Source organism: Caulobacter vibrioides OR37 (assembly GCF_000372645.1).
Taxonomy (GTDB): domain Bacteria; phylum Pseudomonadota; class Alphaproteobacteria; order Caulobacterales; family Caulobacteraceae; genus Caulobacter; species Caulobacter vibrioides_E.
Map to the genome: position 1 here is coordinate 1 of NZ_APMP01000027.1, position 54,865 is coordinate 54,865.

The 54,865-nt window shown below is 68.7% G+C and carries 55 protein-coding genes; 31 read left to right on the forward strand and 24 right to left on the reverse strand.

Annotated features, from left to right (window positions below; translation table 11 throughout):
- Positions 1-29 precede the first annotated feature (29 nt).
- The 3 genes from OR37_RS16705 to OR37_RS16715 form a co-directional block, all read right to left on the reverse strand.
- Entirely contained in the window at positions 30-434 is a 405-nt protein-coding gene (locus OR37_RS16705) for a c-type cytochrome (RefSeq protein ID WP_004622500.1), read from the reverse strand.
- Between the two features lie 2 nt (positions 435-436).
- Positions 437-2,032, reverse strand: coding sequence for a flavin monoamine oxidase family protein (locus OR37_RS16710; RefSeq protein WP_004622502.1), 1,596 nt, complete (start codon positions 2,030-2,032; stop codon positions 437-439).
- A 276-nt stretch (positions 2,033-2,308) separates the two neighbouring features.
- Complete coding sequence (locus OR37_RS16715) at positions 2,309-2,809, reverse strand: FKBP-type peptidyl-prolyl cis-trans isomerase (RefSeq protein ID WP_004622504.1); 501 nt, start codon at positions 2,807-2,809, stop codon at positions 2,309-2,311.
- A gap of 221 nt (positions 2,810-3,030) precedes the next feature.
- Between OR37_RS16715 and OR37_RS16720 the strand changes: the two genes are divergently transcribed.
- Both OR37_RS16720 and OR37_RS16725 read left to right on the forward strand, forming a co-directional pair.
- Positions 3,031-4,080 carry an AraC family transcriptional regulator gene (locus OR37_RS16720; protein WP_004622506.1) on the forward strand — a complete coding sequence of 350 codons (1,050 nt, stop codon included), beginning with the start codon at positions 3,031-3,033 and terminating at the stop codon, positions 4,078-4,080.
- Between the two features lie 61 nt (positions 4,081-4,141).
- Positions 4,142-4,852, forward strand: coding sequence for a CPBP family intramembrane glutamic endopeptidase, BDIM_20840 family (locus tag OR37_RS16725; protein WP_004622508.1), 711 nt, complete (start codon positions 4,142-4,144; stop codon positions 4,850-4,852).
- Positions 4,853-4,922: 70 nt separating this feature from the next.
- Here the strand turns inward: OR37_RS16725 and OR37_RS16730 are convergent, their stop codons facing one another.
- Entirely contained in the window at positions 4,923-6,575 is a 1,653-nt protein-coding gene (locus OR37_RS16730; RefSeq protein WP_004622509.1) for a glycoside hydrolase family 43 protein, read from the reverse strand.
- A 92-nt stretch (positions 6,576-6,667) separates the two neighbouring features.
- On the opposite strand from OR37_RS16730, the gene OR37_RS16735 reads away from it, so the two are divergent.
- The gene (locus tag OR37_RS16735) at positions 6,668-7,258 is read left to right on the forward strand and encodes a TetR/AcrR family transcriptional regulator (RefSeq protein ID WP_004622511.1); all 591 of its coding nucleotides are present in this window, start codon (positions 6,668-6,670) and stop codon (positions 7,256-7,258) included.
- 141 nt (positions 7,259-7,399) lie between these two features.
- Positions 7,400-8,713 carry an amidohydrolase gene (locus OR37_RS16740; RefSeq protein ID WP_004622514.1) on the forward strand — a complete coding sequence of 438 codons (1,314 nt, stop codon included), beginning with the start codon at positions 7,400-7,402 and terminating at the stop codon, positions 8,711-8,713.
- Between the two features lie 66 nt (positions 8,714-8,779).
- Here OR37_RS16740 and OR37_RS16745 read toward each other — a convergent pair whose 3' ends face one another.
- Positions 8,780-10,897, reverse strand: a complete 2,118-nt coding sequence (locus OR37_RS16745; RefSeq protein ID WP_004622515.1) for an alpha-glucuronidase family glycosyl hydrolase — start codon at positions 10,895-10,897, stop codon at positions 8,780-8,782.
- A 371-nt stretch (positions 10,898-11,268) separates the two neighbouring features.
- On the opposite strand from OR37_RS16745, the gene OR37_RS16750 reads away from it, so the two are divergent.
- Positions 11,269-12,018, forward strand: a complete 750-nt coding sequence (locus tag OR37_RS16750; RefSeq protein WP_004622516.1) for a FadR/GntR family transcriptional regulator — start codon at positions 11,269-11,271, stop codon at positions 12,016-12,018.
- Positions 12,019-12,215: 197 nt separating this feature from the next.
- On the forward strand, positions 12,216-13,292 hold the full coding sequence (locus tag OR37_RS16755) for an acyltransferase family protein (RefSeq protein WP_035017618.1): 1,077 nt from the start codon (positions 12,216-12,218) through the stop codon (positions 13,290-13,292).
- A gap of 127 nt (positions 13,293-13,419) precedes the next feature.
- Here OR37_RS16755 and OR37_RS16760 read toward each other — a convergent pair whose 3' ends face one another.
- Positions 13,420-14,127 (reverse strand): HAD family hydrolase, encoded by a 708-nt coding sequence (locus OR37_RS16760; protein WP_004622518.1) that lies wholly within the window; start codon positions 14,125-14,127, stop codon positions 13,420-13,422.
- A gap of 151 nt (positions 14,128-14,278) precedes the next feature.
- Between OR37_RS16760 and OR37_RS16765 the strand changes: the two genes are divergently transcribed.
- Positions 14,279-14,527, forward strand: a complete 249-nt coding sequence (locus OR37_RS16765) for a hypothetical protein (protein ID WP_004622519.1) — start codon at positions 14,279-14,281, stop codon at positions 14,525-14,527.
- Positions 14,528-14,550: 23 nt separating this feature from the next.
- On the opposite strand, the gene OR37_RS21880 is transcribed toward OR37_RS16765, so the two are convergent.
- The 3 genes from OR37_RS21880 to OR37_RS16780 all read right to left on the reverse strand — a co-directional run bounded on the left by OR37_RS21880 (position 14,551) and on the right by OR37_RS16780 (position 18,765).
- Positions 14,551-14,691, reverse strand: coding sequence for a hypothetical protein (locus OR37_RS21880; RefSeq protein WP_004622520.1), 141 nt, complete (start codon positions 14,689-14,691; stop codon positions 14,551-14,553).
- A 245-nt stretch (positions 14,692-14,936) separates the two neighbouring features.
- Positions 14,937-18,008 (reverse strand): TonB-dependent receptor, encoded by a 3,072-nt coding sequence (locus OR37_RS16775; protein WP_004622521.1) that lies wholly within the window; start codon positions 18,006-18,008, stop codon positions 14,937-14,939.
- Positions 18,009-18,486: 478 nt separating this feature from the next.
- The gene (locus tag OR37_RS16780; protein WP_004622522.1) at positions 18,487-18,765 is read right to left on the reverse strand and encodes a DUF1272 domain-containing protein; all 279 of its coding nucleotides are present in this window, start codon (positions 18,763-18,765) and stop codon (positions 18,487-18,489) included.
- A 329-nt stretch (positions 18,766-19,094) separates the two neighbouring features.
- Here OR37_RS16780 and carA point away from each other — a divergent pair, with 329 nt between their 5' ends.
- The 3 genes from carA (at position 19,095) to OR37_RS16795 (ending at position 22,147) form a co-directional block, all read left to right on the forward strand.
- Entirely contained in the window at positions 19,095-20,261 is a 1,167-nt protein-coding gene (gene carA / locus OR37_RS16785) for a glutamine-hydrolyzing carbamoyl-phosphate synthase small subunit (protein WP_004622523.1), read from the forward strand.
- 94 nt (positions 20,262-20,355) lie between these two features.
- Positions 20,356-21,093: an SDR family NAD(P)-dependent oxidoreductase gene (locus tag OR37_RS16790; RefSeq protein WP_004622524.1), complete on the forward strand. Its 738-nt coding sequence runs from the start codon at positions 20,356-20,358 to the stop codon at positions 21,091-21,093.
- A gap of 13 nt (positions 21,094-21,106) precedes the next feature.
- Positions 21,107-22,147 (forward strand): alcohol dehydrogenase family protein, encoded by a 1,041-nt coding sequence (locus OR37_RS16795; protein WP_004622525.1) that lies wholly within the window; start codon positions 21,107-21,109, stop codon positions 22,145-22,147.
- 279 nt (positions 22,148-22,426) lie between these two features.
- On the opposite strand, the gene OR37_RS16800 is transcribed toward OR37_RS16795, so the two are convergent.
- On the reverse strand, positions 22,427-22,657 hold the full coding sequence (locus OR37_RS16800) for a hypothetical protein (protein WP_004622527.1): 231 nt from the start codon (positions 22,655-22,657) through the stop codon (positions 22,427-22,429).
- 146 nt (positions 22,658-22,803) lie between these two features.
- On the opposite strand from OR37_RS16800, the gene OR37_RS16805 reads away from it, so the two are divergent.
- Together OR37_RS16805 and OR37_RS16810 are read left to right on the forward strand one after the other, a co-directional pair.
- A complete protein-coding gene (locus OR37_RS16805) occupies positions 22,804-23,472 on the forward strand; it encodes a DUF998 domain-containing protein (RefSeq protein WP_054508578.1) in 669 nt (222 codons plus the stop codon).
- A gap of 67 nt (positions 23,473-23,539) precedes the next feature.
- Positions 23,540-24,247 (forward strand): FABP family protein, encoded by a 708-nt coding sequence (locus OR37_RS16810; protein WP_235046593.1) that lies wholly within the window; start codon positions 23,540-23,542, stop codon positions 24,245-24,247.
- A 13-nt stretch (positions 24,248-24,260) separates the two neighbouring features.
- On the opposite strand, the gene OR37_RS16815 is transcribed toward OR37_RS16810, so the two are convergent.
- Together OR37_RS16815 and OR37_RS16820 are read right to left on the reverse strand one after the other, a co-directional pair.
- Entirely contained in the window at positions 24,261-25,823 is a 1,563-nt protein-coding gene (locus tag OR37_RS16815; protein WP_004622533.1) for an oleate hydratase, read from the reverse strand.
- 117 nt (positions 25,824-25,940) lie between these two features.
- Positions 25,941-26,969: an AI-2E family transporter gene (locus OR37_RS16820; protein WP_004622534.1), complete on the reverse strand. Its 1,029-nt coding sequence runs from the start codon at positions 26,967-26,969 to the stop codon at positions 25,941-25,943.
- 88 nt (positions 26,970-27,057) lie between these two features.
- On the opposite strand from OR37_RS16820, the gene OR37_RS21885 reads away from it, so the two are divergent.
- Positions 27,058-27,435 (forward strand): hypothetical protein, encoded by a 378-nt coding sequence (locus OR37_RS21885; RefSeq protein WP_165570624.1) that lies wholly within the window; start codon positions 27,058-27,060, stop codon positions 27,433-27,435.
- Here the strand turns inward: OR37_RS21885 and OR37_RS16825 are convergent.
- Positions 27,420-28,040 carry a TIGR02466 family protein gene (locus OR37_RS16825; protein WP_004622536.1) on the reverse strand — a complete coding sequence of 207 codons (621 nt, stop codon included), beginning with the start codon at positions 28,038-28,040 and terminating at the stop codon, positions 27,420-27,422. The genes OR37_RS21885 and OR37_RS16825 overlap by 16 nt on opposite strands.
- Positions 28,041-28,148: 108 nt before the next feature.
- On the opposite strand from OR37_RS16825, the gene OR37_RS16830 reads away from it, so the two are divergent.
- Genes OR37_RS16830 through uvrC form a run of 5 tightly spaced genes read left to right on the forward strand, consistent with a single transcriptional unit; the run spans position 28,149 to position 31,825 of the window.
- Positions 28,149-29,015 (forward strand): hypothetical protein, encoded by an 867-nt coding sequence (locus OR37_RS16830; RefSeq protein ID WP_004622539.1) that lies wholly within the window; start codon positions 28,149-28,151, stop codon positions 29,013-29,015.
- 13 nt (positions 29,016-29,028) lie between these two features.
- Complete coding sequence (locus tag OR37_RS16835) at positions 29,029-29,253, forward strand: hypothetical protein (RefSeq protein WP_004622540.1); 225 nt, start codon at positions 29,029-29,031, stop codon at positions 29,251-29,253.
- Positions 29,254-29,288: 35 nt separating this feature from the next.
- Positions 29,289-29,609, forward strand: a complete 321-nt coding sequence (locus OR37_RS16840) for a hypothetical protein (RefSeq protein ID WP_004622542.1) — start codon at positions 29,289-29,291, stop codon at positions 29,607-29,609.
- 3 nt (positions 29,610-29,612) lie between these two features.
- Positions 29,613-29,894, forward strand: coding sequence for a type II toxin-antitoxin system RelE/ParE family toxin (locus tag OR37_RS16845; protein WP_004622544.1), 282 nt, complete (start codon positions 29,613-29,615; stop codon positions 29,892-29,894).
- 17 nt (positions 29,895-29,911) lie between these two features.
- Positions 29,912-31,825: an excinuclease ABC subunit UvrC gene (gene uvrC / locus OR37_RS16850; protein ID WP_085953279.1), complete on the forward strand. Its 1,914-nt coding sequence runs from the start codon at positions 29,912-29,914 to the stop codon at positions 31,823-31,825.
- A 40-nt stretch (positions 31,826-31,865) separates the two neighbouring features.
- On the opposite strand, the gene poxB is transcribed toward uvrC, so the two are convergent.
- Positions 31,866-33,608 carry a ubiquinone-dependent pyruvate dehydrogenase gene (poxB, locus tag OR37_RS16855; RefSeq protein WP_004622548.1) on the reverse strand — a complete coding sequence of 581 codons (1,743 nt, stop codon included), beginning with the start codon at positions 33,606-33,608 and terminating at the stop codon, positions 31,866-31,868.
- A 227-nt stretch (positions 33,609-33,835) separates the two neighbouring features.
- Here poxB and OR37_RS16860 point away from each other — a divergent pair, with 227 nt between their 5' ends.
- Complete coding sequence (locus tag OR37_RS16860; RefSeq protein WP_004622550.1) at positions 33,836-34,405, forward strand: sigma-70 family RNA polymerase sigma factor; 570 nt, start codon at positions 33,836-33,838, stop codon at positions 34,403-34,405.
- On the opposite strand, the gene OR37_RS16865 is transcribed toward OR37_RS16860, so the two are convergent.
- Positions 34,402-35,589, reverse strand: coding sequence for a kynureninase/PvdN C-terminal domain-containing protein (locus OR37_RS16865; RefSeq protein ID WP_035017621.1), 1,188 nt, complete (start codon positions 35,587-35,589; stop codon positions 34,402-34,404). The two genes, OR37_RS16860 and OR37_RS16865, sit on opposite strands and share 4 nt — an antisense overlap.
- Complete coding sequence (locus OR37_RS16870; RefSeq protein ID WP_004622554.1) at positions 35,565-36,356, reverse strand: tryptophan 2,3-dioxygenase; 792 nt, start codon at positions 36,354-36,356, stop codon at positions 35,565-35,567. The genes OR37_RS16865 and OR37_RS16870 overlap by 25 nt, the downstream gene beginning before the upstream one ends.
- Positions 36,357-36,459: 103 nt before the next feature.
- Here OR37_RS16870 and OR37_RS16875 point away from each other — a divergent pair, with 103 nt between their 5' ends.
- Positions 36,460-36,918 (forward strand): Lrp/AsnC family transcriptional regulator, encoded by a 459-nt coding sequence (locus OR37_RS16875; RefSeq protein WP_004622556.1) that lies wholly within the window; start codon positions 36,460-36,462, stop codon positions 36,916-36,918.
- Between the two features lie 156 nt (positions 36,919-37,074).
- Here OR37_RS16875 and OR37_RS16880 read toward each other — a convergent pair whose 3' ends face one another.
- Positions 37,075-37,596: a glycine cleavage system protein R gene (locus OR37_RS16880; RefSeq protein ID WP_004622559.1), complete on the reverse strand. Its 522-nt coding sequence runs from the start codon at positions 37,594-37,596 to the stop codon at positions 37,075-37,077.
- A 123-nt stretch (positions 37,597-37,719) separates the two neighbouring features.
- Here OR37_RS16880 and OR37_RS16885 point away from each other — a divergent pair, with 123 nt between their 5' ends.
- Together OR37_RS16885 and OR37_RS16890 are read left to right on the forward strand one after the other, a co-directional pair.
- The gene (locus tag OR37_RS16885) at positions 37,720-38,718 is read left to right on the forward strand and encodes a glycosyltransferase family 2 protein (protein WP_004622561.1); all 999 of its coding nucleotides are present in this window, start codon (positions 37,720-37,722) and stop codon (positions 38,716-38,718) included.
- Positions 38,715-39,152 (forward strand): GtrA family protein, encoded by a 438-nt coding sequence (locus tag OR37_RS16890; protein WP_004622564.1) that lies wholly within the window; start codon positions 38,715-38,717, stop codon positions 39,150-39,152. The genes OR37_RS16885 and OR37_RS16890 overlap by 4 nt, the downstream gene beginning before the upstream one ends.
- 29 nt (positions 39,153-39,181) lie before the next feature.
- Here the strand turns inward: OR37_RS16890 and OR37_RS16895 are convergent, their stop codons facing one another.
- A complete protein-coding gene (locus tag OR37_RS16895) occupies positions 39,182-41,107 on the reverse strand; it encodes a hypothetical protein (protein ID WP_004622566.1) in 1,926 nt (641 codons plus the stop codon).
- 109 nt (positions 41,108-41,216) lie between these two features.
- Here OR37_RS16895 and OR37_RS16900 point away from each other — a divergent pair, with 109 nt between their 5' ends.
- Positions 41,217-41,453 carry a hypothetical protein gene (locus OR37_RS16900; RefSeq protein WP_004622568.1) on the forward strand — a complete coding sequence of 79 codons (237 nt, stop codon included), beginning with the start codon at positions 41,217-41,219 and terminating at the stop codon, positions 41,451-41,453.
- A gap of 216 nt (positions 41,454-41,669) precedes the next feature.
- On the forward strand, positions 41,670-41,759 hold the full coding sequence (locus tag OR37_RS22440) for an SEC-C metal-binding domain-containing protein (protein WP_419144125.1): 90 nt from the start codon (positions 41,670-41,672) through the stop codon (positions 41,757-41,759).
- Positions 41,760-41,848: 89 nt separating this feature from the next.
- On the opposite strand, the gene carB is transcribed toward OR37_RS22440, so the two are convergent.
- From carB to OR37_RS16915, 3 genes are all read right to left on the reverse strand, one after another.
- Positions 41,849-45,148 (reverse strand): carbamoyl-phosphate synthase large subunit, encoded by a 3,300-nt coding sequence (gene carB, locus OR37_RS16905; RefSeq protein ID WP_004622569.1) that lies wholly within the window; start codon positions 45,146-45,148, stop codon positions 41,849-41,851.
- Between the two features lie 149 nt (positions 45,149-45,297).
- Positions 45,298-45,774, reverse strand: a complete 477-nt coding sequence (locus tag OR37_RS16910) for a hypothetical protein (RefSeq protein WP_004622572.1) — start codon at positions 45,772-45,774, stop codon at positions 45,298-45,300.
- Between the two features lie 156 nt (positions 45,775-45,930).
- Entirely contained in the window at positions 45,931-46,542 is a 612-nt protein-coding gene (locus tag OR37_RS16915; protein WP_004622573.1) for a DUF2306 domain-containing protein, read from the reverse strand.
- 106 nt (positions 46,543-46,648) lie between these two features.
- On the opposite strand from OR37_RS16915, the gene OR37_RS16920 reads away from it, so the two are divergent.
- Positions 46,649-47,410, forward strand: coding sequence for a LytTR family DNA-binding domain-containing protein (locus tag OR37_RS16920; RefSeq protein ID WP_004622576.1), 762 nt, complete (start codon positions 46,649-46,651; stop codon positions 47,408-47,410).
- Here the strand turns inward: OR37_RS16920 and OR37_RS16925 are convergent.
- Positions 47,364-48,578 (reverse strand): patatin-like phospholipase family protein, encoded by a 1,215-nt coding sequence (locus OR37_RS16925; RefSeq protein ID WP_004622577.1) that lies wholly within the window; start codon positions 48,576-48,578, stop codon positions 47,364-47,366. The genes OR37_RS16920 and OR37_RS16925 overlap by 47 nt on opposite strands.
- A gap of 115 nt (positions 48,579-48,693) precedes the next feature.
- On the opposite strand from OR37_RS16925, the gene OR37_RS21170 reads away from it, so the two are divergent.
- Entirely contained in the window at positions 48,694-48,861 is a 168-nt protein-coding gene (locus OR37_RS21170; protein ID WP_004622580.1) for a hypothetical protein, read from the forward strand.
- A 336-nt stretch (positions 48,862-49,197) separates the two neighbouring features.
- Here OR37_RS21170 and OR37_RS16935 read toward each other — a convergent pair whose 3' ends face one another.
- Both OR37_RS16935 and pgsA read right to left on the reverse strand, forming a co-directional pair.
- Positions 49,198-49,407, reverse strand: a complete 210-nt coding sequence (locus OR37_RS16935; protein WP_004622582.1) for a cold-shock protein — start codon at positions 49,405-49,407, stop codon at positions 49,198-49,200.
- A 300-nt stretch (positions 49,408-49,707) separates the two neighbouring features.
- A complete protein-coding gene (pgsA, locus tag OR37_RS16940) occupies positions 49,708-50,319 on the reverse strand; it encodes a CDP-diacylglycerol--glycerol-3-phosphate 3-phosphatidyltransferase (protein ID WP_004622584.1) in 612 nt (203 codons plus the stop codon).
- Between the two features lie 177 nt (positions 50,320-50,496).
- Between pgsA and OR37_RS16945 the strand changes: the two genes are divergently transcribed.
- The 5 genes from OR37_RS16945 (at position 50,497) to OR37_RS16965 (ending at position 54,828) form a co-directional block, all read left to right on the forward strand.
- Positions 50,497-52,167 carry a sensor histidine kinase gene (locus OR37_RS16945; RefSeq protein WP_004622585.1) on the forward strand — a complete coding sequence of 557 codons (1,671 nt, stop codon included), beginning with the start codon at positions 50,497-50,499 and terminating at the stop codon, positions 52,165-52,167.
- Positions 52,167-53,054 carry a hypothetical protein gene (locus OR37_RS16950; protein WP_004622586.1) on the forward strand — a complete coding sequence of 296 codons (888 nt, stop codon included), beginning with the start codon at positions 52,167-52,169 and terminating at the stop codon, positions 53,052-53,054. Before OR37_RS16945 ends, OR37_RS16950 begins: the two co-directional genes overlap by 1 nt.
- Before the next feature lie 70 nt (positions 53,055-53,124).
- Positions 53,125-53,568, forward strand: coding sequence for a hypothetical protein (locus OR37_RS16955; protein ID WP_004622587.1), 444 nt, complete (start codon positions 53,125-53,127; stop codon positions 53,566-53,568).
- Positions 53,569-53,643: 75 nt separating this feature from the next.
- Positions 53,644-54,306, forward strand: coding sequence for a glutathione S-transferase family protein (locus OR37_RS16960; RefSeq protein WP_004622588.1), 663 nt, complete (start codon positions 53,644-53,646; stop codon positions 54,304-54,306).
- Positions 54,307-54,402: 96 nt separating this feature from the next.
- Complete coding sequence (locus tag OR37_RS16965) at positions 54,403-54,828, forward strand: VOC family protein (RefSeq protein WP_004622589.1); 426 nt, start codon at positions 54,403-54,405, stop codon at positions 54,826-54,828.
- Positions 54,829-54,865: the final 37 nt, after the last annotated feature.

Genomic DNA, 54,865 nt, shown 5'->3' on the forward strand with positions numbered 1-54,865 from the left:
AAGAGGGGAGGAGAAAATAGTCGCCTCTCTCAATGCCCCCCGGCGCTCGGCGCCTTGCCGAACTTGGCCACGTCCGCCTCGGTCACCGGCTTGGCGTAGCTGTTGCCGAAGTGGGTCCGCACATAGGTGATCGCCTCGGCGATCTGGGCGTTGCTGAGCATCCCGGCGAAGCCCGGCATCGCCCCCTTGCCGCCCGTGACGATGGTGATCGGATAGGCCGCGCCGGCCAGCCGGGGATTACTGGCCAGGGCGGGGATCGTCCCCGCGCCCGTCGCCCCCTTGGCGTCGGCCATGTGGCACGCCTGGCAGACCTGGGCGTAGACCTGCTCGCCGGTGACCGGCTTTGGCGCGCGCACCACGCCGCCGGCCGAGTCCTGAGCCGCCGCCGGAAAGGCCGCCAGCGCCAGCACGGCGACAAGAACCCTCTTCCTCATGCTCAGGCCTCCAGCGCGCGCTTGTGCAGACGGGTGATCGCGTCGATGGACGACAGCAGCGCGCCCTCCATCCAGCAGCCGACATAGGAGGCGTGCTCGCCCGCCAGGACGATGCGGCGGTCCATGCCGACCAGGGTCTGGTAGTGCTGGGCGCGGACCTCGTCGCTCCAGCGGGCGCAGCAGCCCAGCGTCCAGGGCACCCGGCTCCAGGCCACCGAGGCGCCGGTGACGAATTCCTTGCGGTAGCTGCCCGGGTGGATCACCGAGCCCTGCGCCAAGGCCGCCTCGATCCGTTGTTCGGGCGTCAGGCCGCTCAGGCGATAGGCCCCCAGGTCGCGGGCGAAGGCGCCCAGCAGCACCGCCGGACCGTCCTTGAAGAAGTTATTGTTCGGATAGGAGATCAGGCCGATCTCCTGGTCGGTGAAACTGTGGCCGCCATAGATGAAGTCGTCCTCCTCCCAGAAGCGGCGCTTCATCTCCAGGCCGATCTTGACCTGGCCCGAATAGGGCACGGCCTTGATGGCGGCCATCATCTCGTCGCTCACTTGCACATCGAGCTGCCCCAGGATGCCCAGCGGGATCGTGCAGACGCACCAGTCGGCCTTGGCGTCGGCGACCTTGCCCGTGGCGACATCGGCGTAGGTCACGGTGACGCCCTTGTCGTCCTGGGCGATCTTGCTGACCTTGGCGCCGTAAGTGATCAGGTCCGCGACCTGGCGGGCGAAGGCCTTGCCGATCATGTCCATGCCGCCCACCGGCTGGAACATGGTCGTCTGCATCTCGTGGCCCATGAAGAAGGCCATCGAGGTCCAGACCTGCGGGTCCAGAACGTCGTGCAGGGCGTAGAGGTCCTTGGACGGGATCGGCGCGCCGTTGACGCCGCCGCCCGGCGGCCGCTCGTAGCCCCGGTGCGACGAGGCCTTCAGGCCGGCCGCGTACTTGTAGTCCTTGTCCAACATGCCCCAGCCCTTCAGGGCCTCCAGCAGCTTGTCGCGGTCCTCCTGGGTGACCGCCTCGTCCAGGGCCTTGGCGTTGATCGACTTGGCCAGCAGCTCGGCGATATTGCCCTCGAAGTCGGCGGCGGCGGCGTTGAAGCGCACCGGCTTGCCGCCGAAGGCCTCGGACGAGTGGACCCAGCCGGAGTGGTTGAACTGGATGAACGGCTCCAGCGCCACGCCGAAGGCCTTGCAGTAGTGCAGCAGGGTCCGGTGGTGATGCGGGATCCGCCACGGGCCGGGATTGAGATAGTTGCCGGCCGCGAAGCCGACCTTCTGCGTCGCCCCGCCCAGCTCCGTATAGGTGTCGCCGCCGCGCAGCGACCAGTTGCGGCCGCCGGCCCGATTCTGGAACTCCAGGATCCGCACCTTGTAGCCGGCCTTGGTCAGCTCATAGGCCGCCAGCATCCCGGCCAGACCGGCGCCCAGCACGATCACCGAGGCCCCCGGCCGCGCGCCTTGCAGGTTCGGCGGGCCGTGGAACTGGGTCTCGGCCGCGTGGCCCAGGCTGGTCATGGCGCCATACAGCGCCGCCGTGCCCCCGACCCTGGCGATGGCCGACAGCAGCTGACGCCGCGTCGGCGCGGCGATGCCCGACTCCATGGAATGCCCTTCCCCGCTGATCTCCCCGAAAGGGCTAGCAGGGCGGGCGGCGACAGCGAGAGGGCGAGGCGGAGCCGGCGGCGAACACGGCGGCAAAGCTCCGATTTATCGGCGCCGGGATCGTCCGGATGCGCGCGAACTGGGCAGGACCCGAAATGAGCCCTCCCCCTCGATGGGGGAGGGTTGGGTGGGGGTGACCAGGGCCGCGGCGGCAGAACCGCCGTGTCACCCCCATCCACACCTTTTCCCCCATTTGAGGGCGAAGGGGGCGAGCGTCTAGTCGACCGGCAGCACGCCCAGCAGCTTCAGCCGGAAGACCATCACGCTGCCGCCGGGAATCGGGCCGTTGTCCTGGTCGCCATAGCCCAGCTCCGGCGGGACATAGAGCACCCACTCGTCGCCGACCTTCATCTTGGGCAGGGCCTCCATCCAGGCCTGCACCAGGCCGTCCAGCGGCATGATCGCCGCCTTGCCCCGCTCGAAGCTGCTGTCGAACACCTTGCCGTCCAGCAGCTTGCCCTCGTAGTGCACCTTGATGATGTCGCCGACCTTGGGCGAGACGCCGTCCTTAGGACCGCTGGCCACGACCTTGTACTGCAGGCCCGACGGCAGGCGCACGACGCCCGGGGCCGTCGCGTTCTTCTCCATGAACGCCTTGCCGGCCACGGCGGCGGGCGACGGCGCGGCGTTCAGCTGCGGCGGCGGCGAGGCCTGCTGGGCGTGAGCCGCGCCGGCGGCGGCGAGAACGGCGGCGAAGGCCAGGGAAGCAAAGCGCATGTAGAGGTTCCAGAGCTCGAAGCGGCGTCAGTGAGCGACACCGTAGCGATCCTTGAGCGGAACTTCGCGGCGAAATTTGGGGAGGTGGAAGGGAACCGACCTGGACGAACCCACGGAGAGCTCCTCCCTCGCGACGCGGGAGCATCTCTTCTCCCCCCTAACGCTCCGACCCGCGCGCGATTCATGCTAGGCACAGCGCCCAGGCCGCCCACCGGAGCTCCATGGACCTCAGCCAGCTAGACGTGATCACGCGAGTCGCGGGGGCCACGCTTCTGTTGTCTCTGGCGGCGTTGCTGGCGCGGGATCCGCGCACGCGGCGGCTGGCGGCCTATTTCGCGCCCATGGCCCTGTGTCTGGCCGGGTTCCTGGCGGGCAACACGCCCGACGCCGCGCTGCGACTGGGCGGAGTGCTGGGCCACGCCAGCGCGCTGATCGCCGGCTACGCCGCCGTCTTTCTGTGGTGGTTCTGCCTGGCGAGCTTCGATCCGACATTCCGACCGCGCGGCGCCGTGTTGGCGGCGGGCTTGCTGTGGCTGGCGGTCGCCAGCGCCGATCGCGGCCTGCTGGGCCCCGCCCTAGAGAGCCGGGGTCTGTCCTGGATCCTGATCGCGCTTGGTCTGGCCATGATCGGCTATCTGTTCTGGCTCTTGGTTCGCGACCACTCGGGCGACCTGGTCGACGAGCGTCGGCGGGCGCGGGTGCTGGTGGTGGTGCTGCTGGCCGGCCAGCTCGGCGCCGACTTCCTGGTCGATCTGGTGATGGGGATGGACTGGAACCCGCGCGGCTTCACCATCCTCCAGAACACCGTCTTGCTGGCGTTCTCCGCCTGGCTGGCCCTGCGCCTGCTGCCCGTTCCCGTCCCGGCGTCCGCCGCCGCGCCCGCCATCCCGCCGGCGCAAGGCGGTGAGGCCCGCCTGACCGAACGCCTGCGGACGCTGGTCGAGATCGAGAAGGTCCACCTCGAGCCCGACCTGACCTTCGCCGACTTCGCCCGCCGGATGGGCGCCCCCGAGCGAACCGTGCGCCAGCTGATCAACCACCGCCTGGGCCACGATCATTTCCGCGCCTTCCTCAACGCCCGCCGGGTAGCTGAAGCCAAGCGCCTGCTGGCCGATCCGGCGCGGGCCGGCGACAAGCTGATCGCCATCGCCCTGGACAGCGGCTTTTCCTCGCTGGCCTCGTTCAACCGCGCGTTCCAGGCCGTGGAAGGCCAGCCGCCCAGCGCCTTCCGCGCCGCGCCGAGTCCTGAGGAACGCTCCGTCGTCTTCTGAGAAGCGGGCCATGGCGGCGCGGCCTATGGCCAAGCCTCCATCCCAGCTTCGAGGCGACTTCATGGACGGCATTTTCACCATTGGCGCGATCATCGCGCTCCTTCTGGCGGCGGGCGGGGCGATCGCCGCTTTGACGGGACGGGGCGGCGTCTCGTTCCGCTGGCTCTTCGTGGCGGCGGGCCTCGTGCTGCTGAACGACGCCCTACTGACCCGCTTTTATCGCCTGGTTCCCGACCTGATCCACGGCCATTGGAACTGGCAAGGCAAGCTGACCGCCTTGCTCGTCACCCTGGCGGTCGCCGCCCTGCCCGCCTTCGGCTGGCGCGCCAGCGGCCTGACCTTGCGCCAGGCCGATCTGAAGGCGCCGCTGATCGTCGCCGGGCTCTACGGCCTGCTGTTCGTCGGCTTGGCTTTGGCGCTCCCCAACGCGCCGGTGACCGCCGAGACCCTGGCCTTTCAACTGACCATGCCGGGCCTTGAAGAAGAGGCCTTCTACCGCGGGATCCTGCTGCTGGCCCTGGACCGCGCCTTCATCGGCCGCGCGCGTTTCCTGGGCGTCGACTGGAGCTGGGGCGCGGCCCTGTCGTGCGCCCTGTTCGGCCTGGCCCACGCCTTCGGGATCTCGCGCGGCGAGGTTTCCTTCGAGCCGCTCGCCTTCGCCCTGACCGCCGGCCCGTCCCTGATCGCCGTCTGGCTGCGCCTGCGCACCGGCAGCATCCTATTGCCCGTGCTGATGCACAACCTGGGCAACGCGGCGTCGTTGCTGGTCTAAAGGGGCTCTGAACCTTTGAAGATAGAGCCTGTCTAGGGGTTTGGATGGCGCCACCCAAACGAGACAGGCTCTACCGCTCCGCCCCGTGGGCGTAGACGCCCAGCATGGTCCCGACGAAGCCGCCGGCGACCTTGGTCGACAGGGTCGTGGCGTCGGCGTCGGCCGCCAGGGTTTCCCAGCGGCCGGGCGCGGCGGCGTAGGCGAAGTCGGCCTTGCCGCCCCGGATGCGGATGCGCAGGTCCAGAGACTGGCCGGATTTGAGGGAAACCGGCTTTTGAGCCACCACGACGCCATCGACAGGATCGCCCTTGCCGGCCCGCTTCTCGACCCGCGCCCAGGTCTTGCCGCCGTCGCGGACCAGACCGACGAACCAGTAGAAGTCGTCGTTCTGCACGGCCACCAGCCCCGCCTTGTCGCCGTCGGCGCGGGGCGTGAAGCGCACGGTGGTCGAGACGCTGGCGTTCATGTGCTGCTGGCGGCGCGCCCAGACCGACGGCTGGTCGTGGTCGCCGATCCTGGCCGCCCGCGCCCGCACGGTCAGCGCCCCGCCCTTCACCGACCACCAGCGTTCGGTCGGGATGCGCATGGTCATCCAGCCCTTCGGCAGCTCGGGCCCGGCGAAGGTCTCTGCCGCCGTGAACGGGCCCGCGTTCGGCGCCGCCTTCATCGCCGGCGGCTTCGGCGCGGCGTGGACGTAGGGGATGGCCTGGCCCCTCGGCAGGATCACCGGCCAGCCGTCCTTCCAGTCGACCGGCAGCAGGAACGTCTCGCGGCCGGTGTTGTAGAGGTCGTCGCCATACGGCCGCACGGCCAGGAAGGTCGCCCACCACTGGCCGTCGGGCGTGTCGACCAGGTCGGCGTGACCGGCCGAGGTGATCGGCAGGGGGCGGTCCCTGGGCAGGTCGCGCTGGGTCAGGATCGGATTATCAGCATACGGAACGTATGGCCCGGTCACCGCCTTGGCGCGCAGCACGACCTGGCTGTGGCCCTCGGCCGTGCCGCCCTCGGCGGCGATCAGATAGTACCAGCCGTCCTTCTTGAGGATGTGCGGCCCCTCGGGCCAGATCGGCTTGGCGGCCGGATTGACGCCCTTGTCCAGCAGCACCGAACGCGGGCCGACCGTCTTCCTGGCCTGGAGGTCGTACTCCTGGATCCAGATGGCGCGGTGGCCGGGATACTCGGCCTTTTCCGGCGGCTCGTCGTTGTTGACGATCCAGGCCTTGCCGTCGTCGTCGAAGAAGATCGAGCTGTCGATGCCGCCCACCTCGGGCAGCCATACCGGGTCCGACCATGGCCCCTTGGGGTCCTTGGCGGTGATCAGGAAGTTGCCGCCGCAGTCGACGCAGGTGTTGAGGATGTAGAACAGCCCGTCGTGATAGGTGATCGCCGGGGCGAACACGGCGCGCGACAGGCCCAGGCGCTTGAAGTCCAGCATCCCCGGCCGGTCCAGCGCGTTGCCGATCTGCGTCCAGTGGACGAGGTCGGTCGAGTGATAGATCGGCAGGCCGGGGAACCAGGCGAAGGTCGAGTTGACCAGATAGTAGTCCTTGCCCGCCCGGGTGATCGACGGATCGGGGTGGAAGCCCTGCAGGATCGGATTGCGGTACTGCCCCGGCGCGGCCTTGACGACGTCCGAGGGGTCCGAGCCGCTGTAGACGAAGTGGCTGAAGCGGGCGGTGTTGGGCGCGGCGGCGAGGGCCGCGGCCAGGATGACGCCGATCATGTCGAACTCCTGTGAACGCTGGTCGAGACGCGAGGTGACGGCGGGGGCGCGATCCGACTATGGTTCCGGCCCGAGGAACGCCAGGAGGACCCTTGACCACCGAAGCCCAAGCGCCCGTCAAACGCGGCCCCGGCCGCCCCCGCGATCCCGAGGTCGAGCGGCGGATGAAGCGCGCGGCGCTGGAGACCCTGGCCGAGCACGGCTTTTCCGGCCTGACCCTGGAGCGGATCTGCGAACGGGCCGGCGCCCCGCGCGCCACCTTCTACCGCCGCTGGGCGACGCCGATCGAGGCGGTCGCCGAGGCCTTCGACGACGCGTTCCACTTTCCCGAGCTGCCCGACACTGGCGACGTGGTGAAGGACCTGGTGATCCTGGGCCAGGCCATCCTGTCGCTCTATGGCGACCCGGTCATGGGGCCGTGCATGAGCTTTCTGATGGCCGAGAGCCGGGTGCGGCCCGAACTGGTGGACCGCCACCGCCACGACTTCCCGCGCCGGCGGGCCTATAACCGCTCGGTCGTCGAGCGAGCCATGGCGCGCGGCGAGATCGCCGCCGACATCGACCCCGACCTGATCATCGACGTAATCAGCGGCCTGGCCCTGAACAACCAGGCCACCGGCCGTCCGGTGACCGTCGAGATGCTGGAGTTCGTGGTGCGACGGCTGCTGAACAAGCCGGCCTGACCGCCGCGCGCGACGCGCGAAAAGGCGCGCCCGGGGGTGCGCCAGGGGGTGCGGAAGTCCGCCGCTGGCGCGTCGTAGAGAAGAGACGCTGTTCCCGTCCGGGAACGAGCCTTGCAAGACAGCGCAATTCGGGGAAGGCCCATGAAGAAGACCCTCATCGTCACCGCGGCCCTGGCGGCCCTGGCCACCTCGGCCCTCGGCGCGCCGCTGAACGTCCTGGCGACCAAGACGGCGATCGACGCCCAGCTGGACCACGACTATCCGGCGCTCGACGCGCTGTACAAGGACATCCACAGCCATCCGGAGCTGGGCTTCCAGGAGGTGGAGACGGCCAAGAAGCTGGCCGCCCAGATGCGGGCCCTGGGCTTCACCGTCACCGAGGGCGTCGGCAAGACCGGCGTCGTGGCCGTGCTGAAGAACGGCGACGGCCCCAAGGTGCTGATCCGCACCGAGCTGGACGCCCTGCCGATGCAGGAAAAGACCGGCTTGCCCTATGCCAGCACGGCGACGGCGATGTGGAACGGCGAGAAGGTCTTCGTCGACCATTCGTGCGGCCACGACATCCACATGGCCGCCTGGATCGGGACGGCCCGCCAGATGGTCGCCCGCAAGGCCCAGTGGAAGGGCACGCTGGTCTTCGTGGCCCAGCCCTCGGAAGAGACGGTCAGCGGCGCCAAGGCCATGCTGGCGGACGGCTTCATCGACCGGTTCGGCAAGCCCGACTACGGCTTCGCCCTGCACGTCGGCCCGGGCGCGGCCGGCGAGGTCTATTACAAGCCTGGCGTCCTGACCTCGACCTCGGACGCCCTGGACGTGACCTTCAACGGACGCGGCGCGCACGGCTCGATGCCGGCCGCCTCGATCGACCCGGTGATGATGGCGGCCCGCTTCACCGTGGACGTCCAGAGCGTGATCAGCCGCGAGAAGGACCCGGCCGCGTTCGGCGTCGTCACCGTCGGCTCGATCCAGGCCGGCAGCGCGGGCAACATCATTCCGGACAAGGCCAAGGTGCGCGGCACGATCCGCACCCAGGACGCCGCCGTCCGCGACAAGATCCTGGCCGGGGTCGAGCGCACCGTCAAAGGCGTCACCGAGATGGCCGGCGCCCCGCCGGCGGACCTGACCATCACCCCCGGGGGCAAGGCGGTGATCAACGACCAGGCCCTGACCGACCGCACGGCGGCGGTGTTCAAGACCGCCTTCGGGGCGCGCGCCGTCCTGACGCCCCAGCCCGGCTCGGCCTCGGAGGACTATTCGGAATTCATCATCGCCGGCGTGCCGTCCGTCTATTTCAGCATCGGCGGCTACGATCCGGCGGTGATCGCCAAGGCCAAGGCCGAGGGCAAGGTCCTGCCGGTCAACCACTCGCCCTATTTCGCGCCGGTCCCCGAGCCCAGCATCCGCACCGGCGTCGAGGCCATGACCCTGGCGGTCATGAACGTGATGGCCAAATAGGCCCCGGCGCCGGGGAGGCCTCCGCCCTCCCCGGTCGCCCGGCCGCGAGCGGCGTGCTGGCATCGCCTAGCCGCCCTGGCCCGGCGCGAACGGGAACACGAGACTCTCGTAGTATTCCAGCGACTTGGCCGGCGGCTTTTCGCCGGGCGGCAGCGGACGCTTGGAGAAGGTCTGGAACCAGGCGATCGAGGCGTCGCGCCACCACTGGGCTTCGTCGCGCTGGATCTTCAGATAGTCGGCGACCTCGGCGTGGCGGCGAGCGTCGACATAGGGCGCCAGCGTCGCCCAGGTCCGGTTCATACCGTCCACATAGGCCACGCCGGCCGAGTAGCGCCTGACCATCCCGTCCCACAGGGTGTCGCCCGACTTCAGCCGGTAGTCCCAGGGCAGGTGGTGGAACCACAGCAGGTTCTTCTCGTCGACACACTTGAGGTCGGCGAAGCAGGCGCCGACGGCCGGGGCGTACTGGGCGGTGGCGTTGCTGCCGGTCGGGGTGCGGTCGAAGCCGACGCCGTCCGGCCCGGCCTTGGCGTAGTAGACGCTGGTCCAGTCCGCGCGCGGGCCGCCGCTGACCCAGGGGCCGGGGCCGTAGTGGCCGTCGCGGCCCATCTGGTGGTGCAGGCCCAACGGGGTCATGTAGTCGACCGCCGCCTCGCGCGAGCCCATCATCATCGCGACCACCGGCTTCACCAGGCGCGGGTCGTTGCCGAAGGTCATCCGCGTCCAGTCCTCGGCGATTGCTCGCGACGAGGCCTCCGGATCCCAGGCCAGCCGGCCGAAGACGTACCAGTTGGCCTGGTCGAACTGCGAGCCCGACCAGTTGCGGTCGCTGCCGATATTGGCCACGCCCGCCATCACCGTCAGCTTGCGCCCGTCCAGCTGTCCGTCGACCACCTTGGCCACGGTCGAGCCCTTGCCTTCGGCCATGGTGTCCGACTTCAGGGTCTCCTCGTAGAGCGGCCCCAGATAGACGAGGTGGGTCGAGAACCCGAGGTATTCCTTGGTGATCTGGAACTCCATGCCGAGGTTCGACTTGGGCATGGCGCCGAACAGCGGGTGGAACGGCTCGCGCGGCTGGAAGTCGATGGCGCCGTTCTTGACCTGGATGACCACGTTGTCGCGGAACTGGCCGTCGAACGGCTTGAACTCCGAATAGCCCTGCTTGGCGCGGTCGTCGGGCTGCTGGTGCGAATAGACGAAGGCCCGCCAGATCACGACGCCGCCGTGCGGTCCGACCGCGTCGGCCAGCATGTTGGCCCCGTCGACATGGGTGCGGCCGTAGTCCTGCGGTCCCGGTTGGCCCTCGGAATTGGCCTTCACCAGGAAGCCGCCGAAGTCGGGAATGGCCTTGTAGAGCTCGTCGGCCTTGGCCTTCCAGAACGCCGCCACGGCGGGGTCCAGCGGGTCGGCGGACTTCAGCCCGCCGATCTCGATCGGCGCCGACCATCGGGCCGACAGATAGACCTTGATCCCGTAGGGCCGCAGCGTGTCGGCCACGGCGGCGGCCTTGGCGATATAGGGCGCGGTCAGGCTGTCGGCCTTGGCGTTGACGTTGTTCAGCACCGCGCCGTTGATCCCGATCGAGGCGTTGGCGCGGGCGTAGTCGACGAGCCGGGGATCGACGTGGCCGGGCAGCCGCCACCAGTCGAAGATCGACTGGCCGGCATAGCCGCGCTCGACCGTGCGGTTCAGATTGTCCCAGTGGTTCAGCATCCGCAGCTTCACCTTGGGCGCGGACGCGATGTCCAGCTTGTCCACGCTCTGGCGGGTCTGGATCAGGGAGAGATAGCGGAACACGCCGTAGAGCACGCCGACGTCGCGGTTGGCGGCGATCACCGTGGTCGTCCTGCCGTTCACGGTCAGGGTGCGGATCCGGTAGCCTTCGTCGCCCAGGGCCGTGTCGGCGCTATCGGCCTTCAGCAGGATCACCCCGTCGCGCGAGCCGGCGGCGGCGCTGGCGGGCTTGCCGACCAGGCCGGTGAGACCGCGCTCCAGCTCGGCCCGGGCGACCTTCATCGTCGGGGTGTCGCGGGTGGGCGCGATGGCGGCGGCGCGGGCGGCGTAGGCCGCGCGGACCGAGGCCTCGACCGGCTTGTAGCGCAGCCACAGGTCATAGCCGTCCTCGGCCCGGGCGGCCGGGGCGACGACGAGCGCTAAGCCGAGGATCAGGGCCAGCAGACGCATCCGTTTCACTCCCGCTTCATGTCCGATCGTCCGGGGCGAAGACGGGATCCAGCGCGCTGTACCACCGCCCTCGATCCGGGTCCCGGCCTTGGTCGGGAGGATCGGCTTCTTGACTTGCGGACCCTCGGCGGCGCCGGCTTCGCGGTCGCCCCGAAGGTCGTCACGGCTAGTCTTAGAGGTCTGACCACGTCGTTGACAACCTTTATGGTACCGGTACATCGACGTTGCCGGGCTCGAAATTCAGGGGATCCAGCGGCGACGCGGTCTGACCTCTTGGCCAAGACCCGCGAGAAAACAGACCGGCCGGCGCGGGGCTCGTGGTAAAGGTCGCCAACCGCCACCCAAGCCAGCGTCTCAGTTCTCCGCCGACCATGTCAGACACCGTCAAGCTCTACCGCAAGATCGCCGACGCCGTGGCCGGGTCCATCGAGTCCGGACAGTACGCGATCGGCGACCGCCTGCCGACCGAGCGGGAACTGGCCGAGCACTTCGGCGTCTCCCGCCCCACCCTGCGCGAGGCGATGATCGCGCTGGAGATGCTGGGCATGATCGAGGCGCGCCACGGCCTGGGCATCTATGTCACCGCCACCGCTCGCCCCGTCGTCCCCAGCGCCGAGATCGACTTCGAGATAGGGGCCTTCGAGCTGATCGAGGCCCGCCGCCTGTTCGAGGGCGAGGCCGCCGCCCTGGCCGCCACCTCGATCGGCGACGAACAGATCGCCGCGCTGGAGGACCTGCTCCGCAAGATGCACGACGAGGAGGAGATCCGGGGCGAGGACGCCGACCGCGAGTTCCACCTGACCATCGCCCGCGCCACCGGCAACGGCGCGATCATCGCCACGATCGAGAACCTGTGGGACTGGCGCAACCGCTCGCCGCTGGCGCGGAACATCCTGGCCCGCGCGCGGGGCCTGGGCCTTGAGCCCCGCATCGCCGAGCACCGCCGCGTGGTCGAGGCGCTGAAGGCCCGCGATCCCGCCGCCGCCCGCCTGGCCATGCGCGACCACCTCGAACGGGTCATCGACCACCTTCTGCACGCGACCGAGACCGAGGCCGTGCAACGGGCGAAACAGGAAACCAAGGCGCGGCGCGACACGATCGCCAAGCGGGTGGCGATTTAGGTAGCCCCGACGCCGCGCGGGCTCCCCTTCTCCCTGCTAGGGGAGGTGGCTCGATGCGAATACGCAGCGAGACGGAGGGGTCCAGCGCCACGTCGCGTGGCGCCTGCGCAGGCCCCCTCCACCGCCTTCGGCGGTCCCCCTCCCCCAAGAGGGGGAGGAGAGGTGACGCCCGCGCCGTCCCATGCCACCACTCCGCCATGCCGAAGTTCCCGCCGCTCAAGCCCGACTCCGACCAGATGCTGCATCTCGACGCCCTGCGCATCGTCGGGGCGGTGATGATCGTGGTGTTTCACTTCAACCGCTTCATCGACCTGGACGGGCGCTGGCGGGTCGCCGACGACGCGATCAAGGCCTACTCGCTGATCGTCGACCTGTTCTTCCTGATCTCGGGCTACGTGATGGCCGCGATCTATGCCGGGCGGCTGACCAGTTGGAGCCGGTATCGCGACTTTCTCCAGAAGCGGATCGCGCGGCTGGGGCCGCTGCACTGGGCGACCCTGCTGGCGTTCGTGGTCATCGCGGCGCTGGGCTGGACGGGCGTGATCAACGAGCGCGACCCGTCGCGCTATGACGTGACCTGCATCCCCCAGAACATCCTGTTCATCCACGCCTGGGGGACCTGCAAGGCCCAGACCTGGAACTTCGTCAGCTGGGCGATCAGCGCCGAAATGGGCCTGTACGTCGCCCTGCCCCCGCTGTTCGTGATCACCGCCAGAGGCCCCTGGATCACCGCCGCCGCGGCGTTTGGAAGCCTCGTCCTGCTGCTGTGGATCTCGCGGACCGGCGAGACCTTCTCGCAGTGGACCTACGACTTCGGCGTCGCCCGCGCGGTTCCGGGCTTCCTGTTGGGCATGTGGGCGTTCCAGGTCAGGGGCGCGCTGGCGCGACTGCCGCTGGCCCGCGTCGCGATGTGGGGGCTGCTGGCGGCCTTCGCGGTCGCCGGCGCGTTCCACGTCCCGCGCACGGCCCTGCTGTTTCTCGTCTACGCCGTGGGCCTGGCCGGGGTCGCGGCCGACGCGCGCGGCGTTCAGGGAGGGGTCAGCCAGGCCCTGGCGCCCTGGGCGCAGCTGTCCTTCAGCCTCTATCTGCTGCACCCGCTGGCGCTGAAGATCGCGCTGAACTGGGTGGGCCTCGGCGCCTGGGGCCTGACCGGCGACGCCATGCGGCTGTGGTGCCTGCTGTGGGTGATCCTGCTGTTCCCGATCGCCTATGCGTCGCTGGTGCTGTTCGAGCGCCCGGCGCGGGATCGGCTGGCGACGTGGGGGAAGCACTGAGCGAGCTCCCTCTCTCTTGGAGAGAGGGTTGGGGTGAGAAATTACGGCGTTCGATGGAGCGCCGGCACGCCGTCAACCGGCGTAACCTCTCACCCTCCCACCGCTGCGCGGCGGGTCCCTCCCTCTCTCAAAGAGAGAGGGATACTTGATCCACCCAAGCCGGCAGCTCGCCGATATTCGCCAGCTCGGCATAGCGCGCGTGGCCGACCGGGGCCTCGGCCGCTTCGTGGGCCCAGACCAGCGGGTATGGGATCAGGGCGCCCCAGCAGCCGGCTTCGAGGGCTGGCAGGATGTCGGACCTCATCGAGTTGCCGGCCATCACCGCCTGGCCCGCCCCCGTGCCGTGGCGATCGAAGACCCGGCGATAGGTGTCGGCGTCCTTCTCGGACACGATCTCGACGGCCACGAAATAGTCGCCCAGGCCCGACGAGGCCAGTTTCTGCTCCTGGTGCAGCAGGTCGCCCTTGGTGACGAGGACCAGGCGATAGCGCTCCGACAGCGCGGCCAGGGCCGTCTCGACGCCCGGCAGCGGCTCGATCGGTTCGGTCAGCATCTCGCGGCCGACGGCCAGGATCTCGCGGATCACGCGGGTGTCGACGGCCCCGTCGGTGACCTCCAGCGCCGTCTCGATCATCGACAGGGTGAAGCCCTTGGCCCCGTAGCCATAGACCCGCAGGTTGCGCTTCTCGACGGCGACCAGCTGGGCCTCGATCTTCTCGGCCTCGCCGTGGTCGGACAGCAGGTCCACGAAGCGGGCGTGGGAGAGGCGGAACTTGCTCTCGCAGTGCCAGAGCGTGTCGTCGGCGTCGACGCCGACGGTGGTGATCGTGGTCATGGGCGCGAGCCTATCACCGGATGGGACATAAGGACATCCTTATGCCTCGCGCCCCTTACGCCGTCTTTATACGGAACGACCGCTTCCACACGGCGCGCTTACGGGCGGAAGGGATATGGGGGGCCGTCTCGTCAAAGCCGGAGCCGCCGCCATGCGCCCACCTCGCCGCCATAGCCGTTTGCTGGTCGCGCTGATGGTTCTAGGCCTCGGCGGTTTCGTCGCGCTGCTGGGCCTGGGCTCGCGGTTTCCGGCCCACGGCGACGTGCTGCGGCTTCTGGCCGTGGCGTGGTTCGTCGTGTTCGGCGCGGCGCGGCTTCTGGTCCATCTGGATCAGGCGGTCGGCGAGGCCGACGACGCCCTGCCCAGGATCGCCCGCCTGCGCGGTCGCGGCGAGATCTAGACCGGTGGAGGGCCTGTTCGCCTTCAGAGCGTCAGGACCACGAACAGGATCGCGCTCACGGGAATAGCGGCCGACAGCGCCATGTGCAGCAGGGTCTCGCCCAGACGGAACGCGTCGCGGGTCGGGAGGGAAAGGGCGATCTTCGGGTCGGCGGCTGAGGTCATGGGGAGTGCTCCTTGCACGCCTGGGAGCTTAAGCGTGAAATCCTTAACGCCCCGCCAGCCCTGGACGCCGAAGCCGCCGCGAACGGTTGCGACAGATTGTCCACGCTCCCTCCCGAAACGAAAAAACGGCGCGCTCCGAGAAGGAGCGCGCCGAGACATTCGCGCGGCTGGGAGGAGAACCGTCCGCGCGCAAAAACCGGGAGGCTCGCCCGCCGGTCCAGGCGCGCGGACCGGCGGGCGAGGGTTTAGAACGTCGCCCGCACGCCCAGCAGGAACTCGCGGCCGGGCTTGTAGTAGGTGAACGTGGCGTTGCTGTACTGGAAGTACGAGCGCTGCGCCGCGTTGGTCAGGTTGATGGCGTTGAACGTCACCTGCGGCAGGTTCCTCAGGCCGAACAGCTTCTCCAGGTCGAAGCTGGAGGAGAAGTCGACCTGCTTGTAGTCGTCGGTGAACAGCGCCGCCGAGCCGATGCCGTTCTGGTTGGCGCCGCTGGACTGCGAGCCCTGACGGAAGGTCTGGGTCAGGCGCAGGCTGACGCCGTGGTGCTCGTAGTAGCCGGTCAGGTTGTAGGTGTACTTGGCCACGCCATAGGCGATGGCCGGACCATCGCTGGTCTGGTCGACGATCGTGGCGTTGGCGTTGACGCCCAGGCCCTCGACGCCGAAGCGGCGGGTCAGGAAGTCCAGCGGCTGCACCCACTGGAATTCCAGGCCGTTGATCGTCAGCTTGTTGGGCACGTTGATCTGCGACTGGATCTGCACCTGAGCGCTGTTCGGACCGCCGCGCGAATTGATCGCCGTCTTCTGGGTGTCGTTCAGGGTGTCGTAGGTGATGCCGTACTGGGCCAGATACGAGAACGGCTGGGTCACGACGTTGTTGGTCGTGAAGCCGGTGATCGACTTGCGGAACGCGTTGACCGCGATCACGCCTTCCTGGCCGGTATAGAACTCGAAGCCCAGGTCGATGTTCTTCGAGAAATACGGCTTCAGGGCCGAGTTGCCGATCGTGGCCTGGTCGGCCGACGGGGCGCTGAAGCTGACGCCCGGCAGCTGGGCGGCCGGGTCGGGACGGGTCATGGTCTCCGACACCGCCGCGCGGGCCACGGCGTGCTCGCTGACGTCATAGGCGATGTTCGCGGCCGGCAGCCACTTCGAATAGGTGTTCTCGACATAGACGAAGTTGACGAGGTTCGGATAGCGGGCGCCGTCCGGCAGCTGACCGCTGGCCGGCGTGTTGCGCGGGTCGGCCACCGAGACCCGGCCGCCGATCGTCTGCTTGGTGTGGACATAGCGGACGCCGACATTGAAGCGCAGGTCGTTGTCCAGCACCTGGGTGACGCCGTTCACCTCGGTATAGGCCGCGGCGTTCTTCTCGTTGATATAGCCGCCGCTGGCGCCGGTGTTGGAACCGCCGGTTTCGGGCGTGTTGTCGTGGAACTTGTCGTAATTGGTGGCCTTCTTGACCGCGTCCCAGTCGACCGTGACGAAGCCGGCCGGGCCGGGCTTCAGGAAGCTGGCCAGGTTGGCGGTCGGGATCAGCGAGCCGCCATAGGTCAGCGGCGTGGTCTGGCCGGCCGTGTAGCCCGTGCCATAGCCCGGATAGGTCGGGTAACCGGCCGGCGCGGCGCCCGGCTGGTTCAGGCCCTGGCAGGGCGGCTGGCCGTTGGGGGCCGGCAGGTAGATGTTCGGATTGTCGCCGCAGGTCGCGTTCTGCCAAGCCTGGCTGTTGTCATAGCCGCGGATGGTGCGCGAGACGTCGTCATAGTTGCCGCCGAACTTCAGGTTCAGCTTCTCGTCGCCCCAGGTGACCGAACCGCGCGCGCCCTTGGTCTCGTACCAGCGCTTCTCGTCCTGCATGTTCAACCGGCCGCCGGTCCACACGAAGTTGGCGGGGTTGTTCAGGTCGACGCTGCTCTTGATCGTCGGGATGCCGGTCGGATTGTAGGTGTAGTCGACCGTCGTCCCCTGCCCCAGCGCGGTGACCGGACCGAACGTCGGGCTTTCGCGGTGGAAGGTGCTCTTGGCGTAGTTGACCTGGCCCTCGACCTTCAGCTTGTCATTGATGCGCCATTCGCCGCCCGGATTGACGCCCCACAGCTCGGTCTTTTCGAGATAGGGACGGTATTCCAGGAAGAACTGCGAGTTGGCGTAGGTACCTTGGGTGACCGTGCAGCCGGCCGAGCAGTCGGTCTTGTCGTACTTGGTGTTCAGCGGGATCGCCGCGCCGTTGCGGACGATCCAGGCCATGTCCTCGCGCTGAAGATCGTTGTTCTTGTAGCCGTACATCCCGTCGAGATAGAAGCTCAGGTTCTCGGTCGGACGCCATTCGACGCTGCCGACCAGATTGATCCGATCGCGCGTGCCGAACTCGGCCGAGGGACGGCCCAGGCGCGGCAGCAGGCCGTTGTCGATCTGCTGGATCGTCGCGCCGGGGTTCTTGGACAGCAGGAAGGCCTGGTCGATCGTCGTGCCAGCCACCAGGCCGGCGCCCGCGCCGACCGGCACGGTCGACGGGATCGTCCAGTTGCCGCCGCCCGTGGGATTGCAGCCGCTGGTCGCCCCGCACTGGGCGGCCGACAGGTTCGGGTTGGTGAAGCCGATCGTCTCATAGCCGCGCGTGTCGGTGTGCAGGCGCTGGCCCGAAACCCCGAACAGCACGCCGAAGGTGTCCCAGGTCTTGCTGAGGATCAGCGAACCCTTGCCGCCCAGGTCGGCGCCGCTGGGCTTCACCCCTTGCAGGCTGTAGGTGATGTGCTGGCCGGGGCGGTCGAACGGACGCGCCGAGCGCATGTCGATATTGCCCGCCGCGCCGCCTTCCAGCAGGTCGGCCGAGTAGCTCTTGTTGACCGTCAGCTTGGTGAAGAGATCGGTCGGGAAGAACGACAGATCGACCGAGCGGTCGGTGCCCTGCGCGTCGGTCGCGCCCGACGAGGCCACGGCGATCGAGGCGCCGTTCAGCGTCACGTTGGTGAAGTTGCTGCCCAGGCCGCGGATGGCGACGTTCGTGCCCTCGCCCGTGATGTCGCGGGTGATGGTGATGCCGGGGATGCGGTTGAAGGACTCGGCGATGTTGGAGTCGGGGAACTTGCCGATGTCCTCGGCGAAGATCGAGTCGGCGAAGCTGGTGGCCTCGCGCTTGGCGACCGTCGATTGCGCCAGGCTCTTGCGGTAGCCGGTGACGATGACTTCCTCGACGGCGTCGCCGTTGGAGGCGGCGGGCGCGGTTTGGGCGTGAGCCTCGGCGGCGACCAGCCCCGACAGCATCGTGGCGCCCAGCAACGCGGCGCGCAGACGCAAGACCAAAGCCTGCTTTTGCATTGTGATCCCCTAATGGAGGTCCGCCTGGCGACGAACCGTTTTGCTTCTTGGCGCCGATCGATTTGGTAGCGCTACCAAATACCCTTTTCTCAAAACGGCCCGCGCGTCAACAGGCCTGACATATTGGTCTGACCTTATCTTTCAGGCGTGACACATCCGCCCGATGGCCAATAAGGCGTTGTTTTCACGAATGATTATCGCGCGAACAGCGCCGCTTGCCCGTTGAGGCGCGAGAATCGCGGCGCGGCGTTCCCGTTTGATTTTCCCAGGTGTTGCGGATCGACATCAGCGGAATCGTCAGGCCACATGGCGGGGCTCGGACGCGCGCGGGATCGACTGTCCTGGCCATTTTCCGGGCCGAGAGCGCGTTAGGTTTAGGTGTGAGCGGCCAAGCCGCCAGAACGCGCTCTAGATATTTGAATCCATAAACTTTTTATCCACTTCAAATAAAGTCCATTTGAAGCGGATAGGCTCGGATCTAGGCCCAGCGGGCCGGCTCCGGCGCGGGCTTCGGCGGCGGGGCGTACCGGTGGCCCCTATGCACCCGCCGCAGCGAGGCCGGATAGCGGTGCAGCTGCGCGTCCGGGCGGATCGGCCGCGCCACCAGCCCGCCGCCGCAGTCCGGACAGGTCTCGCCAAAGCGCAGGTCGGCGCAATCGGCGCAGAAGGTGTGTTCGAAGGTGCAGATTCGGGCCGCGGGACTGGCCGGCGGCAGGTCCGCGTCGCAGCATTCGCAGTTGGGACGCAATTCGAGCATGGGCCGTCCTCCCGTGATCGTCGCGCTTCGATGCCTCGAAAGCCTTACATCATAAGGGCTTTTGGGGCCTTGGCGCGAGGGCGGACGTTCGTCGATCACGGGAATGTGGAGCCAAGCGAAAATCGCGTGATCAGGCGGGGTTGACCCCCTCCCCCATACCCCCTACACACCGCGCCGTTTGCGCGGCGGACGGGCCAAAAACCCGTCCGCTTTCTTGCAAGGAAGACGCCCCGGCGCGCCGGGGCTGGGCGGGGTTACACCCGACCCGCCTTTTTGCGAAAATGACCCCGCCCAATTCCGGGCCACCGCGTTCAGGAGCGCTCAACAGAATGTCCCAAGACCTTCTCCCCGGCGTTACCGGCGTCCTGGCCCTGGCGGACGGAACGATCCTGCAAGGCGTCGGCTGCGGCGCGGTCGGCGACGCGGTCGGCGAGGTGTGCTTCAACACCGCCATGACCGGCTATCAGGAGATCCTGACCGACCCGTCCTACATGGCCCAGATCGTGGCCTTCACCTTCCCGCACATCGGCAATGTCGGCACGAACGCCGAAGACCTGGAACAGATCACGGGCGTGGCCGAGACCGCCGCCCGCGGCGCCCTGTTCCGCGACGTCCCGACCCAGCAGGCCAACTGGCGCGCCAATGGCGACTTCGACGCCTGGATGAAGACGCGCGGCGTCATCGGCCTGGCCGGCGTCGACACCCGCGCCCTGACCCGCAAGATCCGCGAGACGGGGATGCCGCACGGCGTCATCGCCCACGCGCCCGACGGAAAGTTCGACCTCGAGGCGCTGGTCGCCAAGGCCAAGGCCTGGGCCGGCCTGGAAGGCCTGGACCTGGCCAAGGACGCCTCGACCACCCAGACCTTCACCTGGGACGAGGGCCTGTGGTCGTGGCCGGAAGGCTACGCCAAGCTGGACAAGCCCAAGTACGAGGTCGTGGTCGTCGACTACGGCGTCAAGCGCAACATCCTGCGCGCCCTGGCCCATGTCGGCGCCCGCGCCACGGTGGTGCCGGCCTCGACCTCGGCCGAGGAGATCCTGGCGCGCGATCCCGACGGCGTGATGCTGTCAAACGGCCCCGGCGACCCCGCCGCGACGGGCCAGTACGCCGTGCCGGAAATCCAGAAGCTGGTCGCCAGCGGCAAGCCGCTGTTCGGCATCTGCCTGGGCCACCAGATGCTGGCCCTGGCCCTGGGCGCCAAGACCGTGAAGATGGAACAGGGCCACCACGGCGCCAACCACCCGGTCAAGGACCTGACCACCGGCAAGGTCGAGATCGTCTCGATGAACCACGGCTTCACCGTGGACTCCGCGTCCCTGCCCGCCCCGGTGCGGGAGACCCACGTCTCGCTGTTCGACGGCACCAACGCCGGCATCGCCCTGGCCGACAAGCCGGTGTTCAGCGTCCAGCACCACCCCGAAGCCTCGCCCGGCCCGACGGACAGCCTGTACCTGTTCGAGCGCTTCGCCGGGCTGATGGATCAAGCGAAGTAGGCCTTTGAAATCCCTCTCTCTTGAGAGAGGGATTTGATGTTTTGACCGCCCCTACGTCACCCGGCGCTATCCTTCGAAAACGGAGGACGCCAGGATGATCGACGATACCGACTTCACCGGCAGGCGTGTGCTGGTCGTGGGCGGGTCCAGCGGGATCGGCAACGGGATCGCGCACGCCTTCAAGGCGCGGGGCGCCGAGGTCGCCGTCTGGGGCACGCGGGCCAGCGCGGCCGACTATGACCCGGCCGAGGGCTCCGACCTCTCGGGCCTTTCCTACGCCCGCGTCGACGTCGGCGATCCGGACGCCGTCGAGGCCGCGACCGCGCCGTTCGAAACCCTGGACGTCCTGGTCCTCTGCCAGGGGACGGTCGTCTACAAGCGCGGCGAGTTCGAGCGGGCCGGCTGGGACCGGGTCATGGCCGTCAACCTCGACAGCCTGATGTCCTGCGCCCGCCGCTTCAAGCCGGCCCTGACGGCGAGCCAGGGCAGCGTGATCATCGTCAGCTCGATCTCTGGCCTGAAGGCCAATATCGGCAATCCGGCCTACGCCGCCTCCAAGGCCGGGGCGATCAGCCTGACCAAGACCCTGGGCCAGGCCTGGGCGCCCGAGGGGGTGCGGGTCAACGGCCTGGCGCCGGGCCTGGCCGAGACCAAGCTGACCAAGGTCACCACCCAGAGCCCCGAGCGCCTGGCCGGAGCGCTGGCCGCCATCCCCCAGCGCCGGATGGGAACGCCCGCCGACATGGCGGGGGCGGCGCTGTTCCTGGCCTCGCCCCTGGCGTCCTACGTCACCGGCCACACCCTGGTCGTCGACGGCGGCCTGTCCCTGTGATCGGAGAAGAGCCATGAAAGCCCTGCGCTACCACGGCGCCCGCGACGTCCGGTACGAGAGCATGGACGACCCGACGCCCCAGTCGGATCGCGACGCGATCGTCAAGGTCACCACCTGCTCGATCTGCGGCTCGGACCTCCACATCTATCACGGCCACGGCTTCTCCGAGGACTTAGGGTTCTGCGTCGGCCACGAGGCGGTGGGCGAGGTGGTCGAGGTCGGGCGCGGCATCCAGCGGCTGAAGGTCGGCGACAAGGTGATGCTGCCGGCGGCGGTGGGGTGCGGGCGCTGCCGCTCGTGCCTCTCGGGCGTGGTCAATACGTGCGAGTACGGCCAGGCCGGCTGCTATGGCCTGTCGGCGCGGCTGCAGGGCTCGCAGGCCGAGGCCGTGCGCGTGCCAGCCGCCGACATGAACGCCGTGCCGGTGCCGGAAGGCGTCTCGATGGAGCAGGCGCTGATGATGACCGACGCCCTGGCCACCGCCTGGTTCGGGGCGCGCAACGCCGAGGTGCGGCCCGGCGCCAGCGTGGCGGTGATCGGCCTTGGCCCCATCGGCCTGATGGCGGTCGAGAGCGCCTATGTGATGGGCGCGCACGTGGTCTACGCCATAGACCCCCTGCCCGCCCGCCGGGCCCTGGCGCGAGAGGCCGGCGCCATAGCCCTGTCGCCCGACGAGGCCAAGGACCGGATCCGCGAGGACACCAAGGGCCGGGGCCTGGACTGCGTGATCGAGGCGGTGGGCGGCGAGGCCACGGTCGACGCGGCCCTGCGCCTCGCGCGGCCGCGCGGCGTGGTGTCGGTGATCGGGGTGCAGCAGGCCCGGCGCTTTCCCTTCCCGCTGGAGCGCGCCTTTGCCGCGGGCCTGACCTTCCGGGTCGGGACCTGCTCGGTGCCCGAGGAGCTGCCGGCCCTGTTCCCGCTGGTCCGCTCGGGGCGGCTGAAGCCCGAGAAATATGTCAGCCACCGCCTGCCGCTCAGCCAGGGCGCGGAGGCCTATCGCCTGTTCGAATCCCGCGAGGCGGGCGCGCTGAAGATGGTGCTGACGCCGGACTGAGCGGCGCGAAAGGGGGGCCGCCTCCCGCGACACGGGGGGCGCGGCGGGAGGCGGCGGCCAGACGCCGACAACTCGGGGGCGTCTTCGGCGTCTGGCGTGGGCTCGCGCGCGCTTCGGGTGACGCACCGAAGCGTTGGGCAGGCCCAAGAGGGGGGAGGAAGGCCAAGAGCGTGACGCCGAAAGTGGGAACCGGTTTCGGCGCGTGTCACGCTCTAAGTATTTGATTTAGAGCCTCGTTATCGCGTCAAAACGATTCCGTTTTGACGCGATAACGAGGCTCTACGCCTTGATGTCCAGCAGGGCGCCGGCCATCTGGTCGGCGGTCTTGGCGACCACCGCGTTGGCCTTGAAGTCCTGGACCGCGCCGATCTGCTCGGTCCGCTCCTTCACGTAGTCGTCGTCCTTCTGCTTCTCGGTCGCCGCGTCCGTGGCGGCGACGCGCTGGGCGCTGGCGTAGAGACGACTGGCGGCGGCCGACATTCCGGCGGCGGCGATGCTAAGGGCCTGCATGGGGGCCTCCTTGCGGCTTCCACGCGGTTATCGTCGATGTTGGGTTAAGCCCTGGCGTGCGAAGATGGTGAAATTGCCCCGGAGCCCTAAATTTTTCGGCGCGGAAATCGGGCGCGGGAACATTGACCGCTTCCCCGCGAGGAGCGATTTTCGGGCTCTCGTTCCAACCAGGGTCTCACGCTGTGCGCGGCACCGGCGCTTTCCTGAAGATCGGCGTGATCGCGCCGGCCATCATGGTGGCCGACGTGGTGGTGGCCCAGCGGCTGTTCCCCGGCTTCGACGCCGGCGCGCAGTTCATCAGCGAGCTGGGCGGCCCCAAGGCGCCCCTGCCCGAGGTCTTCAACTACGGCATGATGCTGGCGGGCCTCGCCGGACTGCTGGCCGGCGCCGGCTTCGCCCACGCGCTGGAAGAGGCCGGCGGGCGGCGGGTGGTGTCTGCCTTCGCGGGCCTGTTCGTAGCCCTGACGGGCCTGGGCGCCTTCTTCGCCGGGGTGTTCCACTGGCCCGACCCGATGCATCGCGCCTGCGGCGTGGGCCTGGGCATCCAGTTCGCGCCGCTATTCGCCGCCTGGGCCCTGTGGGGCAAGCCGGGCTATCGGCGGCTGGCCAACTTCTCGCTGGGTTGGTTCTTCGGCCTGCTGCTGGTCTTCGCCCTGCTGACCGGGGTGTGGAACGTCCGCACCGGCCACGATGTCGGCTACTGGCAGCGCGGGCACGCCTTCCTGGGCCTGCTGTGGCTGGCCATCGCCGCCTGGACGCTGGAGAAGGGCTGGCGGGCCTCGCTGGCTCCCGACCCCGCCCCGGCGACGGCCTGACAAGGCCCGCTTGACGGCGCCGCTTGACGCGGCCCGGCGTCTCGTAGAGGCAAGGCCGAGCTTGACCTTGGCGGACCGTCCGATGATCACCTTCGACTACGACGACATCTTCACCGAGCCGGAAGACGTCGATCCCAACACCCTGGACAATCTGGGGCCGCTGCGCCGCCTGGCCGGCGTCTGGGAAGGCAAGAAGGGCGTCGACCTCAATCCCAAGGCCGAGGGGCCCGAGCGCCGCGAGTTCCTGGAGCGCATCGAACTCCAGCCGATCGACCCCCAGGCCAACGGCCCGCAGCTGCTGTACGGCCTGCGCTATCACATCCACATCGTCGCCTCGGACGAGGATGTCACCTTCCACGACCAGGTCGGCTATTGGCTGTACGAGCCGGCGACCGGGATGATCCTGCAGACCCTGGCCATCCCGCGCGGCCAGACGGCCCTGGCCAAGGGCGAGGCGCTGGCCGACGGCTCGGGCCTTTCCGTTCGCGCGGACCGGGGCGGACCGGGCTATGGCCTCTGCTCCAGCGACTTCCTGGAATGGGCGTTCCGCACCGACTCCTACCAGCTGGACGTCACCTTCGAAGCCGACGGCGGCTGGTCCTATGTCTCGACCACGATGCTGCAGGTGCGCGGCCGCGCGGCGCCGTTCCGCCACGTCGACCGCAACACCCTGCACAAGGTGGCCGAGCCCCGGCCCAACCCGTCGGCCCGGATCGCGGCCGGCGAGGCGAGCCTGGCGCGGGCGCACGGCTTCGTCTCGATCGACCACGACTGACGGGACAGGCCGGTCAGGCGATCGCCTTGCCGATCGTGTGCAGCAGCACCGACGGCGCGTGATCGTGGCGGGTCACCGCCGGAATGGGCCGATCGACGCCCATCAGTTGGTAGACCGCCGTCTGGGCGGCGCGCACCGAATATTCGACGGTGAACACCACGTCGTCGGCGACCTCGACGAACTGACTGATGAAGGCCAGGTTCTTGGAATTGACCGGCACGGGAACCGGCCGATCGGCCTTCTTGCGCGGCATGAACATCGAGGTGATATAGGGCAGCCGGCACGGCACGCAGGTGGCGTCCTCGAACACCTCCGCGCCCAGGCCCAGATGACCGCACAGCTCCTCCAGGATCTCGCGCCCGCCGCACTCGCTCATCGGCTTGGCCACGAAGTCGCCGACGCGGTCGGGATGCAGGGCGTAGCCCCAGAACACCGACCAGCCTTCCGGCTGATCCACGAAGTGGGGCTGGTGGTACAGGACCACCGACATCAGCCAGCGCGAGTCCTTGAACGTCACCAGCCCGCCCGTCCCGGCCCGGTTGCCGGTGAAGGCCTGCATGGCGTCGAAGAAGCGCGGGTTGCGGCAGGTGACGGTGAACGACTCCCACAGGCTGCGCTGGATCGCCGTGTTGAAGGCCGCGGGATTGCCGAACTCGGGGCGGCCCTCGGCGATCTTTTCCCACAGGGCCCAGCCCTGGCTGTCGGCCTTGGTCAGGCGCGGCGGCGGGGCGTCCATGGTCCCGAGGCTCGTGGCGTCGGTCATCGAGCCGTTCTGGAAGAAGACCTGGTCGCGCTCGCCCAGCGACAGGACCTCGCGGCGGCCGTCCTGAAGCAGGGTCAGGCCGGTGACGCGGTGCTCGCCATGCTCGGTGACGATGTCCATGTCGGTCACGACCGTGTCGCCGACGAACCGGACGCCCCGTTCGCGCAGCCAGCGCTCCAGCGGCGCGACGATGGCGTCATACTGGTTGTAGACGGTGCGCTTGACCCCGCCCAGGGTGTCGATGCGCGGGAACTCGTTGAGGAACCGGTGCAGATACCGCTTCAGCTCGACGGCGCTGTGCCAGGGCTGGAAGGCGAAGGTCGTCTGCCACATCAGCCAGAAATTGGTCTCGAAGAACGGCGGCGACAGCCAGTCGGTGATCGGGCTGTCGCCCAGGCTCTCCTCGGACGCGCCCATCAGCTGGACCAGCTCCAGCCGGTCATGGGCCGAAAAGCCCATGTGGCTGACATCGACCTTGTGCAGGTTGCGGTCGACCAGCCGCGCTTGCGAGTGGGAGACGTTGCGCTTGTTGAACGCCACCGTCTGCTCCAGCACCGTCTTGTCGGGATCGTCGTTGCTGGGAATGGTCGACAGCAGGTCCCAGGTGCATTCGTAGTGGTCGGTGGTCAGCATCCGCCCGCCGCGCAGCGAGTATGACCCGTCGGGCAGCCGCGATCCGTCCAGCGCGCCGCCGAACACGGTCGGATGCTTCTCGAAGAGGGTGATGTCGGCGCCGTCGACGTTCGCGTCGCGGATCAGGAACGCCGCGCCGGCCAAGGCGCCGATCCCGCCGCCGATGAAATAATGCTTCATGGCCTACTCTCCTTACCACGGATGACCGAGGCCCCGACCTTGGCCCAAGCGCGCGGACGCGCCTTGACCCGCGTCAAGGAGAGGCAAGAGCTTTGGGATCGAGAAGACGGGCGAGGCCTACTCGGCCGCCTCCATCGGCGTCGGGTCGCCATCGTGCGAGATCAGCACCGCCACCCAGCGCAGGTCGTCGTACTGGGCCAGGCCGTACATCAGGGCCAGGGTCAGCGGGATGGCCAGGAACGCGCCGGGCACGCCCCACAGCACCGTCCACATGCCCACCGCGATCAGGCTGGCGGCTGGATCGATGTTCTGGCTGTCGGCCTGCATCTTGGGCAGCACCAGGTTGCCGACGATCGACGAGACGATGTGGATGCCGACGAAGACCATGATGGCCGGCGTCAGGCTGGGGAACTGCAGCAGCGCGAACAGGGTCGGCCCCAGGCTGCCGACCATCACCCCCAGCACCGGGAAGTAGGAGAACAGGAAGATCACCAGGCTCCAGAACAGCGCGTTGTCCAGGCCGACGGCGAACATCGCCACGGCCGAGCCCACGGCGATCATCAGCCCGGTCATCGTCTGGACGTACATGTAGCTCTCGACGCCGGCGAAGCTGCGCTCCAGCACGGTGGCCAGGCCCCGCCCGCCGCGCGCGGCGACGATCCGCTCGACGCGCTTTTCGATCATCGGCCGCGAGATCAGCAGGAAGAACAGGAAGATCAGGGTCAGGCCGAAACCCGCCGACGCGTCCTGGACGCTGGTCAGGAGTTGGTCGGCCAGCGGTCCCAGCTCGACCTTCTGAGACAGGGCCTCGAGGCTCAGGGTCCCGCCGCCGGGCGGATGGATCAGGGCCAGCAGCTGATTGATGCGCGCCAGCATGGCCGGCATCTCGTCGACGATGCGCGAGGCGCCCTCGATCATCAGGGCGATGCTGGCGACGATGATGCCGCCGACGATCACGGCGGTGATGACGAACACCATCCAGCGTCGGGCGTTGGGCAGCACCCGCACCACCCGGTCGCTCAGCGACGTGATCAGGATGGCCAGGACCAGCGCCAGGGCGAACGGCCACAGCACGGCGCGGAACACATACAGCAGCCCCGCCGCCACGGCGAAGTTCACCAGAAACGATGTGCCCGTCTTGCTCACTTGGCCTCCGCGGATCGACCGATGGGCGATGATCCCTCGGCGGTCGATAACACTCCCCTAGCGTAAAGCGCTACCGGAGAGGCGAGGCTTGAGCTTTTTCCGAGAAGCGCCCCGCGAGACATCACGCGGCGGACGCGAAACGGAGATCAGGGCGGGGATCGCGCGAAACGCGCCGCGATCAGCTCGACTGGTCCTTGTCCTGCTTCTCTTTCTTCGCCTGGTCATGATGCCATTTGATGGAGAAGAACATCCCGACTCCCAGAACCAGAATCTTGAGCGGGAAGAAAACGAGCGGAAACCAGTCTACCGAATTCAAAGCGCTGCTCCAGGAAATCGCCAGAAAACGATGATCTTTGTTTTCCGTCTCGCCAGGAGTTCTAGCAAATTCATCCGCGCGGGCGTCCTGGACAAAGTGTCCAAGCGCGATATCCTGCGCGAAGCCGCTCCGCTCTACCGCCAGGCGTAGTTGAAGCTGACGCTGATCCGCTGTTCGTCGGCCTGGTTGGGCGTCACCTCGTGGCGTAGCCAGCTCTCCCACATCAGGATCGCGCCGGGCGTGGGTCGGACATAGACGAACGGTTGCAAGGTCTCGGGCGCGTCGGTCTTTCGCGTCGGCGCGGCCATCATCATCGGCAGGCGCGGATCCTCGAACTTGATGGCCGAGGCGCCCGGCGGGATGGTCACATAGACCGTGCCGGAAATGACGCTGTGCGGGTGGATGTGGCCGGTGTGCTGGCCGCCCGGCTCCAGGATGTTGATCCAGAAGCTGTCCATGACCAGCTTGCCGCCCGCCAGGTCGAAACACAGGTCGCGCGCGAAGGCGGCGGCGTGGCGGTCGAGCTTCTTCTTCAGGTCGGCGAACAGGCTGTCGCGCTGGGGCAGGTCGTTCAGCGAGGCGTAGGAGGTATAGCCCAGATAGCCCTTGTTATAGCCCCAGGCCTGACCGGCCTCGTCCTCCTCGGCGATGGCGACGCAGGCGTCGTGCAGCGCGTCGATGAAATCCTCGAAGCCCTTCTCGCCGGCCAGGCTGGCTTCATAGAGCGGGGTGACGAAGAGGCTGCGCGGGGTCATGAGGCGCGGCGTAGTCCAGGCGCGGCGAACATGTCAAAGACACTTTCTAGTTGTTTATTGTCAATATAAACGCCAATGTGGCGCTGGGGCGGCTTTCGAGGGGGAGACATGCGCCAGGTCATCTTCGCCATGCTGGGCGTCGCGGCGATCGGGCTGGGCGGCTGTCAGTCGCTGCAGGGCTATCCCGCGCCGCTCGAGACCCCGAAACAGGCGCTGGCCCTGGTTCAGGCCGACACCCGGCCGGCCGCTGTCACCGCCTATGACGGGATCACCGACCCCGCCCTGCGCCGGACCAAGCGCGACCAGATCGTCCGCGCCCGCCTCTATGCGATCGACGTCAATTACGACGACTTCGTGCGAACCGTCAGCGGGCAACAGAAGACCTTCGCCATCGGCGCGGACCTGGTGTCGGCCGGCCTGACCGGCGCGGCCACCCTGGCCAAGAGCGCCACGACCAAGACCCACCTGACCACCTATGCCAGCGCCGCCCTGGGCGTGCGCTCGACGGTCGACAAGGAGCTGTTCTACAGCAAGACCCTGCCGGCCGTGGTCTCCCAGATGGACGCCTCGCGCAAGGCGGTGCTGGCCAAGATCGCCGAGGGCCTGGCCAAGCCGGACGGCGACTATCCGCTGGTCGCCGCCCTGGCCGACCTGCAGGACTATTACACCGCCGGGACGCTGAACGGCGCGCTGAACCAGATCGCCAAGGACGCCGGGGTCAAGGCCCAGGCCGCCGAGGACCGCATCGCCAAGGTCACCACCATCGCGACCGCCTATGACGACCCCAGCCGCAAGCTCTCGGCCTACTGGCGCAAGGCGGACGGGAGTTACGACTCCGCCCACGAGGCCAAGATGCTGGCCTGCCTGGGCCCCGGCGCGACGACGCTGCAACTGACCAACCTGATCCACGGCGACAGCGCCACGCAGAAGAACGCCCTGATCGCCTGCCTGACCGCCGCCGGCGAAAAACTCTGAGAGGATCGAGCCCATGACCGACACCTCCGGCGCCGCTTCGGCTCCGACCACCCGCCATCCCGAGGCTCCGACGACCAGCCAGGCGCTGCGGCAGTACGTCTATACCGGCGTCTCCGAAGAGCAGCGGCCGATCCTGGTCGCGGACCTCTGGCACGCCGGCGCCCTGCGGGTCGACGTGGTTCGCGACCCGGGATCGAACCCGGCGACCTACACCGTCACCGCCACCTTCCCCGCGTGATTGACGCCCTCCGCGCTCGGGCGGATCATGACCGCATGGCCGACGGCGAACTGATCCTGACCCTCGACGCGGCGCTCGCCGAGCGCCTGCGGCTTCGCGCCGAGGCGGCGGGGCTGAGCGTGGAGGCTTACGCGCACGATATCCTGCGGCGCGACGTCGACCCGCCAGGCCTCGCGGAGAGGGAAACCCGATGGGACGGCCGTTTGCGGCCCCGCTCGCCCGAAGACGACCTCGACCAGAATTCCAAAGCCTATTCCGACTATATCGAGCGGATCTGCGACGAGGCCGAGCGCTCGGGCGGCGTTCCCTGGGAACAGGTGCGAGCGCGCCTGCGAAACTTCGGCCAACCTCGCTGACGCGTGCGCCGGATCGTTTTCACCGAACTGGCGAATAACGATATCAACAGGCTTGAAGCTTGGCTTATCGAGCGGGGCGCGCCCTATGCGCGCGGCCTCGGCCTGGAGCTTGTCGACGCCATCGAAGGGCTGATGGATTTTCCAGAACGCGCGACCGTCAGCCGCGACGGCCGCTATCGCGAGCTCTACATCTCGTTCCATTCGAACCAGTACGTGATCCAGTATCAGGTGCGCGGCGACCTCGTCGTCATAGCGCGCATCAGACACAGCCTCGAACGTCGCTGAACCCGCCGGACTCGCCTATATCTCCGGCCGTGACCGACGCAACGACCGACACCCCCACCCCTCGCCTGACCGGCGCCGCCCTGATCAAGGACGAGGTCACACGCCTGCCCGACGCGCCCGGCGTCTACCGCATGATCGGCGAGGCCGACGAGGTGCTGTACGTCGGCAAGGCCAAGAGCCTGAAGAAGCGCGTCGTCCAGTACGCCCAGGGCCGCTTCCACACCAACCGCATCGCCCACATGGTCGACGCGACGCGGGCCATGGAGTTCGTCACCACCCGCACCGAAGCCGACGCCCTGCTGCTCGAGATCAATCTGATCAAGTCGCTGAAGCCGCGCTTCAACGTGCTGCTGCGCGACGACAAGAGCTTCCCCGAAATCGTCATCCGCCGCGACCACGACGCGCCGCAGTTGCGGAAACATCGCGGCGCCCACACGATCAAGGGCGACTATTTCGGACCGTTCGCCAGCGCCTGGGCGGTGAACCGCACGCTGAACACCCTGCAGAAGGCCTTCCTGCTGCGCTCGTGCAGCGACAGCGTCTACGAGACGCGCGACCGGCCCTGCATGTTGCACCAGATCAAGCGCTGCGCCGCCCCCTGCACCGGCCTGATCGGCAAGGACGACTACCAGGCCCTGGTCGACCAGGCCGAGGCCTTCCTGCGCGGCAAGTCCCGCGCGGTGATGGCGCAGATGGCCAAGGCGATGGAGGACGCGGCCGAGGACCTGGAGTTCGAGCGCGCCGCCCGCCTGCGCGACCGCATCCGCGCCCTCTCGGCCGTCGCCCAGGAGACCCAGATCAATCCCGAGACGGTCGAGGAGGCCGACGTCGTGGCCCTGCACGTCGAGGGCGGCCAGGCCTGCGTGCAGGTGTTCTTCTTCCGCGCCGGCCAGAACTGGGGCAACCGCGCCTACTTCCCGCGCGTGACCGGCAACGCCGATGAGAGCGAGGACGAGACCACCACCGAGGAGCAGCGGATCCTCACCGCGTTCCTGGGCCAGTTCTACGACGACAAGCCGATCCCCCGCCTGATCCTGACCAATGTCCAGCCGGCCGAGGCCGCCCTGCTGGCCGAGGCCTTCTGCGTCAAGAGCGGCCGCAAGGTCGAGATCAGCGTGCCCAAGCGCGGCGAGAAGGCCGACCTCGTCGCCCACGCCCTGACCAACGCGCGCGAAGCGCTGGGCCGCAAGATGGCCGAGGGCTCGGCCCAGACCAAACTCCTCGCCGGCGTGGCCGAGGCCTTCAAGCTGGACGCCCCGCCCGAGCGGATCGAGGTCTACGACAACAGCCACATCCAGGGCACGAACGCCGTGGGCGGCATGATCGTGGCCGGCCCGGAAGGCTTCATGAAGGGCCAGTACCGCAAGTTCAACATCCGCGGCGCCGACCTGACGCCCGGCGACGACTACGGCATGATGAAGGAGGTGCTGAAGCGCCGCTTCGCCCGCCTGGTCAAGGAAGAGGAGGAAGGCGACGACGCCAATCGCCCCGACCTCGTGCTGGTCGACGGCGGCCAGGGCCAGCTGGACGCGGCCCTGGAGATTATGGCCGACCTGGGCGTCGACGACATCGCCGTGGTCGGCGTCGCCAAGGGCCCCGACCGCGACGCGGGCCTGGAGCGCTTCTTCCTGCCCGGCCAGCCGCCCTTCATGCTCGAACCCAAGTCGCCGGTGCTCTACTACCTGCAGCGCCTGCGCGACGAAGCCCACCGCTTCGCCATCGGCGCCCATAGCACGCGGCGGTCCATGGACCTGAAGAAGAACCCGCTGGACGAGATCGAAGGCGTCGGCCCCGGCCGCAAGAAGGCCCTGCTCCACGCCTTCGGCTCGGCCAAGGGCGTCAGCCGCGCCAGCGTCGAGGACCTGGTCAAGGTCGAGGGCCTCAGCCAGGCGCTGGCCGAGCGGATTTTCGGGTTTTTCCGGAAGGGTTGAGGGGGGCGGCCCGAACAGACACCATCGTCGCCGCCGCCCCTCAGCGGAAGATCGACTTCAGCAGGTTGCCGTGGGCCACGAGGTCGATCAGCGTGTCGCCCTGGCCGTTCAGCACCGCCTTCAAGCCCCAGAGGCCGAAGCCCTTGACCTGGTCCAGCTGGATGTGCGGCGGCATCGACAGTTCCTGCTGGTAGGTGACGACGTCCAGCAGGGCCGGACCCGGGTGGGCCAGCACCTCGCGCACGGCGGCCGGCAAGGCGCTGGGCTTGTCGACCCGCACCGCGTGGAGCCCGGCCGCGCGGGCCACGGCGGCGAAGTCGGGGTTCTTGAGGTCGGTGCCGAACTCCAGGAAGCCGCCGCCCTTCATCTCCAGCGCGACGAAGCCCAGCGAGCCGTTGTTGTAGACCACGATCTTCACCGGCAGGTTCTGCTGGCGCAGGGTCAGGAGGTCGCCCATCAGCATGGCGAAGCCGCCGTCGCCCGACAGGCTGATGACCTGCCGGTCGGGGAAGGCCGCCTGGGCGCCGATCGCCTGGGGCATGGCGTTGGCCATCGAGCCGTGCACCAGCGAGCCCAGCAGGCGGCGACGGCCGTTCATCTTCAGATAGCGCGCGGCCCAGACCGTGACCGTGCCGACGTCGAAGGTGAACACCGCGTCGTCGGCCGCCGCCTCGCTGATCAGGCGGGTCAGGTACTGGGGATGGATCGGCTGGTCGTCGGACGTCTGGGCCGCCAGAGCGTCCAGGCCGGACCGGGCCTTCGCGTATTCGCTCAGCGCCTCGTCCAGGTGCTGGCGGTCGGTCTTTTCCGTAAGCTTGGGCGTCACCGCCTCGATCGTGGCCTTGACGTCGCCGACCATCGCCAGGTCCAGCCGCGTCCGTCGGCCCAGGGACTCGGGGTTCAGGTCGACCTGCGCCACCCGGGCGTCCGTCGGATAGAACTGGCGATAGGGGAAGTCCGTGCCCAGCATCAGCAGCGTGTCGCAGGCCTTCATCGCGTGATAGCCCGATGCGAAGCCGATCAGGCCGGTCATGCCGACGTCATAGGGGTTGTCGCCCTCGACATGCTCCTTGCCGCCCAGGGCGTGGACGATCGGCGCCTTCAGGCGCTCGGCCAGGGCCATGACCTCGGCGTGGGCGCCGGCGCATCCGCGCCCGCACAGCAGGGTAATCCGCTCGCCGGCGTTCAGGAACTGGGCCAGGGCGTCGATGTCGCGCGGCGCCGGCGTCACCACCGGCGGGGTCAGGCGCAGGCTGGCGGCGGCGGCGATACCCGCCTCCACCGTCTCCAGGGCGATGTCGCCAGGAATGATCACCACCGCCACGCCGCGCCGGCCCACGGCCACGCGGATCGCCGTCTCCAGCACGGCCGGCAGTTGCGAGGGATGCGAGACGAGCTCGCAATAGTGGCTGCACGTCTCGAACAGCGCCTCGGGCTTGGTCTCCTGGAAATAGCCGCGTCCGATCTCGGCGGACGGAATGTGGGCGGCGATGGCCAGGACCGGCACGCGCGAGCGATGGCAGTCGAACAGGCCGTTGATCAGGTGCAGGTTGCCCGGCCCGCACGACCCGGCGCAGACCGCCAACTCGCCGGTCAGCGCGGCCTCGGCCCCGGCCGCGAACGCCGCCACCTCCTCGTGGCGGGTGTGGATCCAGTCGATGTCGCCGCGGCGGCGCAGCGAGTCGGTGATCCCGTTCAGGCTGTCGCCGACCACGCCATAGATGCGGCGCACGCCGGCCTGGGCCAAAACGTCCGTGACCAGATCCGCGACCTTCTGGGCCATGTCGAAACCTTTCCTGTACGCGGCGTACTGACGCCCATCCTAGGGGCCGACAAAGACTAAAAGATATCCAGCCTCGCCTCGCGCCCGACGAATACGGGCGAGCGCCGCTTAAAGTTGCAATGAGCGCCTCGCGGCGATCTCGGCCGCCGCCCATCGCCCTTAACCGTTGGAACCTCCCCCGTTCCGGCTCGTTGTAGAGCTCGAGAGATTGTCGTGGGAGGCCCATCATGGACCAGCAACAGACCAAGACCTTCGAGCGCGAGCTGATCGCCCTGATCCCGCATCTGCGGGCCTTCGCGCGGTCGCTGTGCGGCGACGCCACCAGCGCCGACGACCTGGCGCAGGAGGCCGTGGCCAAGGCCTGGGCCAGCCGGGCCAGCTATCAGATGGGCACCAACATGAAGGCCTGGACCTTCATGATCCTGCGCAACCAGTTCTATTCGGAAAAGCGCCGCAGCTGGCGCTCGGTGGGGCTGGACCAGGAGACCGCCGAGCGGACCCTGGTGGCCAACACCAATTTCGACGGCGCCATCGCGCTGGACGACTTGCGCCAGGCGATGCAGATGCTGCCCGAGAGCCAGCGCGAGGCGCTGATCCTGGTCGGCGCGGGCGGCTTCTCCTACGAGGAGGCGGCCGAGGTGATCGGCGTGGCCGTCGGCACGGTCAAGAGCCGCGTCAGCCGGGCCCGCAACGACCTGGTCCGCATCTTCGAGACCGGCGACTATGTCCGCGACGGCCAGCCGGTCGGCGAGGCCATGGCCTCGATGCTGAAGACGTTGGAGCGCCTGGCGGCTTAGTCGGATATTCCCGCGCACGCCGCGCGAAACGCCGCGATGTCCGCCTCGTCGTGATAGATCGACAGGCCCACGCGCAGCACGTCGTCGCGGACGTCGACCACCACGCCCTTTTCGGCCAGCGCCTGTTTCCAGGCGCTGGCCTTTTGGTGTCGCAGGGCCAGGAAGCGCGCCTGGGGTCCCTCGCCGGGCGGATTGAGGACGATCGCCTCGCTCAACGGCCCGGCCTCTCCGGCCGCAATCGCCGCCAGCAGCCGCGCCTGCAGCCGCGTCGCGTGGGCCGCCATCGCCGCCGTGCTCAGCCCCTCGGCCTCCAGCATCCGCCCCGCCGCCACGAAGCGGTAGAGGCCCGACGGGTCGAAGGTCGCGCCCAGAAAGCGGCTGGCGTCGCGGGCGTAGCCGACCCCGCCGGGCGGCCCTTCCAGGTCGCCGAACTCGGCGTACCAGCCGGTCTGGACCGGGCGCGGGCCAAAGCCCGGCGGGGCGTGCAGGAACGCCGCCCCCTCCCCGGCCATGGCGTACTTGTAGCCGCCGGCGACATAGAAGATCCGGTCGGCGACCGCCGACAGGTCGGTCGGAACAGCCCGGAAGCCGTGATAGCCGTCGACCACGACCCACGACCCCTCGGGTCGGGCCAGGTCCGCCAGGTCCCAGACGCGCGCGAACACCCGGCCGGTCTTGAAGAAGACGTGGCTGGCGAAGATCAGGTCGAACCCGCCGTCCCGCGCCGTCGCCAGGAATCGCTCGGCGAAGTCGGGCGCGGCGCTGTCGATCAGGGTCGGCGCGATCAGCCCGGCCTCGGTCCAGCGGGCGGCCTGGCGGCGGAACGAATGGAACTCGCCGTCGGTGGCCAGCACCCGGATCGGACGCGGCCGCTCCAGCGCCGACAGCAGCCCGGTCAGCAGGACGTGGGTGTTGGGCGCGAACACCACCGTGTCCGGAGACGGCAGGGAAAGCTCGCGGGCGACCAGGGCTTGGGCGGCCGGATAGACCTGGCCCAGGGCCTTGTCCCACTTGTGGTCGGCCAGGACGGCGGCGTCCTCCCAGGCTTCGATCTGGGCCGCCAGGGTGACGTCGGGCCACAGGTGGTGGCTGTGGGCGGCCATGTGCAGCCGACCCGGCGCGGACAGGGCGCGCGAGAAAAGGTCCTTGCGCGCGCCGCTCACAGCTTGGTCCTCAGCGACCACAGCTCGGGGAAGGCCCGGCGGCGCAGGGTGGCGGCCAGATAGCCGACGCCGTCGGTGCCGCCGGTGCCCGGCCGCCCGCCGATGATCCGCTCGACGGTCAGCACGTGCTTGTGGCGCCAGGTGACCAGGGCGTCGTCCAGGTCGACCAGCTTCTCGGCCAGCTGGTACAGCTCCCAATAGCGCGGCGGGTCGCGATAGACCGCCAGCCAGGCGGCCTCCACCGCCTCGGACGCGACATAGGCCTGGGTGAAGTCGCGATGCAGGGCCGCGTCGGGCACGCTCAGGCCGTGCCGGGGCAGCTGGGCGATGGCCACGTCATAGAGGCTGGGCGCGGCCAGGGCCGCCTTCAGCATCGCCAGCCCCTCGGAGCCCTCCGCCTGGAACTTCAGGAAGCTCTGGTCCTTCAGGCCCAGCAGGTATTCCAGCGTGCGGAACTGGTGCGACTGGAAGCCCGAGCTCGACCCCAGCTCGCCCCGGAAGCTCAGATAGTCGGCGGGAGTCATGGTGGCCAGGATGTCCCACGACAGGGTCATCACCGTCTGGATCCGCGAGACCCGCGCCAGGGCCTTGTAGGCCGGCTCGACGTCGCCCGACGCGATCAGCCGCTTGGCCAGGCCGATCTCGTGGATGATCTCCTTGAGCCACAGCTCCTTGGTCTGGTGGATGACGATGAACAGCAGTTCGTCGTGCCGGTCGCTGAGCGGCTTCTGGGCGGCCAGCAGCTGGTCCAGGTCCAGGTAGCGGCCGTAGGTCATGGCTTGGGTCATGGCGGAACGTTAGCGGGCCTTCGGCGGAACATTGTTTCGCTTTGCGCGGCGACGGCCGGGCGCGTTAGAACGATGTTCTGGATTTCTGAAATCGAAAAGAACGATGACCTCGCTGACCCGCTCGGACCTGGCCATCCTCCGGATCCTGGAGGACGACGCCCGCATCTCGTTCGCGGCCCTGGCCGAGCGGGTGGGCCTGTCGAAGTCGCCCTGCTGGTCGCGGGTGCAGGCGCTGGAGAAACAGGGGGTGATCACCGGCTACCACGCCCGCATCGACCCCGGCGCGGTGGGCAAGGGCCTGACGGTGTTCGCCCAGGTGACCATCGACTTCACCCGCCACGAGGCCTTCGAGGCCGCCGTCCTGCGCCACCCGGCCATCACCGACTGCCACTCGACCGCCGGGGCCGGCGACTACCTGCTGCGCGTCGTGGCGGCGGACGTGGCCGACCTCGACCGCCTGCTGCGCAAGGACCTGAGCCAGCTGCCCGGGGTCCAGCGGTTCACGACGACGGTGTGCATGAAGGCGATCAAGGCCGGCGGCGGGGTGATGGCGGGGGCGTGAGGGCAAGGGTTGAGCGCCCCCTCCGTCTCGATGCGTATTCGCATCGATCCACCTCCCCCGCGCGCGGGGGAGGAGAACGCGAATTCCTCCTCCCTCGCGAAGCGGGGGAGGTGTCGCGCCGCGGATACGCGGCGAGACGGAGGGGGCGCTGAGCCCTCACCCCGCCGTCAGCGCGACATCGACCATGATCTCGCCCGAGATCGCCTCCAGCGCCGCCTGGACGGCCTCGGCCTTCAGGGTCGGGGGCAGGCGCAGGCGGGCTTCCAGGTGGAACAGCGGCGCGCCCGAGTGGGGCTCGACGCTGAGGCGGGTCTCGAAGGTCTCGATATTGGCGCCCAGGCCGCTGACCACGCCGGTGACCTGGCGGACGATGCCGGGGCGGTCCTGGCCGACCACCGAGAAGCCGACCACCTCGCCGGTCGCCTCGGCGGCCGAGGGCGCGGCGGCGGCGGCGATGCGGACCTCCAGGCCCTGGGCGTCCACCGCGCCGACGGCCGCGCGCAGGGCCTCGACCCGGGCCTCGTCCAGGTCCACCAGCACCGAGCCGACATAGAGCCCGCCCAGACGCGACAGATGGCTCTCCAGCCAGTTGCCGCCGGCCGAGAACACCGCTTCGGCCAGGGCCTCGGTCAGGCCGGGACGGTCGCTGCCGACGACGCTGAGGATCAGGGTGGCCATGTCGTGTCTCGCTGAAAGAACCCGGGCGCGGGCCGGGCGAGCCAGCCACGCGCGCCGTTCCGCGTCAATGCTCGGCGAAGTCGAGGCTTCCCCGGCCACGCCGAACACGGTTAAACCGGGGCCATGACCTCGTCGTCCGCGCCCCTCGCCGCCTCGCTCGTGACGCGCTCTCGCGTCGGCAAGCGGCTGTCGCTCATCGCCCCCTGCTACAACGAGCAGGAGGTCCTTGACCTGTTCTTCGCGCGGATCGACGCGGAGATGGCCAAGCTGGCCGTCGACTACGAGATCGTCTGCGTCAACGACGGCAGCCGCGACCACACCCTGGCGGTGCTTCTGAAGCACCATCAGCGCGACCCGCGCGTCAAGGTGATCAACCTAGCGCGCAACTTCGGCAAGGAGGTCGCCCTGTCGGCCGGGCTGGACGCCGCGGTCGGCGACATGGTGGTGCCCATCGACGTCGACCTGCAGGACCCGCCCGAGCTGATCGGCCAGTTCATCGCGGCCTGGGAGGCCGGCGCCGACGTGGCCTATGGCGTGCGCGTGGACCGCAGCGCCGACTCGCCGCTGAAGCGCTTCACGGCCCAGGGCTTCTATCGCGCCTTCAACCGCCTGTCGGACGTCGACCTGCCCTACAACGCCGGCGACTACCGGCTGATGGACCGCCGCGTGGTCGAGGTGCTGCGCCAGCTGCCCGAGCGCAACCGGTTCATGAAGGGCCTGTTCGCCTGGGTCGGCTTCCGGCAGACGCCGGTCCCCTACGCCCGACCCGAGCGCGCGGCCGGAACCAGTTCCTGGCGCTACTGGAAGCTCTGGAACTTCGCCCTGGACGGCATCACCTCGTTCAGCACCGCGCCGATCCGGATCTGGAGCTATGTCGGGGCGGTCGCCGGCGTGCTGGCCGTGGCCATGGCCGTCTTCATCGTGGCGCGCACCCTGCTGTTCGGCCGCGACGTGCCCGGCTATCCGTCGCTGATGGTGGTGATCCTGATGAGTTTCGGCCTGCAGATGCTGGCCATCGGCGCGCTGGGCGAATACGTGGCCCGCATCTATCAGGAGGTGAAGGGCCGGCCGCTGTACGTGGTCATGGACCGTTACGGGTTCGAGGCCCAGGAGCCGGCGTGACCCTGGCGAGCCTGCTCACGCCCCCGCGCCGGGCGTTCCTGATCTCGGCCCTGCGCTATGGCGTGGCGGGGATCTTCAACACCCTGGTCGGCTTCTCGATCATCCTGGCCCTGGACCTGGGTCTGCATCTGGACCCGCACCTGGCCAACGCCATCGGCTACGCCGTCGGGATCTGTGTCAGCTTCGTGCTCAGCAAGGTCTTCGTGTTCAAGGCCCGGCGGACGACCCGCTCGGCCCCGCTGCGCTACATCGTGGCCGTGGCCATCGCCTTCGCCCTGAACCAGGGCGTGCTGACCCTGGCCAAGCTGGTCCTGCCGACCGGCAAGCTGTGGAGCGTGGCCGCCCAGGGCTCGGCGGCGGTCAGCTACACCGCCGCCCTGTTCCTGCTCAGCCACTTCTGGGTGTTCGCGCACCGCGAGACGGCCGAGGGCTGAGCGGCCCCGCGACCGCCCGCGAGGGCGATCTACTTGGCTCCCGCGTCGACGATCCGCATCGCCTCGAGACCCGCGCCCAGCATACGGGTGTCCGCGCCAAGCCCCAGCGACTTGGGGGTCGCCGCGTCGGGAGTCTCGATCGTCACCAACAGGGTCGAGCCCTTCAACGCCTCGGCCGGCAGCGGCAAGGCATAGCTGTGGTTGATGGCGTTCTGGCGGTCGAACTGGAAGCGCTCCGGCGTGCCGCCGGGGACCGAGACGATGACCGTGCGCTTGGAGTCCGGCGTGGGCAGGAAGGCGAACATGGCCACTTCCAGCGTCGGCGACTTCAGCTTCCGCTGCCAGTCGGCGAGCGGGATCTCGACCGTCGAACGCTTGCCGTCGGCCCAGACGCCGCCCACCTCGGGGACGGACCAGCCCTCGCGCAGGAAGCCGACGCCCGAGCCGCCGTGCTTGAAAATCAGGGCCGGCGGCTCGATACACGGTCCCGACAGGACGACGACCAGACCGACGGGCTTGCCCAGTCGGCAGCCCGGCTTGTCGTAGGCGTCGCCGGCCAGGGTGACGATATAGGGCACGTCGCCTGCCCGCTCCGGACGGCCGTCGTCCATCAGGCTCAGCACATTGGCGCCGTGCGGCGACTGCAGCATGGCGATCGTGCCCATGTAGGTGGTGATCGGCGTCGGCGTATCGGCGGTGTACATCACCTGATCGCCGCGCAGGCCGCGGGTGACGCGGATCTGGCGGATGTCCTCCATGATCTCGTTGATCTTGGCCACGTCCATGACGCTGGGACGCAGGAACAGCGCCAGCATCACCGCCGCCTGAGCCGCGACGACCAGTCCGACGCCGACCGGCCCGCGCGCCTTGCCCAGCCTCTCCTCGACCGCCGAGCCGCGCACGCCCAGCACCGTCAGCCCCCACAGCGGGACGACAAAGGCCAGCAGCGTGAAGACGCCGAAGCTGTGCTTGAGGACCGCGTAGGGCGAACCGTCGTGCAGGATCTTGAACACCGCGTACTGGGCCAGCATGGCCGCGCCGCAGGCCGCGCCCAAGGCGGCGAACATCAAAGCCGACGCGTCGCTTTCCCGGCTGTCCTCGTCGTCGACGGGCCGAAGCAGATGGGTCAGCAACACCCAGGCCGACAGGACCACGAGCAGGGCCGAGAAGCCGGCCAGGGCTTCCAGCGACAGCGGCATCTTGAGATTCAGGCTGCCGTTGTTGCCGGCGATGAAGCGCATCTTCGAAAAGAACGGGTTCAGCACGACGGCGGCCGGGATGGCGATCAGGCCCGCCAGACCCACCGGCTCGAAGGTCCGATTACGGATCATGTCGCGCAGCCAGGTCACGCCCAGCATGGCCATCAGGGCGCCGGCCAGCTGCAAGGTCGGCACCAGGTGGAAGCAGCCGCAGAAGGCGACCGCCGCGACCGCGAACAGCGCATAGGCTTGGCGCGACCGGCCCAGCAGGGCCACGGCGATGGACAGGGCGATCAGGTTGACGCCTTCGCCGACGATCTGCGGGAAGAAGAAGTTGTCGATCACTTCGCCGCCGATCGCGGCGCGGGTGACGTGGATGTTGACCAGGGTGAGCGCCAGACCCAAGACTAGGAAGGTCAGCGAAATCCGGCGCGCCTGCTCGAACAAGCAGATCCAGGCCGCCGCCGCCGACAGCACGGCCGCCATCAACAGGGCGTTCAGGTGCTTCCAGCCCAGGGTGGCGAACAGGCCCGCGAAGCGATGGCTGAGCTTGGGGTAATAGGCCATCTCGGCCATCCACTCGTGGCCTTGCGGCGGAATGATGAAGGCATGGCGCACCACCTCCATGACCTGGAGATGGTAGGAGCTGTCCACCGACAGGGACAGGATCCGGTTGGCCGACAGCAGGGCGGCCAGCAGGAAGCACCAAAGCGCCGCGCAGACCCAGAGGCCCCGGCTGATGCCTTTGGCTTGCATGTATCGTCCCCCCGGGAATCGTCCTGCTGAACTCCTATCAGCTAGGTCGCGCGAATAAAGAGCACATAATCCAGGTTGCGCCGTCGCCGCGCGGCGCCATCTCGGATGGATGCATGAGCTCCAAGTTCCCCTGATCCTCACCCTGCTGGCCCTGGGCCTGATCGCGCTGGGCGTCTGGATCATCCGCGCGGCCAAGCGATCGCGGCGGTCGATGGCGCCGCTGGCCGGCCTGCTGCTGATGCTGGGGGCGTTCTTCCCGCCCGATCCGCCGCCCCCGCCGGCCAGCGAGCGAGTGGTTCCCGACCAGGACGACGCGCCGAAGGACCCGAAGTCGCGGATCGACTGAGCAAGAATTCCCGCGCCGTGTGTCCAGCCAGCGCTATCGCGGGATCACGCGGCGCTCTATGTCCGCCGTCGTGCAACCCAAAGGAGGCCGCCATGCGTACCCCGCGCGACTTCACCGATCTCGACTGCTTTCGAGGTCACCTCTAAGCGCCGCAAGGGCTATCCGTCCGAGACGCGCGTCAAGCGCGGTCACAGGACCGTCCACGGCGACAAGGAACTGCTCGAAAAACTCGGCCGCAACGATCTCTGCCCTTGCGGTTCGCGGAGGTTGTTTCAAGCGCTGCTGCCTCGACGGCGGGCGGCATGACGGCGCCAATCGCGCCGACTACTTTCAGGGACGAATAGTCCGATAGAGAAAGGGCCCCTCCGCCAGGAGGGGCCCGATCCGTTCTGGCCCTACTCCGCCGCGTAGCTTTGCAGCGGACGCACGTCCAGGGCCTCGTCCGGCGCGCCGGCGATGGCCTGGGCTGCGGCCAGGGCGCCCGCCGACGTCGTGTAGTACGGCACCTTCATCATCAGGGCCGTGCGGCGGATCTCGAAGCTGTCCTCCAGGGCCTGCTTGCCCTCGGTCGTGTTGAACACCAGCTGGACGCCGCCGTTCTTCATCACGTCGACGATGTGCGGACGGCCTTCCAGCACCTTCTTGACGTAGTCGACCTCGACGCCCTGCTCGGCCAGATAGGCGCGGGTGCCCTCGGTCGACAGCACCTTGAAGCCGGCGGCCAGCAACAGCTTCACCGGCTCGACGATCCAGGGCTTGTCGCTTTCCTTGACCGAGACGAAGGCCGTGCCCTTGCGGGGCAGCTTCACGCCGCCGCCCAGCTGGCTCTTGGCGAAGGCCCGGGCGAAGGCCGGAGCCATGCCCGTCTCCCCGTCGCGCTTCCAGTCCAGGCCCATGACCTCGCCGGTCGAGCGCATTTCCGGACCCAGCACCGTGTCGACGCCGGCGAAGCGGGCGAACGGGAAGACCGCTTCCTTGACCGCGATGTGGTCGTAGGGGACGTCCTTCAGGCCGAAGCTCTTCAGGGGCTCGCCGGCCATGACCTTGGCGGCGATGGCGGCCACCGGCTGGCCGATGGTCTTGGCCACGAACGGCACCGTGCGCGAGGCGCGCGGGTTCACTTCCAGCACGTAGATGCGCGGGTTCTCGCCGTGCGGCTCCTCGATGGCGAACTGCACGTTCATCAGGCCACGGACGTTCAGGGCCAGGGCCATCTTCACGGTCTGGCGCTTCAGCTCCTCGACCGTCTCGGCCTTCAGCGAGAAGGGCGGCATCGAACACGCCGAGTCGCCCGAGTGGACCCCGGCCTCCTCGATGTGCTCAAGCACGCCGGCCACGAACACGTCCTGGCCGTCGCACAGGGCGTCGACGTCCACCTCGGTGGCGCGGCTCAGATAGTGGTCCAAGAGGATCGGGTGCTCGAACGAGATCTCGCCGGCGTTGGCGATGTAGCGTTCCAGGTGCTCGTGGTCGCGGATGATCTCCATGCCCCGGCCGCCCAGCACGTAGGACGGACGCATCACGAACGGGAAGCCGATCTTCTCGCCTTCGGCGCGGGCCTCCTCCCAGGTGCGGGCGATGGCGTTTTCCGGCTGGGCGATGTCGAGGCCGTTCAGCAGCTGCTGGAAGCGCTCGCGGTCCTCGGCCAGGTCGATGGCGTCGGGGCTGGTGCCCAGGATCGGCACGCCGGCCTCTTCCAGCGCGTGGGCCAGCTTCAGCGGGGTCTGGCCGCCGAACTGGACGATGACGCCGGCCAGCTCGCCCTTGCTCATCTCGACATGCAGCAGCTCCAGCACGTCCTCGGCCGTCAGCGGCTCGAAGTACAGGCGGTCGGAGGTGTCGTAGTCGGTCGAGACGGTCTCGGGGTTGCAGTTGACCATGATCGACTCCACGCCGATCTGGTCCAGCGCGAAGGCCGCGTGGCAGCAGCAATAGTCGAACTCGATGCCCTGGCCGATCCGGTTGGGACCACCGCCCAGGATCACCGCCTTCTTGCGGTCGGAGGGCGCGCTCTCGCACTCGGGGATCTGGCCCAGGGCGCCGGTCTCGTAGGTCGAGTACATGTACGGCGTCGAGGCCAGGAACTCGCCGGCGCAGCTGTCGATGCGCTTGAACACCGGGCGGACGCCCAGGACCTGACGCGCGGCGCGGACGGCGTTCTCGGTCTTGCCGGTCAGCTGGGCCAGGCGCTTGTCCGAGAAGCCTTGCGCCTTCAGGGCGCGGAAGGCGGCGGCGTCGGTCGGCAGGCCGCCGGCCTTCACCCAGCCTTCCTGGCGGACGATCTCGGCGATCTGGCGCAGGAACCAGGGCTCGTAGCTGCAGGCGGCGTTGACCTCTTCGACGGTCAGGCCGTGGCGGAAGGCCTGGGCGATGACGCGCAGGCGGTCGGGGGTCGGCGCGCCCAGGGCGCGGATCACCGCTTCCTTGCCGGTGTCCGGGTCATCGGCGCCGTGGATCTCGACCTCGTCGAAGCCGGCCAGGCCGGTCTCCAGGCCGCGCAGGGCCTTCTGGACGCTTTCCTTGAAGGTCCGGCCGATGGCCATCACCTCGCCGACCGACTTCATGGCCGTGGTCAGCAGGGGCTCCGAACCCGGATACTTCTCGAAGGCGAAGCGCGGAATCTTGGTGACGACGTAGTCGATGCTGGGCTCGAACGAGGCCGGGGTGGCGCCGCCGGTGATGTCGTTCTTCAGCTCGTCGAGCGTGTAGCCGACCGCCAGGCGGGCGGCGACCTTGGCGATCGGGAAGCCGGTGGCCTTCGAAGCCAGGGCGGAGCTGCGCGACACGCGCGGGTTCATCTCGATGACGACCATGCGGCCGTCCTTCGGATTCAGGGCGAACTGGACGTTCGAGCCGCCGGTCTCGACGCCGATCTCGCGCAGCACGGCGATCGAGGCCGCGCGCATCCACTGGTATTCCTTGTCCGTCAGGGTCAGGGCCGGAGCGACGGTGATCGAGTCGCCGGTGTGGACGCCCATCGGGTCGATGTTCTCGATCGAGCAGACGATGATGCAGTTGTCCGCCGTGTCGCGGACGACCTCCATCTCGTATTCCTTCCAGCCCAGGACGCTCTCCTCGACCAGCACCTCGGTGGTCGGCGAGAGGTCGAGGCCGCGCTCGACGATCTCCTTGAACTCCTCGACATTGTAGGCGATGCCGCCGCCAGTGCCGGCCAGGGTGAAGGACGGGCGGATGATCGCCGGCAGGCCGACGAACTCCAGGCCCTCCATGGCCTCCTCCAGCGTGTGGCAGGCGCGCGAGCGGGGCGATTCCAGGCCCAGCTTATCCATGGCGTCGCGGAACTTCTGGCGGTCCTCGGCCTTGTCGATGACCTCGGCCTTGGCGCCGATCATCTCGACGCCGAACTTGGCCAGCACGCCGTTGGCTTCCAGGGCCAGGGCGGTGTTCAGCGCGGTTTGACCGCCCATGGTCGGCAGCAGCGCGTCGGGGCGCTCCTTCTCGATGATCTTGGCGACCATCTCCGGCGTGATCGGCTCGATATAGGTCGCGTCGGCCACGTCAGGATCGGTCATGATCGTGGCGGGGTTCGAGTTGACCAGGATGATCCGGTAACCCTCGGCGCGGAGAGCCTTACAGGCTTGCACGCCCGAATAGTCGAACTCACACGCCTGACCGATGACGATCGGGCCGGCGCCGATGATCAGGATCGAGGACAGGTCTGTTCTTTTGGGCATGGCTAACTCGCGCGAAGACACGGCCGCGCACAACCGCGCGCCCGCTGTCGAACCATCTTGCAGGTTAAGCCGCCCGTTTAGAGACGGAGTCGGCTCGGCGCAACCCCGCATCTTGGCAAAGGGTTAACAGCAGCCTGGCCGAACGATGTTCATAGGCCCTTGCAGGCCACGAGGTCGAAGAACTGCCGGGGAAGGCTGTCGCGGTCCACGCCATCGCGCGGATGCCGCAGCGCGTCGTCCAGCGTGGGCAACAGCATGTGCGCGGGCGCGGGCTGGCCGGCTCTGGGAACGCCCAACAGCAGCGTGTAGCCCGCGTCGAACCCCAGGTACTGGAAGTCGCCCAGCCGCCCCCAACCGCCGTCGGGATCGGGCAGTTTCCAGCCAGACGTCCCGGGGTCGGTCGTCCGATCCATATAATTCTCGCCGTTGCTCCCGCCGATCGCCGGCAGGAACCACTGTTGCTTGCCGTGGAAATCGAGCCGCAGCGCCACGCCCGAGGGCCAGCTCTGGTCGCTGGCGACCGGGACGAACCGCGCGGTGACGGCCGGCTCGGTCCTCAGCGCGTAGACGGCCTTCTCGGCGGGGCAGGCGGTCACGGCGGCGGTCAGCAGCAGCGCGGCGAGCATCGGGTTTTCCAGGGAGATAGCTCGCCCACTTTGCAACCGTAAGTCGGCGAAATCAAGGTCGATCGAGACCGTCCAGAGCGCGTTAGGTTTAGGCGTGAGCGGTCGAACCGCTCGAACGGGCTCTAAGTCTCTGATGTAGAGTCTGTTTATCTGGCTCTAGGCGACGGACGAGGCTAGCCCTCGCCGCTTCAGCCAGACCTCGGCCAGCAGCAGGTTCGGAACCCAACACAGGAACGCGATCGCCCGGTAGGCGTCGAAGAACGGGATCGGTCCCAGGGCCGCGAACGGCAGGTAGAGCCGCAAGGTCACCGCCGCCAGCGTCAGGGCCATCGAGCGGATCATCCAGGCGCGATGCTCGGCGACGCGCCGCGCCAGCGCCATCCGCCAGGCCTGCACCGTGGTCGCCAGCCACGCCAGGGCCAAGAGGCCAAAGCCGGCCGTGGCGATCGGCCCGGCGGTCGAGCCGAACGCCAGGACGAGGCCACCCATCCCCCCCGCCAGGCAGCCGGCCACATAGATCCGTCCCATCACCCGGTGAAGCCCCGGCCGCCGCGCGCGGAGGCCCGGCAGCACCTGGAACGGCGCGATCAGCAGGGCCGTCGCCGCCCCGGCGACATGCAGGTCCAGGAAGGGCCTGGCGAACAGATTGGCGACGACATTGGGCGCCAGCGGCCCCACGTTCAGCGGATAGCGATAGGCCGTCAGCGCCACGACGAGGCTCAGTAGGGTCATCACCATCCAGGCGGGACGCGACAGGATCTTGGGCATGGCTTGGCTCCGGTTCGCGGCCGAGATTGCAAGGGCGGCGAGCGCACGCTACCCCAAGCCCGTGAGCGGCGCCCATTCTGCGCGAACGGCGCCTGGGCGGAGGGACATGGACTTCTCGGACGGTCGACCGCTGCGCCGCCTGGCCATCGATCTGGCGCTGTTGACGGCGCTGGGCTTGGTGCTGGCGGTCCTGGCGCCGTTCGACACGTCGAAGCTGCCCCTGTCCGACGGCGCCGCCTACTGGCTGGAGAGCATCGTCGGCGGCGGCCTGATCGGCGTCGTCATCGACGAGCTGATCGGCCGCCGGCTTGACGGCTTCTGGCGACGCCTGCTGGTCGTCGTCACCCTGATGACGCCGCTGGTCGTGGTGCTGGTCGGCGTCCTGGACATGCAGACCAACCATCGCTTCAGGGCGCCGCCGATCCTGTGGTGGCGGGTCTGGGTGATCAGCGGCCTGGTCATGGCCGTGCGGATCCTGGCCTGGCGCAAGCCTCCCGCCCCGCAGCCGCAGATCGAGACCCGCGTCGTCGTCGCCCCGCCCCTGCCCGAGGCCGAGGCCGTCTTTCGCCAGAGACTGTCCGCCAAGCGCCGCGCGGCCCGGCTGATCGCCGTCGAGGCGCACGACCATTATCTGCGGGTCCACACCGACGCGGGACAGGAGCTGCTGACGCTGCGCTTCTCGGACGCCGTGGCCGAACTGGCCGGCGCGCACGGCTTCCAGGTGCATCGCTCGTGGTGGGTGGCGGCCGACGCGATCGAGGGCGTCAGCTGGCGGCGCGGCGCGGGAGACCTGCGCCTGGCCGGCGATCTGGTCGCGCCGGTCAGCCGCCGACACGCGCCTGTGCTGCGGGCGGCGGGCTGGGCGTAGCGGCCGCGCGCGTCGCCTTGACCTCGGCCGACGGATCCGTCGGCGAGACCCAGGCGGTTCCGGTCTTGCCCAGCTTGTAGCCCAGGGCGAACAGCGAGCGCAGGCTGCGCGCCGAGAAATCCAGGCCCGAGAAGTCGCCCTGGGCGTCGTCCGGGATGGCCGTGTACTCGAAGACCCCCCCGTTGCGCCGCGTGAAGGCGGCGTTGGCGGTCAGGTGGGTGCGCATCTGGGCCTTGTTCATGGCGATCCACGAGCGGCCCAGGATCGACAGGGCGTCGCCCTTGGTGAAGCCGAAGCCGCCGTCGATCTGGCCGTTGACGATCACCCGCACCTCGCCCGGCCCCGACTTGTCGCGGCCCGGCAGAATCGACAGCAGCAGGGCCTCGGGCGCGATGAAGAACGGCGTGGTCACGCTGCCGTCGACATGCATCTCCGACAGCTTGCGATTGGCGCCCTGGACCTCGATCAGGCTGGGCGGGAAGACGCCCGGAATGCTGGCCGAGGCCACCAGCACCTCGCGAAACAGCTGCAGGGCCGCGTCGTCGCCGCGCGCGGCGATGGCCCCCATGTCCCAGATCACCGTCTGCTCGGTGTCGAGATTGGTCGTGGCGATCAGCAGCCGCCGCCCCTTGGCGTTCTCCAGGGCCACCGCGTACAGCATCGGGTAGTCGACATACTTGTCGACCAGCTGGCGCAGCGCGTGGTTGCGGAAGATGCTGGGCGTGAAGAACAGGTCCAGCCCGCGCTTTTGCAGGATGCGGTCGACGGCGTCGCTGGTGTAGGCCTGGGTCAGGCGCCGGTCCCAGTCCTTGCCCAGGAAGGCGAAGGGCGCGGTCAGGGCGCCGGTCGAGACCCCGGTGACGATGTCGAATTCCGGCCGGGTTCCGGCGTCGGACCAGCCGACCAGAAGACCCGCCCCGTAGGCGCCGTTCGAGCCGCCGCCCGAGATCGCCAGCACATTGACCTTACGCCCCGCGGTGCGGTCGTGGACGCCCTGGGCGAACTTCAGGCTGGCCTCCGGATCGACCGCGCTGAAGCGGACGTCGGCCAGGCCGCTGGGCGCGACCGACCCCAGGTCGGAGGCCGTGAAGGCGTCGCGCGGCAGGGTGCCGCACGCCGAAAGGACGAGGGCCAGGGTCAGGGCGGCGAAGGCGCGAAGGCCGCGCATGGGGCGTCTCCGGGTTCGCGGCGATGATTAGCCAAGTTGACCCCTTAGGGGAATGACCCGTCTTGCCAAGGCCACAATTTGCGAGTCATTCTCAATATTAGAAATGGAGTCGATCATGGTCGTCAGGACGACGGGCGCCGAGGCCTTGGCCTCGATGATGCGGGCCGAACACGCGCGGCGCGCGGGCTGGCTTGAAGACTTCGCCTGGCTGCTGCACGGCCCGACCGACCCGGACGTGGTCGACGACGCCGAGCCCTCGGCCTGGCCGCTGGCGGCGGAGTAGCGACGGCTGGGAGGGCCGGAGACAGATCCTCCCCCGCGACGCGGGGGAGGTGGCCCAGAGGGCCGGAGGGGGCGATCTGGACTTTGACCTCTATCCCAGAATCCGACCTTCCCGGCGAATGCCGGGATCCAGATCGAGCCCGCTGACATCCAACCGTTCAGTACGGAGCGATGTCGCGTAATCTCCAGCCGATCCGAATGAATCTGGGCCCCGGCATTCGCCGGGGAGGTCGGTCCAGTGAAATTCACGCGCCCGCCTGGGACGCCCCCAAACGAAAACAGGCCAGCGCGGGCGCTGGCCTGTTCCGTTGAGCTCGGGCTCGGAGGCGAGGACCGGTTAGGCCGCTTGCAGCTGGCCGGCCGAGGTCTTGCCGCTGCGGCGGTCGACTTCGGGCTCGTAGGAGATCTTCTGGCCTTCGTTCAGCGAACCCAGACCCGCGCGCTCGACGGCCGAGATGTGGACGAAGATGTCCGAACCGCCGTTGTCGGGTTGGATGAAGCCGAAGCCCTTGGTGGAGTTGAACCACTTCACGGTGCCGGTAGCCATTTTCAAAGTATCCTTATAGGCGTGAGTGTTCGTCGCCCGAAACGCGTCGGACCGACGATCAAATTTCGTTGGAAGTTCGGTTGGCGCGTCCGGCGCTCCACGGTGGGGAGCAAGGAATAGCAGGCCGATCGGCAGCGAATTCGATGCCTCATAGGCCAGGATTATTTTCCGGAAATCAAGGGAATAATTTGACGTCTACTGTTCGCGACCTTCGGTCGCGGCCTTGAATTCGCTCGAATGTCCAGGCGGGCCGGCGTTTCCATCGTCGCCCGGAGCCCCGCGCCCGGCCAGCGGGGAGGGTCAGGTCAGCGCCTTGCGCGCGGCTTCCCAGTACTGGGCGCCGGTGATCAGGGTCACGCCGGTGGCCGCCCAAAGAAGGAATTGCGCCAAGACGGTGAAGCCGCCCACCACGCCGGGGTCCGGCGGCAGGCCGAACGCGCCCCATGAGGCCAGGATCATCTCGGCCCCGATGGCCACCAGTTGCAGGGTGGTCTTCCACTTGGCCAGCAGGGTGACCGGCAGCTTGACGCCCTTGCCCGCCCCGACCTCGCGCAGCGCGCTGACCGTGAATTCGCGGAACAGGATCAAGCCGGCCGGCAACACCACGCCACTGTTCGAGCCCAGGGCCAGCAGGCCCAGGAGGGCGCCGCAGACCAGGATCTTGTCGCCGATCGGATCCAGGATCGCGCCCCAGACGCTGACGGCGTCCAGCTTGCGCGCCAACCAGCCGTCGAAGAAGTCGGTCACCGAGGCGATGACGAAGGCGTAGAACGCCCAGCGCTCCAGGCGCAGCTGACTTTGAACGTCGATGGACAGGCCGGGCACGACGCCGGCCGCGGCCGCCATCGCCACGAACATGAACAGCGCCATCACCAGGCGCGAGCCGGTCAGGATGTTGGGCAGGTTCTTCATGCGCGTCTCATAACGCACAACACCCCCGCAAGGATACGGTTCAGCTGATCGGGCGATCGCTCCGCTTCAGGTCTTCGTGGAAAACGATGGATTTTTGAGACGCTGGACACGACTCGCTTCGATATACAGAGGGAATCGGGGCGATCAGGTTCTGGTCATGGCGGGTCTAGCGGGGGCATGAGACCAGTGGAACGAAACGATCCGCGGGCGGGACGCCGGGTCGGTTCGGTCCGTGGCCGGCTGGTCCTGCTGACCGTCAGCCTGCTGGTTCCGGCCCTTCTGTCGATGGGCTTTCTGCTGGCCAGCGTCGACCGTGAGTCCCGGGGCCAACTCTATCAGCAGCTGTCGACCACCGCCCGGGCGCTGTCCGGCGCCGTCGACCGCCAGGCCGGCGTCGGCGTTTCGGTGGTCGAGACCCTGGCGACCGACCCGGCCCTGCTGGGCGGCGACCTGGCCGGCTTCCATGCCCGAGCCCGCGCCGCCATGCTCTCGCGGCCTGGCTGGATCGCGCTGACCGACGGCGACGGCCAGGAGGTGCTCAACACGCTGAAGCCCTATGGCGCGCCGCTGCCGCGCGTCCAGATTTCGCGCAACGAGACCGGCGCCTATCAGCCGGGTCGCGGGCGGATCTCCGACCTGCTGACCAGCCCCGTGGCCGGAAAGCCGGTGATCACCGTCGACGCGCCGATCGTGATCAAGGGACGCTTCTATGTGCTGTCCTACGTCGTCGACGCGGCGTCCTTCACCTCGGTGTTCCGCCAGCAGCGCGTGCCCGAGCGCTGGGTCGCGACCCTGCTGGACAACAATCTGCGGGTCGTCGCCCGATCTCGGCTGAACGAGCGGTTCACCGGCGTCGCGGCCACCGGGGCGATCGTGGGCCGCCTTCGCGATTCCACCGAGGGCGTGGTCAAGACGCGGTCGTTCGAGCATGTGCCGATCACCAACGCCTATGTCCGCTCGTCCCAGACCGGCTGGACCCTGGTGGTGGGCATTCCGGAGGCGGATCTCACCAACACGATCAATCGCTCGGTGGCGGTGGTGACGGGAATCTTCCTGGCTCTGCTGATCCTCGGGGTCGCGCTGTCCCTGGCCTATGCGCGACGCATCAATGACGAAATCGACCGGCTGGTCTCGGACGCCGCCATGATCGGACGCGGCGAGCTGCTGCCCGAAGCCCCGCCCGGCGGGCTGGAGGAGATCGCCGCCGTCCACGCCGCCCTGCGCGAGACCTCGCGCGAGCTGAAGGCCCGCGAGGAGCGGCAGGCGGTGATGATCAACGAGCTGAACCACCGGGTGAAGAACACCCTGGCCACGGTGCAGGCCCTGGCTCGCCAGAGCTTCGCCAAGGTCGACAAGGCGCCGCTGGAGGTTTTCACCGAACGGCTGATCGCGCTCTCCGGCGCCCACGACCTCTTGACCCGCACGGGCTGGCGCGAGGCCGACATGGGCCAGTTGATCGAGGCCAGCATCGGGGCCCACGGCGACCGGATCGACCGCGCGGGACCGTCGGCGGCGCTGTCGCCGCACACGGCCGTCAGCCTCTCGATGGTGTTCCACGAACTGGCCACCAACAGCGCCAAGTACGGCGCCCTGTCCGCGCCTGGTGGGCGGGTCGGCCTGACCTGGGCCATCGATCCGGACAGCGGAAACCTGACCTTCGCCTGGCGCGAGACCGGCGGACCGCCCGTCAACGCGCCGACCACCCTCGGCTTCGGCGTCCGCCTGATCGAAAGCTCGATCCGGCGCGAGCAGAAGGGCGAGGCCCGCTTCGACTTCCGTCCCGAAGGCCTGGTGTTCCAGGCTTCCCTGCCCCTCCCCCGGCAGGACCGCTGGAGCAACAGCTTCTGATGCGGGACGAGGCCGCGCTGATCGCCGAATTCGCGCGAGACGAGCGCCTTCCGCCCGCCTTCTCCGATCTGGCCGCCCGCCTGCACCGGCCTCTGGCGGCCCGGATCGCGGCCTGGACGGCGACGGCCGAACGCCGGCCGCTGGTCGTCGGCGTCTGCGGCCCGCAGGGCTCGGGCAAGTCGACCCTGACCGCCTTGCTGGCCTGGCTGCTGGAGGCCCGGGACTTGCGCGCGGCCGTGCTGTCGATCGACGACCTCTATCTGTCCCACGCCGCGCGCCAGGCCCTGGCCCGGGAGGTCCATCCGCTGCTGGCCACGCGGGGCGTTCCCGGCACGCACGATCCGGCCCTGGGCGTCGCCGTGCTGGAGGCCCTTGGCCAACCCGGGCCCGTCGTCCTGCCCCGCTTCGACAAGGCGCGCGACGACCCCGCGCCGGAAGCCGAGCGGCCGGTGTTCGACGGCCCGGCCGACATCGTGCTCCTGGAAGGCTGGTGCGTCGGCGCCCGGCCGCAGCCGGCGCCCCTGCTGGCGGACCCAATCAACCGCCTGGAGCGCGAGGAAGACGCCGACGGGCTGTGGCGCGGCTACGCCAACGCCGCCCTGGCCGGGCCCTATCGCTCCCTGTTCCAGCGCCTGGATCGCCTGGTGCTGCTGCTGGCCCCGGACTTCGAGGTCGTGCGCCGCTGGCGAGGCCAGCAGGAAGAGCGCCTGCGCCAGCGCCTCATCGCCCAGGGTCGCGATCCGGACCTGGCCATGGACGAGACCCAGCTGGACCGCTTCGTCGCCCACTACGAACGCCTGACCCGCTGGATCGCCGAGGACCTGCCCGCCGCGGCCGACGTCGTCCTGCGCCTGGACGCCGAACGACGGCCGGCGGAAACCTTTTAAGGTCAAGCTTGACCTTCTCTTTCGGCGCCAAGGCCTGTATCCGGACGGGCAGAAGCTCGAGGAGCGTCCCGTGACCTACACCGACGACGAGGTCGCCCTGCTCGCCGAGCGCCTGCTGGACCGCACCCTGCCCAAGGATCAGTGGACCCACACCGCCCACCTGACCGCCACCCTGCGCCTGGTCCGGACGCGCGATCGGGACCTGGAGCGCGATCTGCCGGACATCATCCGCGCCTACAATGTCGCGGTCGGCGGCGTGAACGACGACACCAGCGGCTATCACGAGACCATCACCCAGGCCTATCTGGCCGCCATCCGCGCCTTCGCGGCCGCCCTGCCGCCGGGCGTGTCCGACGGCGAGGCCGCCGCGCGCCTGCTGGCGACGCCGCTGGGCGACAAGGCCTGGCCCCTGAGCCACTGGTCGCGGGATCGGCTGTTCAGCGTCGAGGCTCGTCGCGGCTGGGTCGCCCCCGACCTCGCGCCCCTGGCCCATCCGCCCGCCCGAGGGGTTTGACCGCGCCAAGCCTTGCCGAAGGCGCGGCGGGCGATCATCGTTCGCGGCGTCTCCTCCGCACAGGGAAAGCGCCAGATGATCGTCGTCCATCACCTGAACAACTCGCGCAGCCAGCGGGTGCTCTGGCTCCTCGAGGAGCTGGGGCTGCCCTACGAGATCAAGCGTTACGAGCGCGATCTCAAGACTATGCTGGCCCCGCCCGAGCTGAAGGCGATCCATCCGCTGGGCAAGTCGCCGGTGATCACCGACGGCGACACGGTGGTCGCCGAGACCGGCGCCATCGTCGAGTACATCCTGGAAACCCACGGCCAGGGGCGGCTGATCCCGGCGGCGGGCTCGCCCGAGCGGCTGCGCTATACCTATTGGCTGCACTATGCCGAGGGCTCGGCCATGACGCCGCTGCTGCTGAAGCTGGTGTTCGGCGCCCTGCCCGACCGCTCGCCGGGTCTGATGAAGGGCCTGGTCAAGATGATCTCGGCCCGCGCCCAGGCCGGCTTCGTCGACCCGCAGATCAAGCTGCACGTCGACTACTGGGAGGCGGAGCTCTCCAAGTCCGAATGGTTCGCCGGGCCGGAACTGACCGGCGCCGACATCATGATGAGCTTTCCGCTGGAAGCCGGCGCGGCGCGCGGCGGGGCGGCGTCCCGGCCCCATGTGAAGGCCTTCCTGGACCGCATCCACGCCCGCCCGGCCTACCAGCGCGCGCTCGAGCGCGGCGGCCCCTACGCCTACGCCTGACGGGTTTAGACAAAGCCTGCTGACAGTCCTGGGCGCCCGGGCATGAAAGCGTCGTCGTGGCCCGCTAACGTAGCGGAAACTCCAGGGAGAGACGCCATGAAGATCGTCACCAGCCTCAGCTTCAAGGGCGAATGCCGCGCGGCGTTCGACTTCTACGCCCAGGTGCTGGGCGGCAAGGTCACCGCCGCCTACCCGTTCGGCGAAGGCCCGCCCGACATGCCGGTCGATCCGAAATACAAGGATTGGCTGATGCACGCCTGGCTCGAGGTTGGCGACCAGGCGATCATGGGCGCGGACCTGCCGCCCGAGTTCGCCCCCAATATCGACAAGCCCAAGAACGGCTTCGACGTCACCTATCACACCGACGACCCGGCCGAGGCCCGCCGCGTGTTCGACGCCTTGTCCGACGGCGGCAAGGTCGGGACGCCCTTCGCCGAAACCTTCTGGTCCCCCGGCTATGGCAACCTCACCGACAAGTTCGGCATCCCGTGGATGATCAACACGACGCCCAAGCAGGCCTAGGTCGGGCCGAGCTCAAGCCCGCTCGAACGCGCCTGGA

Coding starts and splice junctions, on each gene's coding strand:
- OR37_RS16775 (WP_004622521.1), bottom strand. CDS start 18,008: ATGCAAAAGCAGGCTTTGGTCTTGCGTCTGCGCGCCGCGTTGCTGGGC.
- OR37_RS16915 (WP_004622573.1), bottom strand. CDS start 46,542: ATGCCCAAGATCCTGTCGCGTCCCGCCTGGATGGTGATGACCCTACTG.
- OR37_RS16860 (WP_004622550.1), top strand. CDS start 33,836: ATGGACCAGCAACAGACCAAGACCTTCGAGCGCGAGCTGATCGCCCTG.
- OR37_RS16950 (WP_004622586.1), top strand. CDS start 52,167: ATGCGGGACGAGGCCGCGCTGATCGCCGAATTCGCGCGAGACGAGCGC.
- OR37_RS21170 (WP_004622580.1), top strand. CDS start 48,694: ATGGTCGTCAGGACGACGGGCGCCGAGGCCTTGGCCTCGATGATGCGG.
- OR37_RS16760 (WP_004622518.1), bottom strand. CDS start 14,127: ATGACCACGATCACCACCGTCGGCGTCGACGCCGACGACACGCTCTGG.
- OR37_RS16740 (WP_004622514.1), top strand. CDS start 7,400: ATGAAGAAGACCCTCATCGTCACCGCGGCCCTGGCGGCCCTGGCCACC.
- OR37_RS16880 (WP_004622559.1), bottom strand. CDS start 37,596: ATGGCCACCCTGATCCTCAGCGTCGTCGGCAGCGACCGTCCCGGCCTG.
- OR37_RS16910 (WP_004622572.1), bottom strand. CDS start 45,774: ATGCTCGCCGCGCTGCTGCTGACCGCCGCCGTGACCGCCTGCCCCGCC.
- OR37_RS16710 (WP_004622502.1), bottom strand. CDS start 2,032: ATGGAGTCGGGCATCGCCGCGCCGACGCGGCGTCAGCTGCTGTCGGCC.
- pgsA (WP_004622584.1), bottom strand. CDS start 50,319: ATGAAGAACCTGCCCAACATCCTGACCGGCTCGCGCCTGGTGATGGCG.
- OR37_RS16900 (WP_004622568.1), top strand. CDS start 41,217: ATGCATGAGCTCCAAGTTCCCCTGATCCTCACCCTGCTGGCCCTGGGC.
- OR37_RS16875 (WP_004622556.1), top strand. CDS start 36,460: ATGACCTCGCTGACCCGCTCGGACCTGGCCATCCTCCGGATCCTGGAG.
- OR37_RS16720 (WP_004622506.1), top strand. CDS start 3,031: ATGGACCTCAGCCAGCTAGACGTGATCACGCGAGTCGCGGGGGCCACG.
- OR37_RS16935 (WP_004622582.1), bottom strand. CDS start 49,407: ATGGCTACCGGCACCGTGAAGTGGTTCAACTCCACCAAGGGCTTCGGC.
- OR37_RS16795 (WP_004622525.1), top strand. CDS start 21,107: ATGAAAGCCCTGCGCTACCACGGCGCCCGCGACGTCCGGTACGAGAGC.
- OR37_RS21880 (WP_004622520.1), bottom strand. CDS start 14,691: ATGACCTCAGCCGCCGACCCGAAGATCGCCCTTTCCCTCCCGACCCGC.
- OR37_RS16705 (WP_004622500.1), bottom strand. CDS start 434: ATGAGGAAGAGGGTTCTTGTCGCCGTGCTGGCGCTGGCGGCCTTTCCG.
- OR37_RS16800 (WP_004622527.1), bottom strand. CDS start 22,657: ATGCAGGCCCTTAGCATCGCCGCCGCCGGAATGTCGGCCGCCGCCAGT.
- OR37_RS16830 (WP_004622539.1), top strand. CDS start 28,149: ATGCGCCAGGTCATCTTCGCCATGCTGGGCGTCGCGGCGATCGGGCTG.
- OR37_RS16745 (WP_004622515.1), bottom strand. CDS start 10,897: ATGCGTCTGCTGGCCCTGATCCTCGGCTTAGCGCTCGTCGTCGCCCCG.
- OR37_RS16755 (WP_035017618.1), top strand. CDS start 12,216: ATGCCGAAGTTCCCGCCGCTCAAGCCCGACTCCGACCAGATGCTGCAT.
- OR37_RS16780 (WP_004622522.1), bottom strand. CDS start 18,765: ATGCTCGAATTGCGTCCCAACTGCGAATGCTGCGACGCGGACCTGCCG.
- carB (WP_004622569.1), bottom strand. CDS start 45,148: ATGCCCAAAAGAACAGACCTGTCCTCGATCCTGATCATCGGCGCCGGC.
- OR37_RS16725 (WP_004622508.1), top strand. CDS start 4,142: ATGGACGGCATTTTCACCATTGGCGCGATCATCGCGCTCCTTCTGGCG.
- OR37_RS16835 (WP_004622540.1), top strand. CDS start 29,029: ATGACCGACACCTCCGGCGCCGCTTCGGCTCCGACCACCCGCCATCCC.
- OR37_RS16870 (WP_004622554.1), bottom strand. CDS start 36,356: ATGACCCAAGCCATGACCTACGGCCGCTACCTGGACCTGGACCAGCTG.
- OR37_RS16790 (WP_004622524.1), top strand. CDS start 20,356: ATGATCGACGATACCGACTTCACCGGCAGGCGTGTGCTGGTCGTGGGC.
- OR37_RS16965 (WP_004622589.1), top strand. CDS start 54,403: ATGAAGATCGTCACCAGCCTCAGCTTCAAGGGCGAATGCCGCGCGGCG.
- OR37_RS16885 (WP_004622561.1), top strand. CDS start 37,720: ATGACCTCGTCGTCCGCGCCCCTCGCCGCCTCGCTCGTGACGCGCTCT.
- OR37_RS16925 (WP_004622577.1), bottom strand. CDS start 48,578: ATGCGCGGCCTTCGCGCCTTCGCCGCCCTGACCCTGGCCCTCGTCCTT.
- OR37_RS16840 (WP_004622542.1), top strand. CDS start 29,289: ATGGCCGACGGCGAACTGATCCTGACCCTCGACGCGGCGCTCGCCGAG.
- OR37_RS16945 (WP_004622585.1), top strand. CDS start 50,497: ATGAGACCAGTGGAACGAAACGATCCGCGGGCGGGACGCCGGGTCGGT.
- OR37_RS16715 (WP_004622504.1), bottom strand. CDS start 2,809: ATGCGCTTTGCTTCCCTGGCCTTCGCCGCCGTTCTCGCCGCCGCCGGC.
- OR37_RS16730 (WP_004622509.1), bottom strand. CDS start 6,575: ATGATCGGCGTCATCCTGGCCGCGGCCCTCGCCGCCGCGCCCAACACC.
- carA (WP_004622523.1), top strand. CDS start 19,095: ATGTCCCAAGACCTTCTCCCCGGCGTTACCGGCGTCCTGGCCCTGGCG.
- poxB (WP_004622548.1), bottom strand. CDS start 33,608: ATGGCCCAGAAGGTCGCGGATCTGGTCACGGACGTTTTGGCCCAGGCC.
- OR37_RS16960 (WP_004622588.1), top strand. CDS start 53,644: ATGATCGTCGTCCATCACCTGAACAACTCGCGCAGCCAGCGGGTGCTC.
- OR37_RS16815 (WP_004622533.1), bottom strand. CDS start 25,823: ATGAAGCATTATTTCATCGGCGGCGGGATCGGCGCCTTGGCCGGCGCG.
- OR37_RS16765 (WP_004622519.1), top strand. CDS start 14,279: ATGCGCCCACCTCGCCGCCATAGCCGTTTGCTGGTCGCGCTGATGGTT.
- OR37_RS16895 (WP_004622566.1), bottom strand. CDS start 41,107: ATGCAAGCCAAAGGCATCAGCCGGGGCCTCTGGGTCTGCGCGGCGCTT.
- OR37_RS16750 (WP_004622516.1), top strand. CDS start 11,269: ATGTCAGACACCGTCAAGCTCTACCGCAAGATCGCCGACGCCGTGGCC.
- OR37_RS16825 (WP_004622536.1), bottom strand. CDS start 28,040: ATGACCCCGCGCAGCCTCTTCGTCACCCCGCTCTATGAAGCCAGCCTG.
- OR37_RS16920 (WP_004622576.1), top strand. CDS start 46,649: ATGGACTTCTCGGACGGTCGACCGCTGCGCCGCCTGGCCATCGATCTG.